Origin of the sequence: Amycolatopsis dendrobii (assembly GCF_014145675.1) — a bacterium.
In the GTDB taxonomy this organism is placed as follows: domain Bacteria; phylum Actinomycetota; class Actinomycetes; order Mycobacteriales; family Pseudonocardiaceae; genus Amycolatopsis; species Amycolatopsis dendrobii.
Genome location: NZ_JACGZW010000016.1, coordinates 1 through 57,052 on the forward strand (window position 1 = coordinate 1; position 57,052 = coordinate 57,052).

The 57,052-nt window shown below is 69.1% G+C and carries 53 protein-coding genes and 2 pseudogenes (1 of these 55 cut by a window edge); 40 read left to right on the plus strand and 15 right to left on the minus strand.

What is annotated here, in order from left to right:
• Positions 1–163 (plus strand): annotated as a pseudogene (locus H4281_RS37190) (lipoyl synthase); the annotation flags it as partial.
• A 16-nt stretch (positions 164–179) separates the two neighbouring features.
• Complete coding sequence (locus H4281_RS37195) at positions 180–1,553, plus strand: L-serine ammonia-lyase (RefSeq protein WP_182895557.1); 1,374 nt, start codon at positions 180–182, stop codon at positions 1,551–1,553.
• Between the two features lie 31 nt (positions 1,554–1,584).
• Here the strand turns inward: H4281_RS37195 and H4281_RS37200 are convergent, their stop codons facing one another.
• Together H4281_RS37200 and H4281_RS37205 are read right to left on the minus strand one after the other, a co-directional pair.
• Positions 1,585–1,758 carry a hypothetical protein gene (locus tag H4281_RS37200; RefSeq protein ID WP_182895558.1) on the minus strand — a complete coding sequence of 58 codons (174 nt, stop codon included), beginning with the start codon at positions 1,756–1,758 and terminating at the stop codon, positions 1,585–1,587.
• Positions 1,758–2,345 (minus strand): ArsR/SmtB family transcription factor, encoded by a 588-nt coding sequence (locus tag H4281_RS37205; protein WP_182895559.1) that lies wholly within the window; start codon positions 2,343–2,345, stop codon positions 1,758–1,760. Before H4281_RS37205 ends, H4281_RS37200 begins: the two co-directional genes overlap by 1 nt.
• A 72-nt stretch (positions 2,346–2,417) precedes the next feature.
• Between H4281_RS37205 and H4281_RS37210 the strand changes: the two genes are divergently transcribed.
• Both H4281_RS37210 and H4281_RS37215 read left to right on the plus strand, forming a co-directional pair.
• Positions 2,418–3,140 carry a FadR/GntR family transcriptional regulator gene (locus H4281_RS37210; RefSeq protein ID WP_037810150.1) on the plus strand — a complete coding sequence of 241 codons (723 nt, stop codon included), beginning with the start codon at positions 2,418–2,420 and terminating at the stop codon, positions 3,138–3,140.
• A gap of 52 nt (positions 3,141–3,192) precedes the next feature.
• Positions 3,193–5,016, plus strand: coding sequence for a transglycosylase domain-containing protein (locus tag H4281_RS37215; RefSeq protein ID WP_182895560.1), 1,824 nt, complete (start codon positions 3,193–3,195; stop codon positions 5,014–5,016).
• Between the two features lies 1 nt (position 5,017).
• On the opposite strand, the gene H4281_RS37220 is transcribed toward H4281_RS37215, so the two are convergent.
• Positions 5,018–5,827 (minus strand): ABC transporter ATP-binding protein, encoded by an 810-nt coding sequence (locus H4281_RS37220; RefSeq protein WP_182895561.1) that lies wholly within the window; start codon positions 5,825–5,827, stop codon positions 5,018–5,020.
• Positions 5,828–5,943: 116 nt separating this feature from the next.
• Here H4281_RS37220 and H4281_RS37225 point away from each other — a divergent pair, with 116 nt between their 5' ends.
• Entirely contained in the window at positions 5,944–7,275 is a 1,332-nt protein-coding gene (locus H4281_RS37225; RefSeq protein WP_182895562.1) for an aminotransferase-like domain-containing protein, read from the plus strand.
• Between the two features lie 43 nt (positions 7,276–7,318).
• Here H4281_RS37225 and H4281_RS37230 read toward each other — a convergent pair whose 3' ends face one another.
• Both H4281_RS37230 and H4281_RS37235 read right to left on the minus strand, forming a co-directional pair.
• Positions 7,319–9,289, minus strand: a complete 1,971-nt coding sequence (locus H4281_RS37230; RefSeq protein WP_182895563.1) for an SDR family oxidoreductase — start codon at positions 9,287–9,289, stop codon at positions 7,319–7,321.
• A gap of 64 nt (positions 9,290–9,353) precedes the next feature.
• A complete protein-coding gene (locus tag H4281_RS37235; protein ID WP_037810157.1) occupies positions 9,354–9,590 on the minus strand; it encodes a hypothetical protein in 237 nt (78 codons plus the stop codon).
• A gap of 181 nt (positions 9,591–9,771) precedes the next feature.
• On the opposite strand from H4281_RS37235, the gene H4281_RS37240 reads away from it, so the two are divergent.
• The gene (locus H4281_RS37240; RefSeq protein ID WP_182895564.1) at positions 9,772–11,016 is read left to right on the plus strand and encodes an NAD(P)/FAD-dependent oxidoreductase; all 1,245 of its coding nucleotides are present in this window, start codon (positions 9,772–9,774) and stop codon (positions 11,014–11,016) included.
• Here H4281_RS37240 and H4281_RS37245 read toward each other — a convergent pair.
• Positions 10,970–12,166, minus strand: a complete 1,197-nt coding sequence (locus H4281_RS37245; RefSeq protein ID WP_182895703.1) for a multidrug effflux MFS transporter — start codon at positions 12,164–12,166, stop codon at positions 10,970–10,972. The two genes, H4281_RS37240 and H4281_RS37245, sit on opposite strands and share 47 nt — an antisense overlap.
• A gap of 700 nt (positions 12,167–12,866) precedes the next feature.
• Between H4281_RS37245 and H4281_RS37250 the strand changes: the two genes are divergently transcribed.
• From H4281_RS37250 to H4281_RS37275, 6 genes are read left to right on the plus strand one after another with little or no spacing between them, the layout of a single operon-like run.
• On the plus strand, positions 12,867–13,721 hold the full coding sequence (locus H4281_RS37250; protein ID WP_182895565.1) for a fumarylacetoacetate hydrolase family protein: 855 nt from the start codon (positions 12,867–12,869) through the stop codon (positions 13,719–13,721).
• Position 13,722: 1 nt separating this feature from the next.
• On the plus strand, positions 13,723–15,024 hold the full coding sequence (locus tag H4281_RS37255) for an enolase C-terminal domain-like protein (RefSeq protein WP_182895566.1): 1,302 nt from the start codon (positions 13,723–13,725) through the stop codon (positions 15,022–15,024).
• Positions 15,021–15,779: an SDR family NAD(P)-dependent oxidoreductase gene (locus H4281_RS37260; protein ID WP_182895567.1), complete on the plus strand. Its 759-nt coding sequence runs from the start codon at positions 15,021–15,023 to the stop codon at positions 15,777–15,779. The genes H4281_RS37255 and H4281_RS37260 overlap by 4 nt, the downstream gene beginning before the upstream one ends.
• A gap of 39 nt (positions 15,780–15,818) precedes the next feature.
• Positions 15,819–16,859: a sugar ABC transporter substrate-binding protein gene (locus H4281_RS37265; RefSeq protein WP_370648159.1), complete on the plus strand. Its 1,041-nt coding sequence runs from the start codon at positions 15,819–15,821 to the stop codon at positions 16,857–16,859.
• Entirely contained in the window at positions 16,856–18,358 is a 1,503-nt protein-coding gene (locus H4281_RS37270; protein ID WP_182895568.1) for a sugar ABC transporter ATP-binding protein, read from the plus strand. Before H4281_RS37265 ends, H4281_RS37270 begins: the two co-directional genes overlap by 4 nt.
• Positions 18,351–19,367: an ABC transporter permease gene (locus H4281_RS37275; RefSeq protein WP_182895569.1), complete on the plus strand. Its 1,017-nt coding sequence runs from the start codon at positions 18,351–18,353 to the stop codon at positions 19,365–19,367. Before H4281_RS37270 ends, H4281_RS37275 begins: the two co-directional genes overlap by 8 nt.
• Positions 19,368–20,101: 734 nt before the next feature.
• Here the strand turns inward: H4281_RS37275 and H4281_RS37280 are convergent.
• On the minus strand, positions 20,102–20,818 hold the full coding sequence (locus H4281_RS37280) for a FadR/GntR family transcriptional regulator (protein ID WP_067589361.1): 717 nt from the start codon (positions 20,816–20,818) through the stop codon (positions 20,102–20,104).
• 74 nt (positions 20,819–20,892) lie between these two features.
• On the opposite strand from H4281_RS37280, the gene H4281_RS37285 reads away from it, so the two are divergent.
• Genes H4281_RS37285 through H4281_RS37295 form a run of 3 tightly spaced genes read left to right on the plus strand, consistent with a single transcriptional unit; the run spans position 20,893 to position 23,035 of the window.
• Positions 20,893–21,225 carry an L-rhamnose mutarotase gene (locus H4281_RS37285; RefSeq protein ID WP_182895570.1) on the plus strand — a complete coding sequence of 111 codons (333 nt, stop codon included), beginning with the start codon at positions 20,893–20,895 and terminating at the stop codon, positions 21,223–21,225.
• Complete coding sequence (locus tag H4281_RS37290) at positions 21,222–22,196, plus strand: aldo/keto reductase (protein WP_182895571.1); 975 nt, start codon at positions 21,222–21,224, stop codon at positions 22,194–22,196. The genes H4281_RS37285 and H4281_RS37290 overlap by 4 nt, the downstream gene beginning before the upstream one ends.
• A complete protein-coding gene (locus H4281_RS37295; RefSeq protein ID WP_182895572.1) occupies positions 22,193–23,035 on the plus strand; it encodes an amidohydrolase family protein in 843 nt (280 codons plus the stop codon). The genes H4281_RS37290 and H4281_RS37295 overlap by 4 nt, the downstream gene beginning before the upstream one ends.
• Positions 23,036–23,119: 84 nt before the next feature.
• Here H4281_RS37295 and shbA read toward each other — a convergent pair whose 3' ends face one another.
• Both shbA and H4281_RS37305 read right to left on the minus strand, forming a co-directional pair.
• Positions 23,120–23,776, minus strand: coding sequence for an RNA polymerase sigma factor ShbA (gene shbA, locus H4281_RS37300; RefSeq protein WP_182895573.1), 657 nt, complete (start codon positions 23,774–23,776; stop codon positions 23,120–23,122).
• Between the two features lie 325 nt (positions 23,777–24,101).
• Positions 24,102–24,530: pseudogene (locus H4281_RS37305) on the minus strand (GtrA family protein); the annotation flags it as partial.
• A 972-nt stretch (positions 24,531–25,502) separates the two neighbouring features.
• Between H4281_RS37305 and H4281_RS37310 the strand changes: the two are divergent.
• Both H4281_RS37310 and H4281_RS37315 read left to right on the plus strand, forming a co-directional pair.
• A complete protein-coding gene (locus H4281_RS37310; RefSeq protein ID WP_182895574.1) occupies positions 25,503–25,814 on the plus strand; it encodes a hypothetical protein in 312 nt (103 codons plus the stop codon).
• Between the two features lie 144 nt (positions 25,815–25,958).
• Positions 25,959–26,264, plus strand: a complete 306-nt coding sequence (locus tag H4281_RS37315) for a hypothetical protein (protein WP_009074268.1) — start codon at positions 25,959–25,961, stop codon at positions 26,262–26,264.
• Positions 26,265–26,493: 229 nt separating this feature from the next.
• Here the strand turns inward: H4281_RS37315 and H4281_RS37320 are convergent, their stop codons facing one another.
• Together H4281_RS37320 and H4281_RS37325 are read right to left on the minus strand one after the other, a co-directional pair.
• Complete coding sequence (locus H4281_RS37320) at positions 26,494–27,621, minus strand: glycerate kinase (protein WP_182895575.1); 1,128 nt, start codon at positions 27,619–27,621, stop codon at positions 26,494–26,496.
• Positions 27,618–28,565, minus strand: coding sequence for a 2-hydroxyacid dehydrogenase (locus H4281_RS37325; RefSeq protein ID WP_182895576.1), 948 nt, complete (start codon positions 28,563–28,565; stop codon positions 27,618–27,620). The genes H4281_RS37320 and H4281_RS37325 overlap by 4 nt, the downstream gene beginning before the upstream one ends.
• Positions 28,566–28,986: 421 nt before the next feature.
• On the opposite strand from H4281_RS37325, the gene H4281_RS37330 reads away from it, so the two are divergent.
• From H4281_RS37330 to H4281_RS37435, 22 genes are all read left to right on the plus strand, one after another.
• The gene (locus H4281_RS37330; RefSeq protein ID WP_037712884.1) at positions 28,987–29,796 is read left to right on the plus strand and encodes a CoA transferase subunit A; all 810 of its coding nucleotides are present in this window, start codon (positions 28,987–28,989) and stop codon (positions 29,794–29,796) included.
• The gene (locus tag H4281_RS37335) at positions 29,793–30,548 is read left to right on the plus strand and encodes a CoA-transferase subunit beta (protein WP_043833033.1); all 756 of its coding nucleotides are present in this window, start codon (positions 29,793–29,795) and stop codon (positions 30,546–30,548) included. The genes H4281_RS37330 and H4281_RS37335 overlap by 4 nt, the downstream gene beginning before the upstream one ends.
• Positions 30,545–31,726, plus strand: a complete 1,182-nt coding sequence (locus tag H4281_RS37340) for a thiolase family protein (RefSeq protein WP_182895577.1) — start codon at positions 30,545–30,547, stop codon at positions 31,724–31,726. Before H4281_RS37335 ends, H4281_RS37340 begins: the two co-directional genes overlap by 4 nt.
• Positions 31,727–31,742: 16 nt before the next feature.
• A complete protein-coding gene (gene pcaH, locus H4281_RS37345; RefSeq protein WP_182895578.1) occupies positions 31,743–32,477 on the plus strand; it encodes a protocatechuate 3,4-dioxygenase subunit beta in 735 nt (244 codons plus the stop codon).
• Complete coding sequence (pcaG, locus tag H4281_RS37350; RefSeq protein ID WP_182895579.1) at positions 32,474–33,025, plus strand: protocatechuate 3,4-dioxygenase subunit alpha; 552 nt, start codon at positions 32,474–32,476, stop codon at positions 33,023–33,025. Before pcaH ends, pcaG begins: the two co-directional genes overlap by 4 nt.
• A 29-nt stretch (positions 33,026–33,054) precedes the next feature.
• Positions 33,055–33,834, plus strand: a complete 780-nt coding sequence (gene pcaD / locus H4281_RS37355) for a 3-oxoadipate enol-lactonase (protein ID WP_182895580.1) — start codon at positions 33,055–33,057, stop codon at positions 33,832–33,834.
• On the plus strand, positions 33,831–34,232 hold the full coding sequence (gene pcaC / locus H4281_RS37360) for a 4-carboxymuconolactone decarboxylase (protein ID WP_009074285.1): 402 nt from the start codon (positions 33,831–33,833) through the stop codon (positions 34,230–34,232). Before pcaD ends, pcaC begins: the two co-directional genes overlap by 4 nt.
• 10 nt (positions 34,233–34,242) lie before the next feature.
• Positions 34,243–35,049: an IclR family transcriptional regulator domain-containing protein gene (locus H4281_RS37365; RefSeq protein WP_182895581.1), complete on the plus strand. Its 807-nt coding sequence runs from the start codon at positions 34,243–34,245 to the stop codon at positions 35,047–35,049.
• 9 nt (positions 35,050–35,058) lie between these two features.
• Complete coding sequence (locus tag H4281_RS37370; protein ID WP_182895582.1) at positions 35,059–35,649, plus strand: nucleotidyltransferase family protein; 591 nt, start codon at positions 35,059–35,061, stop codon at positions 35,647–35,649.
• Positions 35,650–35,808: 159 nt separating this feature from the next.
• Entirely contained in the window at positions 35,809–36,687 is an 879-nt protein-coding gene (locus H4281_RS37375) for an AAA family ATPase (RefSeq protein ID WP_051172312.1), read from the plus strand.
• Positions 36,688–37,544: 857 nt separating this feature from the next.
• Complete coding sequence (locus H4281_RS37380; protein ID WP_182895583.1) at positions 37,545–38,660, plus strand: vWA domain-containing protein; 1,116 nt, start codon at positions 37,545–37,547, stop codon at positions 38,658–38,660.
• On the plus strand, positions 38,653–39,765 hold the full coding sequence (locus tag H4281_RS37385) for an XdhC family protein (protein ID WP_037810189.1): 1,113 nt from the start codon (positions 38,653–38,655) through the stop codon (positions 39,763–39,765). Before H4281_RS37380 ends, H4281_RS37385 begins: the two co-directional genes overlap by 8 nt.
• A gap of 1,016 nt (positions 39,766–40,781) precedes the next feature.
• The gene (locus tag H4281_RS37390) at positions 40,782–41,306 is read left to right on the plus strand and encodes a (2Fe-2S)-binding protein (protein WP_182895584.1); all 525 of its coding nucleotides are present in this window, start codon (positions 40,782–40,784) and stop codon (positions 41,304–41,306) included.
• Positions 41,306–43,744, plus strand: a complete 2,439-nt coding sequence (locus H4281_RS37395; protein WP_182895585.1) for a xanthine dehydrogenase family protein molybdopterin-binding subunit — start codon at positions 41,306–41,308, stop codon at positions 43,742–43,744. Before H4281_RS37390 ends, H4281_RS37395 begins: the two co-directional genes overlap by 1 nt.
• Positions 43,741–44,595, plus strand: coding sequence for an FAD binding domain-containing protein (locus H4281_RS37400; protein WP_182895586.1), 855 nt, complete (start codon positions 43,741–43,743; stop codon positions 44,593–44,595). The genes H4281_RS37395 and H4281_RS37400 overlap by 4 nt, the downstream gene beginning before the upstream one ends.
• 134 nt (positions 44,596–44,729) lie before the next feature.
• A complete protein-coding gene (locus tag H4281_RS37405; protein ID WP_182895587.1) occupies positions 44,730–45,461 on the plus strand; it encodes an SRPBCC family protein in 732 nt (243 codons plus the stop codon).
• Between the two features lie 217 nt (positions 45,462–45,678).
• Positions 45,679–46,893, plus strand: coding sequence for a GGDEF domain-containing protein (locus H4281_RS37410; RefSeq protein ID WP_182895706.1), 1,215 nt, complete (start codon positions 45,679–45,681; stop codon positions 46,891–46,893).
• Between the two features lie 38 nt (positions 46,894–46,931).
• Entirely contained in the window at positions 46,932–47,987 is a 1,056-nt protein-coding gene (locus H4281_RS37415) for an NAD(P)-binding domain-containing protein (RefSeq protein WP_182895588.1), read from the plus strand.
• Between the two features lie 182 nt (positions 47,988–48,169).
• Entirely contained in the window at positions 48,170–49,813 is a 1,644-nt protein-coding gene (locus tag H4281_RS37420; protein WP_312872252.1) for a discoidin domain-containing protein, read from the plus strand.
• Between the two features lie 9 nt (positions 49,814–49,822).
• On the plus strand, positions 49,823–51,058 hold the full coding sequence (locus tag H4281_RS37425) for an MFS transporter (protein ID WP_182895589.1): 1,236 nt from the start codon (positions 49,823–49,825) through the stop codon (positions 51,056–51,058).
• Positions 51,055–51,999 (plus strand): TolB-like translocation protein, encoded by a 945-nt coding sequence (locus H4281_RS37430; RefSeq protein ID WP_182895590.1) that lies wholly within the window; start codon positions 51,055–51,057, stop codon positions 51,997–51,999. The genes H4281_RS37425 and H4281_RS37430 overlap by 4 nt, the downstream gene beginning before the upstream one ends.
• Positions 52,000–52,066: 67 nt before the next feature.
• Entirely contained in the window at positions 52,067–52,882 is an 816-nt protein-coding gene (locus H4281_RS37435; RefSeq protein WP_182895591.1) for an alpha/beta fold hydrolase, read from the plus strand.
• Here the strand turns inward: H4281_RS37435 and H4281_RS37440 are convergent, their stop codons facing one another.
• Genes H4281_RS37440 through H4281_RS37455 form a run of 4 tightly spaced genes read right to left on the minus strand, consistent with a single transcriptional unit; the run spans position 52,883 to position 56,596 of the window.
• A complete protein-coding gene (locus H4281_RS37440) occupies positions 52,883–53,659 on the minus strand; it encodes an ATP-binding cassette domain-containing protein (protein ID WP_182895592.1) in 777 nt (258 codons plus the stop codon). It abuts the gene before it with no gap.
• Positions 53,656–54,684, minus strand: coding sequence for an ABC transporter permease (locus tag H4281_RS37445; RefSeq protein ID WP_182895593.1), 1,029 nt, complete (start codon positions 54,682–54,684; stop codon positions 53,656–53,658). The genes H4281_RS37440 and H4281_RS37445 overlap by 4 nt, the downstream gene beginning before the upstream one ends.
• Complete coding sequence (locus tag H4281_RS37450; protein ID WP_182895594.1) at positions 54,681–55,682, minus strand: sugar ABC transporter substrate-binding protein; 1,002 nt, start codon at positions 55,680–55,682, stop codon at positions 54,681–54,683. Before H4281_RS37450 ends, H4281_RS37445 begins: the two co-directional genes overlap by 4 nt.
• Before the next feature lie 41 nt (positions 55,683–55,723).
• A complete protein-coding gene (locus H4281_RS37455) occupies positions 55,724–56,596 on the minus strand; it encodes a sugar phosphate isomerase/epimerase family protein (RefSeq protein WP_182895595.1) in 873 nt (290 codons plus the stop codon).
• Positions 56,597–56,695: 99 nt separating this feature from the next.
• On the opposite strand from H4281_RS37455, the gene H4281_RS37460 reads away from it, so the two are divergent.
• A protein-coding gene (locus H4281_RS37460) for a LacI family DNA-binding transcriptional regulator (RefSeq protein ID WP_182895596.1) crosses the window boundary here: on the plus strand, positions 56,696–57,052 show its 5' portion. The gene runs 654 nt beyond the window's last position; only the first 357 of its 1,011 coding nucleotides appear in the window; its start codon is at positions 56,696–56,698; its stop codon lies beyond the right edge, outside the window.

The window sequence follows — 57,052 nt, forward strand, 5'->3', positions numbered from 1 at the left end:
GGGTGTGATGGCCGGTCCGCTGGTCCGCTCGTCCTACCGCGCGGGCCGGTTGTACGCCCAGACCAAGGCCCACCGCGGCGAGGAACTGCCGGAAAACCTCGCCCACCTCACCGCCGAAGGACCGGCAGCCCAAGAAGCCAGCAGCGTGCTGGCGAGGAACTAAGAGAAGGGGCGGATCAATGGCGATCAGCGTCTTCGACCTGTTTTCGATCGGCATCGGGCCGTCGAGTTCGCACACGGTCGGCCCGATGCGGGCGGCCAAGACCTTTGTGGACGGTCTGGTCGAGGACGGCGTGCTGGAAACGGTCGCGCGAGTGCAGGCCGAGCTGTTCGGCTCCCTCGGCGCGACCGGTTTCGGGCACGGCAGCGACAAAGCGGTGCTGCTCGGGCTTTCCGGCGAGCGGCCGGAGGAAATCGACACCGACACGGTGCCCGCCAAGGTGGCGGCGATCCGGGAGTCCGGGCGGCTGGCTGTCGGCGGAACGCACTCGGTGGCGTTCGCCGAGGACACCGACCTGACGATGCACCGGCGCAAGTCGCTGCCCGCGCATCCCAACGGGATGGTGTTCCGGGCGTTCGCTTCCGACGGCGCGCTGGTGCGGGAACGGACGTACTACTCGGTCGGCGGCGGCTTCGTCCGGGACGAGTCGTACGAGACCGACACGGTGTTCGTGGAGGATTCCACGCCGGTGCCGTATCCGTTCCGTACCGGGGCGGATCTGCTGAAGCACTGCGCGGACACCGGGCTGCCGGTCAGCGAGATCATGCTGCGGAACGAGCTCTCCTGGCGCAGTCGCGAGGAGATTCGGGACGGGCTGTTGCAGATCTGGCAGGTCATGGCCGAGTGCGTGCGGAACGGGTACACGCACGAGGGTGTGCTGCCGGGCGGCCTGAAGGTGCCTCGGCGGGCGAAGTCGTTGCATGACAAGCTGCTCGCCGAAGACGGCGCGGACGATCCGTTGTACGCGATGGACTGGGTCAGTCTGTACGCGCTCGCGGTCAACGAGGAAAACGCCGCGGGCGGACGCGTCGTCACTGCCCCCACCAATGGCGCGGCAGGCATCATTCCAGCAGTTTTGCACTACTACCAACGGTTCGTGCGCGGGGCGTCGGACGACGGCATCGTCACCTTCCTGCTGACTGCCGGTGCGATCGGCTCGATCCTCAAGCAGACCGGATCGATCTCGGGCGCCGAGGTCGGTTGCCAAGGCGAGGTCGGCTCGGCCTCGGCGATGGCGGCCGCCGGGTTGACCGAGGTGCTGGGCGGCTCGCCGGCTCAGGTCGAGAACGCGGCCGAGATCGGCGTGGAGCACCACCTCGGCTTGACGTGCGACCCGGTGGGCGGGCTGGTGCAGATCCCGTGCATCGAGCGCAACGCCGTCGGCGCGTCCAAGGCGATCCACGCCGCGCGCATGGCGATGCGCGGCGACGGAAGCCACGTGGTGACGCTGGACAAGGCGATCAAGACGATGCGCGAAACCGGCGCGGACATGTCGGTGAAGTACAAGGAGACCGCGCGCGGCGGACTCGCGGTGAACGTCATCGAGTGCTGATTTTCGGTCCGTGAAGGACTCCTTGAGGGAATCAGATTCCTTCGAGGAGTCCTTCACGGCGTTTCGGGGTGGCGAGGCGAAGGCCCAGTTCCATGAGCCACCAGCCGAGTCGTTGCCGGGCGGGCGTCCGGGGCGGATTGCGGACGGCGGCGGCGAGCAATTCGTCCTGCCGGGCCGCGGCGAGTGCGTGCAGGAACGGTTCCATCAGGATTCCCCCTGGCCTTCGGACGCGGCGGTCGCGTGCGGGAACGCCGCCCATTGCGTGATCACCGTTTCGTCGCCGGGACGGGCCGGGCGGCGGTAGCGCTCGATCACCGCTTCGATTTCTTCGATCAGCTGCTGGGATTCGCCCGGGGTGAGCGGCATCCGGGTGCTGCTCAGCGTCGAGCTGTCCTGCCATTCGCCCGCCCAGCGCGGCAGCTCCGAGACGAATCGCGCTTGCTCGCGGTAGCGGATGTCCACGTGCTGGTGCAGGAAAGCCATGAGCGGCCCGGCCATTTCCGGGTCGTCGACGAAGTCGGCCGCGCGCATCCGGGTCGATTCCTGCGCCGCCTTCCACCAGCGTTCGCGTTTCGAGCCCCGGCTGGTGTCTTCGGCGACCAGTCCGGCGTCCGCGAGCTGGCGCAGGTGCCACGAGGTGGTGCCGGAGCTCTCGCCGACGCGCTTGCCGAGCCCGGTCGCGGTGGCCGGGCCGTCGACAGTCAGCAGGTCGAGCAGTTCCATGCGCAGCGGATGCGCCAGCGCGCGCAGGGTGCGGGCGTCGATCTGGCGCGCGCGGCGTTCGTCGGACATGTTCCGTACAGTAGACCGCAGAGAAAGCTTTGCAAAGAGTTCTCTGCAATCCGGCAGCATAGAATCGGACAGGTGGAGTCGACCTCGGTGGTGAGCGCGAACGCGGCCCTGTTCCGGCCGGTGCGTGCCGGGAACGCCTTCGAGGAGACCGTCGAGCGGTTGTTGCAGGCGATTCGGCTCGGGGTCGTCGGCGCGGGGGACCGGTTGCCCTCTGAACGCGAGCTGGCGGAACGGCTCGGCGTCAGCCGGGTGACGCTGCGGGAGGCGATTCGCGCGCTGGCCGACGCGGGGTACGTCGAGTCCCGGCGCGGACGGTACGGCGGCACGTTCGTGAACGAGAAACTGCCGGAGCCTGCGGAACGCGCGGTCGGCGAGGTGGACGCGGCCGGGCTGGAAGACGCGTTGTGCCTGCGGCATGTGCTGGAGACCGGTGCCGCGGAGGCGGCCGCGGCGCGCACGTTGAGCCCGGCGGACCGGCAACATCTGACCGGCACGCTCGCGGAAGCGTCGGCAGCCAGTCTCGCCGATTACCGGCGCAAGGATTCGCGGCTGCACCTGGCGATCGCCGAGGTCACCGCGTCGGCGTCGCTGACCAGCACGGTCGCCGACGCGCGGACGCGGGTCAACCAGCTGCTCGACCGGATTCCGCTGCTCGAACCCAATCTGGAGCATTCGAACGCGCAGCACGAGGCGATCGTCGACGCGATCCTGGCCGGCGATCCGGTGGCCGCGCGGCAGGCGATGGCTGAGCACATCGAGGGCACAGCGTCGTTGCTCCGCGCGTTCCTCTCGTGATCAATTCACCGGGTAGACAGAACCTTGTCACTGGTTCAGTCGTCCTTCATTCGTGGAGCCAGCCTCGGAGAGTGACCAATCCGCTGTTGCCCGTCGCAAGTGGCGCCGTATCCGCAAGGGCGCCTACTACCTGACCGGGTTCGCGATCGGCGTGCCGCTGATCGCGTTCTGGATCGCCTACCTGCTGCTGGACGTCCGCAGCCCGCAGGACGTCCTCGCCTCGCTCGGCAAGACCGTGACGCTGAAGTACGCCGACGGCAGCGAACTGCTGCGCGTCGTGCCGCCGGAGGGCGACCGGCGGTTCGTGCCGTTCGACCAGATCCCGCAGAAGCTGCGCGACGCCATCGTCGCCACCGAGGACCCGACCTTCTGGGCCAACTCCGGCTTCGACCCGACCGGGATCGGCCGCGCGTTCCTGACCGGCGTCGGCGGCGGGTCCGGGATCACCCAGCAGTACATCAAGAAGTCGACCGGCGACGAGGATTCGACGCTGTCGCGGAAAATGCAGGAACTCGTGCTCGCCACGAAGATCACCCAGGAGCAGAGCAAGGAGCAGATCTTCGAGAGCTACGTCAACATCATCTCCTTCGGCCGCAACACTTTCGGCCCGGCGGCGGCGATGAACGCGTTCTTCGGCCGTCCGCTCGACAACAGCATCACCTGGAGCGAAGCCGCGTTCCTGGCCGGGATGATCCAGTCGCCGTCGGTGCACGATCCGGCGGTGTCCGGCGACGACCACGCGGCGAAACGCTGGCGGTACGTGCGCGACAAGCTGGTCGAGCGCGGCTACCTGAAGAACGCCGACGGCATGGCTTACCCGGGCGCGGAGATCAAGCCGCCCGCCGAGACGCGGGTGAGCCTGAACTACGACCAGTACCACCTGAAACAGCGCGTGCTCGCCGAACTGGAGACGGCCGGGTTCTCGCTTTCCCGGTTGCAGCAAGGAAATCTGACCGTCCAGACCACGCTGGACCCAGGGTTGCAGAACGCCGCGCACGCCGCGCTGAGCGACCGGTTGAAAGGCGAACCAGCGGAGTTTCGCGGCGCGCTGGTAGCCGTCGATCCGACGAACGGCGCGGTGCGCGCCTACGACGGCGGCAACAACGGCGTCCGGGATTATGCGGCAACCGGCCACGCGCTCGGCTCCGCGTTCTACCCGTTCACCGCGGCGGCCGGCTTGAAGAACGGGATGTCGCTGGACGAGAAAGTGGCTGCTCCCCGGGACATTCAGTACCTCGGCGAGAAGTTCGACTATCCGCCGAAGTGCCCGCAGCCGTGCACTTTGCGCAGCGCCTTGACGTCCGGGGCGGACACGCCGTTCATCGTGGTCTCGAAGAAGATCGGCGTCGACGAGGTGAGCGCGGCGGCCCGGGCGGCGGGAATCCCGGACGAGGCGGACGGCACGCCGACCATGCGCGAACAGGACGGCGCCACGATCGGCTCGGGCATCGTCGTCGGCCGGTACCCGATGCGGCCGCTCGACGTCGCCGGTGCGTACGCGACCTACGCCGCCAACGGAAGGCACGCGCCGGTGCACTTGGTGGACAAGGTGCTCGACCGGTCCGGGAAAGTCGTGTGGCAGCACGAAAACCAGCCGGTCTCCGCCGTTCCGGAGCAGGTCGCGCAGGACGTGACTGCCGTGCTGCGGACGACGTTGCCGGACGGTCGCGCGGCGGCTTTGCGCACGGGCGAGTTCGAGCGCGGCAACTCGCGCGACAACCAGGACGCCTGGGCAGTCGGCTACACGCCACAGCTGGCGACGGCGGTGTGGCTCGGCACCGATGACAACCGCAAACTGCTCGACGCGGCGGGCAAGAAGGTGACGGGTTCGTCGGTCCCCGCAGACGTGTGGCGGTCGTTCATGACCCGCCGTTGATTCAGGCGGCCCGGCGGCTGACCTTCGGGATCACCATCGGGCTCCCGCTCTCCGGGCACTCCATCACCCGGCACGGCAGCTCGAAGATCCGCTCGACGTTCTCCGCCGTCACGACCTCCTCCGGCGTCCCGGTGGCCAGCACCTTCCCGTCGCGCATCGCGATCAGGTGCGTCGCGTACCGGGCCGCGTGGTTGAGGTCGTGCAGCACCGCGACCAGCGTGCGGCCCTGTTCGCTGTGCAGGGTCGCGCAGAGGTCGAGGATGTCGAGCTGGTGCGCGATGTCCAGGTACGTCGTGGGCTCGTCGAGCAGCAGCAGATCGGTCTGCTGGGCCAGCGCCATCGCCATCCAGACGCGCTGGCGCTGCCCGCCGGACAGTTCGTCCACCATCCGCTCGGCGAGGTCGTCGACGCCGGTCGCGCGCATCGAATCGGCGACCACTGCCGCGTCCTCGCGGGACCATTGGCGCAGCAGTTTCTGGTGCGGGTACCGGCCGCGCGCGACGAGGTCGGACACGGTGATCCCGTCCGGCGCGATCGAGCTCTGCGGCAGCAGGCCGAGCCGCCGCGCGACCTCCTTCGCGCCGTAGCTGGAGATCACCTCGCCGTCCAGGTAGACCGAGCCCGCGCGCGGCTTCAGCATCCTGGCGAGCGCGCGCAGCAGCGTGGTCTTGCCGCAGGCGTTGGGGCCGACGATGACTGTGAACGACTTGTCCGGGATGACCACGCCGAGCCGTTCGGCGACCGTGCGGCCGTCGTAGGCCAGCGTCAGGTCCTCGGCGTGCAGTCGGGTGTCTTCGCTCGTCAGTGCCACACAGGTAAGGCTAACCTAGTGACCCCCGTCCGGGGAGTTCCGCGGGTCGCATTAGCGAACAGTGACCGGCCGGTGCCATGATGCGTCCGGGAGAATCCCGGCAGAGCGAGGGTGGGATGGACGACTACCGCGTCGTCGCGGACGAACTCGCCGCCGACATCGAAGCCGGCCGGCTGCGGCCCGGCGACCGGCTGCCGCCGCAGCGCCGGTTCGCGCGCGACCGCGGCATCGCGGGCTCCACCGCGGCCCGCGTGTACGGCGAACTCGTCCGCCGCGGCCTGGCTATCGGCGAGGTCGGCCGGGGCACCTTCGTGCGCGCGGCCAAGCCTGGTCCCGAACCGGCGCTTTCCGAACCCGGCGACGCGCGCGTCGACCTCGAACTCAACTTCGCCGTGCTGCCAACCCAATCGGCCAAACTGGCGCAGGCGCTCGAACCCGTGCTGCGCGCGGACGTCTTCACCGACGCACTGCATCCGCTCGGCGCGGCCGGCACCAAAGCGGTTCGCGAGGCGGCAGTCGCGATGCTCGCTCGCGGGTCTTGGACGCCGGACCCGGAATCGGTGCTGGTCGCGGGAAACGGGCGGCAGGGCATCGCGGCCGCCCTCGCCGCGTTCGTGCCGACCGGCGAGCGGCTGGCAGTCGAATCCCTGACGTATCCGGTGGTCAAGGCCGCGGCGACCCGGCTCGGCATCGAGCTGGTGCCGATCGAAACCGACGCGTACGGCCTGGTCCCGGCCGCGCTCGCGGCGAGCGCTCCGGTGCGGGCGCTGTACGTCCAGCCGACCCTGCACAATCCGCTCGGCACCACGATGCCGCCGCAGCGCCGCGCCGAACTGGCCGAGACCGTCCGCGGGCTGGACCTGCCGGTGATCGAGGACGGCATCTACACCTTCCTCCACCCGGACACCGAACCGCTCGCCGCGCTGATGCCGGAGCGGACGGTTTTCGTGGACAGCCTGTCGAAACGCGTCGCGCCCGGGCTCACCGCCGGATTTCTCGTGGTGCCGCCGCCGTGGGTCGCGCGGCTGGCGAGCGCGATCCGGTCCGGCGGCTGGTCGGCGTCGCGGTTCTCCGTAGAGGCGGCGCGGCGGTGGATCACCGGTGGCGTGCTCGCCGAGGTCGAAGCAGCGAAACGCGCGGATGCCGCGGCGCGAGCGAGGATCGTCGCCGAGCGGCTGGCGGGTTTCCAGGTGTACGGCGACGCCTCGGCCTATCACCGGTGGTGGGTGCTGCCGGACCAGTGGCGGGCCGAGACCTTCGTGGCCGCCGCCGCTCGCCGGGGGATCGCGTTGTCGCCGGCGGCAGCGTTTTCGGTGGTGCCAGGACACGCGCCGAACGCGGTGCGGATCGCGGTGTCCGCGCCTGCCGAGAAGACGTTGGCGAGTGCGTTGGAGGTGCTGGCCGGGTTGGCGAGCGGGTCACCCGACGACATGCTGGTGGACTCGTGAGTGTTCATGCCGGTCAGAACCGGCACGAACACTCACGACGTCCTCAGGCCTTCCGCCGCCAGAACATCCTGGTGAGCGTCGCCGCGACGGCCGCCGGAGCGGGTTGCCGGGGCAGTTTCCTGGCTTCCGGCGCGGATTCCGGCATCACCCGGTACACGAGATGCGCCGCGAAGCGGGCGAGGTCCGGCGCTGCCAGCGAGGCCAGTTCCGCGGCTCGGCCCTCGGGCAGGCTCAGGATCTGCGGCCGTCGCTCGATCGCTTTCACCACCAGCGCCGCCGCGCGTTCCGGCGAGCTCGCGGGCAATCCGCGGTACGACCCGGTCGGCGCGATCATGTCCGTGCGCACCAGCGGCATCCGGACCGAGGAGAACGTGACGCCGTCGGACAGCGTCTCGCGCCCGGCGGTCAGGCTGAACTCCTCGAGCGCGGCTTTCGAAGCCAGGTAAGCGGAAAACCGCGGGGTGTCGGTCTGCAGGCCTTGCGTGGTGACGTTGACGATGTGGCCGAACCGGCGTTCGGTCATCGACGGCAGCAGGCCGAGGATCAACCGCACCGGGCCGAAGTAGTTGATGGCCATGGTGCGTTCGTAGTCGTGGAAGCGTTCCGTCGACAGCTGTACCGAGCGCCGGATGGAGCGTCCTGCGTTGTTCACTAAGACGTCCACTGCGCCGTGGTCGGCTAGGACTGCCTTCACGAGACCGTCGACCGCGTCGCCATCTGTGAGGTCGCACGGGTACGTCGCTGCTTCGCCGCCTGCTGCGGTGATCTCGCTACGCACGTCTTCGAGTTCTTCGACGCGGCGCGCGACGAGAAGCACCTTCGCGCCGCGACGCGCGACAGCGAGCGCGCTCGCGCGGCCAATGCCGGACGACGCACCGGTAATGAGGACAACGCGCCCTTCGAGTCCTGGGCGACGAGCGTGGTCCGGGTCAAGATGCGCGCGCCAGTAGCGGTAGAGCGGTTCGGCGTAGTCGCGAAGCTCGGGAAGGTGGACGCCGCTGCCGTACAGCTCCGAAGTGGTGCGCGCGGTGTCGAACTCCACCTCCATGTTCAGGTGGGGGAGCACTTCGAGCGGGATTCCCAACTCGGTCAACACTGCGGCCCGCGTCGCCCGTCCAGTCGGCAGGCGGTCGACAGCGGTCGCGAGGCGGGATGCTGTGCTGCGAAGCAGACCTGACGGCACCGTCGTGCGTACGCGCGGCGCTCCGGCAACGCGGGCGAAGGCGTTGTAGACCTCGTGCAGCTTCTGCGGTCGCGGTGAAGCGAGGTGATACGTACTGCCTGAAGGCGCTTCGCGGTGCATGAGGTTATCCATCGCGGCGACGACGTAGTCGACCGGGACGAGGTTGGTGGCTCCGAAGTCGGGCGCGACGAGCGGCACCTGCTTCGGCAGCGCAGCGAGCCGCGAGATGGCGGGCAGGAAGTAATAGGGACCGTCGATCTTGTCCATCTCGCCGGTGCGCGAATCGCCGACGACCGCGGACGGCCGGTAGACGCGGAACGGCACGCCGGACTGCGCACGGACCAGCTTCTCAGCCTCGAACTTCGTGGCGTGATACGGAGAACTGAAGGACTGGCCGAGGTCGAAATCGGCTTCGGTGAAGCGGCCGGCGTGATCGCCCGCGACGGCGATGGACGACACGTGGTGCAGCAGTCCCGCGCCGGCTGCCGCGGCGAAGGCGAGCAGGTTCCGGGTGCCCTCGACGTTCGCGGCCCGGTTCGCCGCGTCGTCGGCGGTGAAGTCGTAGATCGCGCCGAGGTGGACGACGTGATCGATCCCGCCGACCCCGTCGTAGCCGGCCGGGTCGAGGCCGAGCAGCGGTTCGGTGAGGTCGCCGACGGCGGGGACCAGGCGGTCGGCGTTCGGCCAGTCCCGCGCGAGCGCGGCCAGGCGGTCGCGCGAGGTGTTGCGGACGAGCACATGGACGGCGGTCGTGTCCCGCCGCGAGAGCAAGCGGGCGACCAGGCGCTTCCCGAGGAAGCCCGTCGCGCCCGTGACGAAGTAGGTGGTCATGGCCGGCACCTTTCGGGGTCTGCGGGTGCCGACTCTACCTACTCATGAGTAGGAACGGTAGTTGTCAGTCGGTTCCGGTGCGTCGCGCCGACGTCGCGGTCGCCACCACGGCGTCGCGCAGGGCCGCGCGCAGCCGCCCGACCTCCAGCGGCCCCAGTACGGCCGCCTCTCCCGGCGGCGCGACCAGGACGACTTTGTCGTCGCTGCTCACGAACACCGTCACGTCGCGCCGCCTGCCCGCCAGGTCCCGGCAGCCGACCGTCCACTCGTTCCGCACCGCACTGTCGTCCCGCGCTGTCACGGCCCTCGCCCTCCGATCACGTAGTGCCCGTGTCCTTCGTGCGCGGGTGGGACCCGGGCCGCCGCGGCGTCTTACGCCGGTTCACCCGAATTGCCTACTGGCCGGTTTTCCACGGGGTGTGACCGGCCGGATACCGGAGTAGCGTCGGCCACCGCACGCCGCCGGGCACTCAGGAGGACGCATGTCGGAACCTCGGAAGATCGTCGTCGTCGGAGCGGGCCTGGCCGGCGCCACTGCGGCAGCGGCAGTGCGAGAACGCGGTTACGAGGGCGACATCCTGCTGATCGGCGCGGACACGCATCGGCCGTACGAGCTGCCGCCGTTGTCGAAAGCGGTGCTGCTCGGCAACGCCGACGAACCCGACTGGGTGCGCGACGAGAGCTACTGGACCGAACACGACATCCAACTGCTCTCCGGCACCACCGCGACCCGAGTCGAACTAGGTGCCCGCTTGGTCCTAGACGACGCCGGCGGCGAACACCGCTACGACCGTCTCGTCTTAGCGACCGGCTCGCGCCCGCGAACACTGAAGGTGCCCGGCGGCGACCTGCCCGGTCTCTACATGCTTCGCACTCTCGACGACGCACTACGGCTGCGCGCGGCCTTCGAAACAGCGAAGCGCGTACTGATCGTCGGTGCCGGCTGGATTGGCACTGAGGCCGCCGCTGCCGCGCGTACGCACGGTGCCGAGGTGACTGTGGTCGCTCCGGAGAAGCTGCCGCTCGCCAACGTTCTGGGCGACGAGGTTGCCGGAGCGTTCTATCGCCTGCACGAAGAACACGGTGTGCAGTGGCGTCTCGGTGAGGGCGTAGCAGCGATCACTGGTGACACCTCAGCGACCGGCGTCCGCCTGTCGAGCGGCGAAGAGTTGTACGCCGAGGTTGTCCTTATCGCAGTTGGCGCGGCTCCCAGCGTCGAGTTGGCGCACGCCGCCGGTCTGGAGCTGGCAGACGACGGCGGTGTCGACGTCGACGCAGGCCTGCGTACAGCAGCACCTGACGTTTACGCGATCGGCGACATCGCTTCGCAGTTCCATCCACGCTACGGCCGCCGCGTACGCGTCGAGCACTGGGCGACAGCGCGTACGCAGGGCGAGCACGTGGCGGCCAACCTCTTTGGCGCGAACGAGCCGTACCTGAACAGCCCGTACTTCTTCTCCGACCAATACGACCCAGACCGCGGCGGCCCGGCGATCGGCTGCGAATACCGCGGCCTGCCCGTCCTGGACCGAGACCGCGTCGTCGTGCGCGGCGACCTCGCGGCCTACGACTTCACCGCGTTCTGGGTGACCCCGGACAACGAGGTCTCAGCCGCGATGAACGTCAACCAGTGGGACGACGGGGACGCGCTGCAAAAGCTGGTCGACGAACGCATCGCCGTCACCGACGACCAGCTGCGGAGCGGAAATCTCGCTGATCTGGGCTGACCGCCAGCGTCGCGAACGACAGCAAGGCGAGCACCCCGAACCCCGCCATCACGGCGGTCATCGGAACCGCCGTGCCCGCCCCACCGAGCCCGACCAGCGGCGTCGCGATCCCGCCGATCGCGAACTGCAGCACGCCCAGCAGCGCCGACGCGGACCCGGCCGTGCGCGCGTGCCCCGCGAGCGCGAGCGAACTGGCGTTCGGGCTGATGATTCCGATGCAAGAAACCATGAGGAGCAACGGAATCAGCAACGCAGGCAGCGGCAGTCGCATGGTTGTGGCCGCGAGCGTGGCCAACCCGGCCACTGTCGACACCGTCAACCCAGCCCGCAGCAACGTCCTTTCCGGAAACCGGCCGACGAGCCACCCGTTGAGCTGCCCGGCGAGCACGATGCCAACCCCGTTGAGCCCGAAGACGACGCTGTACTCCTGCGGACTCAGCCGGTAAACGTCCTGCAACGCGAACGACGACCCCGAGATGTAGGCGAACAACGCGGCGAAGTTCAGCCCCGCGGTGAGCGCATAGCCAAGGAACGTGCGGTCGGTGAGCAGGTGCCAATACGTCCGGAGCACCCCGCCCAGCCGCGCTGGATGACGCCGCTCGGCCGGCAAGGGTTCCGGCAGCGCGAACGCGACCGCGCCGAGCAGCAGCGCCCCGAACGCGGTGAGGACGACAAACACCCCCCGCCAAGACGTAAACGTGAGCAACTGCCCGCCGAGCACCGGAGCGAGAATCGGCGCAAGACCGTTGACCAGCAGCAAGAGCGAGAAGAACTTCGTCATCGCAGTACCGGTGTAGAGATCGCGGACAGCCGCGCGGGCGATCACGATCCCCGCCGCCGCGCCGAGCGCCTGAACACTTCGCGCGGCGATCAGCAGTTCGACGCCCGGACTCACCGCCGCCGCGATCGACCCGGCGATGTACAGCCCCAACCCGGCCAGCAACGGCCGTCGCCGCCCGAACGAGTCCGACAACGGTCCAGCGACGATCTGCCCGGCCGCGAGCCCGACGACGAACGCGGTGAGCGTGAGCTGGACGGTGGTGTCGGAGGCTTGGAAGTCGCCCGCCATCCGGGGGAGGGCGGGGAGGTACATGTCGATGGAGAGGGGCCCGAAGGCGGAGAGGCCGCCGAGAATGAGGAGACGTCGGATCTTGCCCTGACGGGGGTGCTCGGGGAGGGTGACGGAGTGTTCTGTGGCGGGGTATTCCGTGCTTGCCGCGGTGGAATTTTCGGCCGCGGCTCCCGCGTGCGAGGCAGGCTCGGCGGCGGAGGGAACGGCAGCGGAGTATGCAGCTCCGGAATGATCCGACGTCACGTGGTCTGCGGCGGAGTGATTCGCCGCGGAATGATCAAGGTCTGCCTGATCGTCCGCCGGATAGTCGACAGCGGCGCCTTCCGGCGCGAGCATCCACGAGCCGTCCGGCAAGGGCACTGCCCGCTCAGCGGAACACCACTCGTCGTCCGCGCTGATCTCCGGCGCGCCAGTCGCGCTCGTGTCTTCTCGGGGGCCGCGCCAGTCCTTGTCGCTGGGCTCGCGCACATCGTCCTCGCCAACGCGCCGCACGCTTCCCCCGTCGGAGCTGTCCCAGGAACCCTTTGGTTCCTTCGGGCTCCCGTCGCCGCCCGCCCGCTCCCGCGGCCCAGCCGCATCCCCATTCCCCATCCGCGCCGCACCGTCTCCCTCGTTGTGACGGGACCACCCCGCCAGAACGAGTGTCCGTTATCCACCCGGCAGCCCGGTGATCGGATCAATTTCCCCAGCAAATCCGGCTTCCCTCTAGATCTCCTGCCCTCCCGTGCGCTATACATCGGATGTATCGCGAGAACGGTGTCGAGAGAGGGGTTCGTCCGTGCGGTTTGTGCGTCTCGGGGCAGCGGGGGCTGAGCGTCCGTTCGTCCGTGCCGGTGACGGCACCCTCCACGACCTCTCCGGGGTCACGCCGGACATCGACGGCGCGTTCCTCGCCGGCGACGGGCCGGCCAAGGCCGCGCGGGCGCTCGAAGCCGGGGAGTTGCCGGTCGCCGACGGCGCCGGGCTGCGGGTCGGCGCGCCGATCGCCGCGCCGGGCAAGATTGTCTGCATCGGCATGAATTACCGCCGCCACGCCGAGGAAACCGGTGCGGCCGTGCCGACCGAGCCGGTTCTGTTCATGAAGGCGCCCGACGTGATGGTCGGACCGTTCGACGAGGTGCTCGTCCCGCGCGGTTCCACGGCCACCGACTGGGAGGTCGAACTCGGCGTCGTCATCGGGAAAACCGCCCGCTACCTGGAAAGCGCGGACCAAGCACTGGCGCACGTCGCCGGTTACGTCGTGTCCAACGACGTCTCCGAGCGCGATTTCCAGCTGAACCGCGGCGGCCAGTGGGACAAGGGCAAGAACTGCGAGACCTTCAACCCGCTCGGCCCGGAGCTGGTGACCGCCGACGAGATCCCCGACCCGCAGGCGCTCGGCCTGCGCACCTGGGTCAACGGCGAGAAGGTGCAGGATTCGTCCACAAAGGACATGGTGTTCGGCGTCGCGGAGATCATCCATTACCTGAGCCAGTTCATGGTGCTGCGTCCCGGCGACCTGATCAACACCGGCACCCCGGAGGGCGTCGCGCTCGGGCAGCCCGAGCCGAAGCCGTACCTGCGCGCGGGCGATGTCGTCGAGCTGGAAATCGACGGCCTCGGCAAGCAGCGCCAGACCTTCGGGCAGGCCTGACATGGCGAAAATCGTGGCCATGGAGGTCCGGGACGTCCGCTTCCCGACGTCGCGCGACCTCGACGGTTCGGACGCGATGAACCCGGATCCGGACTATTCGGCGGCGTACGTCGAACTGCACACCGACGCGGGACCGGACGGTTACGGCCTCGCGTTCACCATCGGCCGCGGCAACGACGTGCAGGCTGCCGCGATCCGCGCGCTGGCACCGCATGTGGTCGGCCGCGATGTTCCTGAAGACGCGGAAGCACTCGGCGCGCTCTCGCGGGCCTTGGTCGGTGATTCGCAATTCCGCTGGCTGGGACCGGAAAAAGGCGTGGCACACATGGCGATCGGCGCGATCGTCAACGCCGCGTGGGACCTCGCCGCGCGACGTGCCGGGCTTCCACTGTGGAAGTTCGCCTCGCGCATGACACCGGAAGAGCTGGTGTCCCTTGTGGACTTCCGGTACCTCTCCGACGCGCTCACCGAACAGGAAGCGCTCGACATCCTGCGCGCCGCCGAACCCGGGAAAGCGGAACGGATCGCCAAGCTCGAAGCCGAGGGCTACCGCGCGTACAGCACGTCGGCGGGCTGGCTCGGCTACTCAGACGCGAAACTGGTGCGGCTGGCCGAACAAGCCGTCGCCGACGGTTTCGAGATGATCAAACTGAAGGTCGGCGGGAATCTCGAGGACGATGTCCGGCGGATGAAGCTGGCCCGCGAGACCGTCGGCGCGGAGATCCGGATCGCGGTCGACGCCAACCAGCGCTGGGATGTCGCGACGGCGGTGTCCTGGATGACCGCGCTGGCGCCATTCGATCCATATTGGATTGAAGAGCCGACCTCGCCGGACGACGTTCTTGGCCACGCGGCGATCGCGAAGGCGCTTGCGCCGATCAAGGTCGCGACCGGCGAGCATGTCCAGAACCGTGTGGTATTCAAGCAATTGCTGCAGGCCAACGCGATCGACGTGCTGCAGTTGGATGCCGCACGCGTGGGCGGCGTAAACGAAAATCTCGCCATCTTGTTGCTGGCGGCAAAATTCGGCGTCCCGGTGTGTCCGCACGCCGGCGGTGTCGGGTTGTGCGAACTGGTGCGGCATCTGTCCATGTTCGATTTCGTGGCAGTGTCCGGTTCGGACAGCGACCGCTCCATCGAATGGGTCGACCACCTGCACGACCACTTCACCGACCCGGCCGTCGTGCGCGACGGCCGCTACCTGGCTCCGACCGCACCGGGCTTTTCCGCGCGCATGCACGACGCTACGCTGCGCCGGTTCAGCTTCCCGGACGGTCCTGAATGGACGGAGAACGCGCAGTGAGCGAATTCGACGGCCTGGTCGCCGCGGTCACCGGCGGCGCTTCGGGCATCGGCCTGGCCACGGCGAGCCTGCTGGCCCAGCGCGGCGCGCAGGTGGCTGTGCTCGACCTCAAGACCGACGAGGTGCCCGAGCCGCTGACCGGATTCCGCTGCGACGTGACGTCCGACGCCGAGGTTCGCGGCGCTGTCGACGCGGTGGCCGAACGCTTCGGCCGGCTCGACATCTTGATCAACAACGCGGGAATCGGCGCACAGGGCGACGTCACGGCGAATGACGACGACGAATGGCACCGCGCGTACGACGTGAACGTGGTCGGCATGGTGCGCACCGCCCGCGCTGCCTTGCCGCACTTGAAAAACTCTCCTGCGGCTGCGGTCGTGAACACCTGCTCGATCGCCGCCTGGGCCGGGCTGCCCGCGCGGGCGCTGTACTCGGCGACGAAGGGCGCGGTGCTGTCGCTGACGCTCGCGATGGCCACCGACCACCTGCCGGACCGGATCCGCGTCAACTGCGTGTGCCCCGGCACCGCGGACACCCCATGGGTCGGCAGGCTGCTCGACACCGCCGCGGACCCGTCGGCCGAGCGGGAGGCGCTCGCCGCCCGTCAGCCGATGGGGCGGCTGGTGACCGCGGACGAGGTCGCGAACGCCATCGCGTACCTGGCCAGCCCGCTTTCGGCATCGACTACCGGCACCGCGCTCGCGGTGGACGGCGGCATGTACGGCCTGCGCCCGCGCGGACCCGTGCAGAACTGATCTGCTCAGCCAACAAGGCCTGTCATCAAGGAGGATGCGGTGCGTACGAAGGTGATCCGGCTGGCCGCCGCGGTGGCCGCCTGCGGTTTGGTGCTCGGTGCGTGCGGGTCCACTAAGGACAAACCGGCGGCAGCGGCGGGCGGCGGCGGCACCGGCAAGGTCGGGGCGACGCTGCCCCTGCTGACCTCGCCGTTCTGGCAGGCCTACAACAAATACGTGCCGCAGATGGCGAAGGAACAGGGCCTCGACGCGCTGCCCACGGTGAACGCCGACAGCGACCCCGCCAAGCTCATCACGGACATCGGCACGCTGCTCAGCCAGGGCGTGAAGGGTCTCGTCGTCACGCCGCTCGATTCGGCCGCGGTCGTCGCCGGACTGAAGCAGGCCGAAAACAAGGGCGTCCCGGTGGTCGCGGTGGACGTCGCGCCGGAGAGCGGCAAGGTCGCGATGGTGGTGCGCGCGGACAACAAGGCGTACGGAACCAAGGCCTGCGACGAAATCGGCAAGCGCGTGAAGAGCGGCAAGGTCGTGCAGGTGATGGGCGACCTCGCGTCGGTCAACGGCCGAGACCGGTCGGCGGCGTTCCGCGAGTGCATGAAGCAGAAGTACCCGGACGTCAAGGTCCTCGAGGTCGCCGCCGAATGGAAGGCGGACAAGGCGTCGTCCGGTTTGGACAGCCTGCTCACCGCGAACCCGGACATCAAGGGCGTTTACATGCAGGCGGGCGGCGTCTACCTCGCGCCGACCGAGCAGGCGCTCAAGCGCAAGAACCTGTTCTTCCCGGTGGGCGACCCGAAGCACGTGGTGCTGGTGAGCAACGACGGCATCCCGCAGGAACTCACCGCCATCCGCAACGGCGAACTGGACGCGACCGTCTCGCAGCCTGCCGACGCCTACGCCAAGTACGGCATGTACTGGCTCAAGAAGGCGATGGCGGGCGAGACGTTCAAGCCCGGCCCGACCGACCACGACTCCACGATCGTCGAGATCAGCCCCGGCATCCTGGAAGACCAGTTGCCCGCGCCGGTCGTGACCAAGGACAACGTGGACGACAAAGCGTTGTGGGGTAACAACCTGTGAGCGCGCCGGTAGTGCAGGCGGACGGCGTCGGGAAGCGGTACGGGCCGACCGTGGCGCTGCACGACGTCAGCCTCACCGTGCGGCCCGGCGAGTCACACGCACTCGTCGGCCGCAACGGGGCGGGCAAGTCCACGCTGGTGTCCATCCTCACTGGACTGTCCGAAACGGACACCGGCAGCGTTTCCTTCGGTGGCGTACCGGCGCCTTCTTTGTCCAAACAGGACGACTGGAAGGCGCACGTGGCGTGCGTGTACCAGCACGCGATGGTGGTGCCGCAGCTGACCGTCGCGGAGAATCTGTTCCTGAACCGGCAAGCCAGGGGCGGATTCGCGATCGGCTGGAAGAAGCTGCGCCGTCAAGCTCGGGAGCTGCTGGACTCGTGGGACGTCCGGGTCGATGTGGACACTCCGGCGGGCGATCTGTCCGTTGAGGACCGTCAGTTCGTCGAGATCGCTCGTGCGTTGAGTTACGGCGCCCGGTTCATCGTGCTGGACGAACCGACTGCGCAGCTGGACAGCCAGGCCATCGAACGGCTTTTCGAGCGCATGCGGCAGATGCAGGAGAACGGCGTCACCTTCCTGTTCATCTCGCACCATCTGCACGAGGTTTACGAGGTGTGCCAAGCGGTTACCGTCCTGCGCGACGCCCGGCATGTGCTCACCGCACCCGTCTCCGAGGTCAGCCGGGCGGCACTGGTCGACGCGATGACGGGGGAGCAGGGCGGCCTTGCCGTCCGAGACGCAGCGACCCGCGATCCCCTCGCGGTGGATGCCGAAGAAGTGCTCGCCGTAGACGACTTGTCCGGCGACGGCTTCCACGGTGTCTCCTTGCGGGTCCACCGTGGCGAAGTCGTCGGTCTCGCCGGAAGCAACGCCAGCGGCAAACACCAGGTAGCCGAGACGGTCTACGGCCTGCGCAAGCCAACCTCGGGAACCGTTGCGGTAAACGGAAAACGCTTGCCCTCCGGCGACATTCCCGCCGCCCTGCGCGCAGGCATCGGCTGTGTCCCGCGGGACCGGCACCACGAAGGCCTGGTGCTGGAACACTCCATTATGGACAACGCGACCCTGTCGGTGCTCGATCGAATGGGCCGCGGCGGCCTGGCGTCCCCGAAGGTCCGCCGCGAACGCGGATCGCGCGCACTGACCGACTACGACATCGTGGCGGCCAGCCCGGACCAGCCGGTTTCGGATCTGTCCGGCGGAAACCAGCAGAAAGTCGTGCTCGCCAGGGCGCTGGAGAGCGATCCGCGCGTGGTGGTGCTGATCAACCCCACCGCAGGAGTGGATGTGAAGTCGAAGGAGGCCCTGCTCGCGGTCGTGGACCGGGTGCGGGCCGAGGGGAAGGCGGTGCTGCTCGTGAGCGACGAGCTGGACGACCTGCGCCTGGCCGACCGGGTGCTGGTTTTGCGCGCCGGCGAGGTGGCCGCCGTTCACCAGGCCGGCTGGTCCGACGGGGACCTGGTGGCGGATATCGAAGGAGTCGGGCTCCATGACTGACCTGATGAGCGACCCGCAGACGGCGCTGCCCGCGGTACGGGCGAAGCGCCGGAAATCGGCGTGGCTGCGCGAACTGGCGCTGCTGCCCGCGCTCGTGGTGGTGTTCGTGATCGGCGGGCTGATCAGCGACACGTTCTTCACCTTCGACAACATCATCAGCATCCTTTCCGCGGCGGCCGCGTTGTCGCTCGTCGTGCTGGGCGAATCGCTGGTGCTGCTGACCGGCAAGTTCGACCTGTCGCTGGAATCCACGATGGGCATCGCCCCCGCGATCGGCGCGATGCTGGTCATTCCCGCGGCGTCTTCCGGCTTCGGCACCGAATGGCCCTCGGCGCTCGGCCTGGTGGCGATCCCCGTGGTGGGCGCCCTGATCGGCTTCGTGAACGGCTTCCTGATCGTGAAGCTGAAGCTGAACGCGTTCATCGTGACGCTGGCGATGCTGACGGTCCTGCGCGGAACCCAGATCGGCACGACGAACGGCAAGACGCTGTTCGACCAGCTCGACGCGTTCACCGCGCTGGCGACCACGACCTTCGCCGGCTTGCCGATGTCGGTGTGGCTCGCGGCGGCCCTGTTCGTGCTCTTCGGGCTTGGCCTGCGCTACCACCGAGTGGGCCGCTCCCTGTACGCGATCGGCGGCAACCGAGAAGCGGCGCGGGCCGCCGGTATCCGAGTGGACCGGATCTCGTGGGCGGTGTTCGTGGTGGCCGGGGTCCTGGCTGCCATCGGCGGCCTCGCGTACACCGGCTACGTCGGCGCCCTCGGCGCTGACCAGGGCGACGGTTTGATCCTCCAGGTCTTCGCCGCGGCAGTAATCGGCGGCGTTTCACTGGACGGCGGCCGGGGCACGCTGGTCGGGGCGCTGACTGGGGTGCTGTTGCTGCAGTCGGTGGACAGCCTGCTGCGCATCGCCCAGGTACCGGCGGAATGGCTGAAGGCGATTTACGGCGGGATCATTCTGATCGCGTTGATCATCAGCCGGTATGCGGGCGGAAAGCCCCAGACCTGATCGGCGGAGGTTCGGTGATCATCCGACCTTCTGGGGGCGTTGGCTCGGTGGACGGGCGATGGGCTGGTGCGGTGGTCGGCCGGATGGGCGGCCCAGGCGGCTTGGTCGGCGTGGGTGGCTTGGTTGGCTGGGGTGGCTCGGTTGGCGGGTGTGGCTTGGTTGGCCGGGGTGGCTCGGTTCGCGGGAGCGGCTCGGTTAGCGGGTGCGGCTTGGTTGGCGGGTGCGGCTTGGTTGGCGGGTGCGGCTTGGTTGGCTGGGGTGGCTCGGTTGGCCGGAGTGGCTCGGCCGTTCGGGGCGGCTCAGTTCGTCGGGGTGACCGGGCCAGCCTGGGCGACCAGGGTGCCTCGAGCGGTCCGGTCGGCTCGACGGCCGATATGGCGGACGACTCGGCGGGGAGGTTCATGAAGGGCCCCTCTATTCCGCCCGTCGGCGAACGAATCCCCGCCGCTTCGACCGAGCGCGCGCGATGGGTCCCTTCGCCCTCCCCAATTCGGAGCGTGCCGGTCACCAAACCGCCCGATGCGCGAAAGTCCCCCTCGCTCCGGCCAGGCGTGCGCGATGGGTCCCGTCGCTGCGACGGTCATGGCGTGAAGGGTCCCCTCACTCCTGCCGTGCAGGCGCGAAAGTCCCCGTCGCGTCAGCCGAACAAAAGCGAAGGGTCCCTTCACTCCTGCCCGCAAGGAATGAAGGGACCCGTCACTGCAACTAACCGCCCCGCAGCCGTCGTCGTCCGGTCAGGAAGCCGCAGGCTCGGCCTCATCGCCGGGCGCGTCGTCTTCGACCAGGGTGCTTCGCAACCACTGCTCCACTCCGGCGACGTGCACTGTCGCCCACGAGCGGGCCAGTTCTGGTTCCCGCGCGGCGATCGCGTCGTAGATCGCGGCGTGTTGTTCGCGGGTCCGGGCTACCGCGCCTTCCTGGGTGAGGCCGCGCCAGATCCGGGCTCGCGCGGTCGGGCCGGAGAGGCTTTCGAGCAGCGAGCACAGCACCGGGTTGCCCGAACCGTCCGCGATCTTGCGGTGGAACTGCAAATCGTTGGCCACGAGCGCCTCGACGGTCGGCGATTCCTCCAGTTCGCCGAGCAGCGCGCCGAGTTCGGCGACGTCCTCGTCGCGCATGTGCAGCGCCGCCATCGCGGTGGCCGCTGGTTCCAGAATCCGCCGCACGGCAAGGAAATCGAGCACGGTGTCGTCGCGGTGAAAGTCGACCACGAAGGTCATCGCGTCCAGCAGCAGGTTCGGTTCCAGGCTGGTGACGTACGTGCCGTCGCCCTGACGCACGTCCAGCACCCGGATCAGGCACAGCGCCTTCACCGCTTCCCGCAGCGAACTGCGGGAAAGCCCCAGCCGCTGCGCGAGCTCGGCCTCCTTGGGGAGCCGGTCGCCGGGGGCCAGCTCGCCCGAAATGATCATGTCCTTGATCTTGTCGATCGCGACATCGGTGACGGGCATCGGGACCGCCCTCCCTGCAGAGACCTCGGATGTTTACCCCCTACAGCGTGCCACGACTCCCGTCAGGAGGAACGATGACCCACGGCCCGGCACCGCACACGGTCGCATTGCGCACCCGGCTCAAGCCCGGAATGGAGAAAACCTACGAGGAGGTGCACGCGGTGATCCCGCAGGACCTGGATACCGCTCTGCGCCGAGCCGGCGTGCGGTCGTGGCGGATCTGGCGCGACGGGCTCGACCTGTTCCACTTCGTCGAGGTCGACGATTTCGAGCGAATGCGCGCGAAACTCGCTGGCGACCCGGCCGACATCGCGTGGCAGAAGCGGATCAACGAACTGCTCGACCTCGACCACTCCGACGTCGCGCACGGCCTCGGGCTGGTGTGGCAACTCCCGGCGGAGGCGTGACCGTGGACCTTCCTCCGCTGGGACTCGGCGGCGCGCAACTGGGCAACCTCTACCACGCGGTGCCGGACGAAACCGCGGCGGCGAGCGTGCGGCGGGCGTGGGACGAGGGGATTCGCTATTTCGACACCGCGCCGCACTACGGGCTTGGGCTGTCCGAACGCAGGCTCGGAGCCGCGCTGGCCGCGTATCCGCGCGCAGAATATGTCCTGTCCACGAAAGTGGGCCGAGTCCTGGAACCGCGTGCGGTGGCTCCCGGTGAACGAGACGATCAGGGCTTCGACGTCCCGGGGACTTACCGGCGCCGTTGGGATTTCAGCCGCGACGGGGTGTTGCGTTCGCTGGAATCGAGCCTGAACCGGCTGGGCCTCGACCGCGTCGATCTCGTGTACGTGCACGATCCGGACGATCATTTCGAGGAAGCGATCGCGGGTGCGTTTCCGGCGTTGCTGGAGTTGCGGGAGCAGGGCGTCGTGGGCGCGATCGGAGCCGGGATGAACCAGGCCCCGATGCTCGCGGAATTCGTGCGCCGGTTCGATCTCGACCACGTCCTGATGGCCGGTCGCTACACCTTGCTGAACCAGCCGGCACTGGACGAGTTGTTGCCGCTGTGCGTCGAACGCGGCGTCGGCGTCGTGGCCGGAGGGGTGTTCAACGGTGGAATTCTCGCCACTGAACAACCCGGCGTTATTTACGATTACGCGGCTGCGCCGACGGATCTCGTTGAAAAGGCGCAGAAGATCGCGGAAATCTGTGCGCGGCATGGTGTCTCGCTGCCAGAGGCCGCGCTCGCGTTGCCGCGCACGCACCCGGCGGTGGTGTCGGTGGTCGTCGGAGCGCACGACGCCGAGCAAGTGTCGCTGAACGTTCGCCGGGCAGCGGCGACTATCCCAGCCGTACTGTGGGACGACCTCGCCGACGCCGGCCTGCTGCGGTCGGCCGCCCGCCCCGTCGTGTCCGGAGGAACCCCGTGATCGACTCACACCACCACCTGTGGGATCCCGCGCGCCGCGAGTACCCGTGGATGTCCGGCGACGCGCTGGCTCCGATCCGCCAGCCGTACACCGTCGACGACCTGCGCACAGTGACCACTGCGGCGGGCGTCCACGCCACCGTGCTGGTGCAGACCGTCTCGGACGAGGCGGAAACCGCGGAATTCCTCGCCACGGCCGCGTCCGAGCCAGTGGTGGCCGGCGTCGTCGGCTGGGTCGACCTCGCCGCCCCGGACGTGGCAGACCGGATCGCCCGGCTGCGCGAACTGGGCCCGCTGGTCGGCATCCGGCACCAGGTCGAGGACGAACCGGACCCGAACTGGCTGCTGCGCCCGGAAATCCTGCGCGGCCTGACCGCAGTCGGCACTGCGGGCCTGGTCTACGACCTGCTGGTGGCACCGGCGCAGCTCGCCTCCGCCCGCCAGGTCGCCGAGCGCTTGCCGGACCTGCGGCTGGTCCTCGACCACGCCGCGAAACCTGGCATCGCGGCAGGCGAATGGCAGCCGTGGGCGGACGGCGTTGCGTCGCTGGCCGCGCACGACAACGTGCACTGCAAGCTTTCCGGCCTGGTGACGGAAGCCGACTGGCATGAATGGCAGGTAGGCCATCTGCGTCGCTACGCAGACCACGTTTTCGAGTCGTTCGGCGCGAACCGGGTCATGTTCGGCTCCGACTGGCCAGTGTGCGAACTGGCGGCAGCCTACGAAGTCGTACTGGACGCGGCGGTGTCGCTGACCGGTGTGCTGAGCGACCCGGAACGACTGGACGTCTTCGAGCGCACGGCGGCACGGGTATATGAGCTGAAAGATGCGGCGGGCTAAAACCAGATTGCCGCGCGAAGCAGAGCCTGTCGACCGATTCGGCGCTCCGCGGCGGCGTTCCAGCCGTTCGAGTGACGAAACGGCTCAGAAGTCCTGGCCCTGCACCATCTCGCGGAGCTTGGACAGCGCGCGGTGCTGCGTGACGCGGACGTTGCCGGCCGAAATGCCGAGCGTTTCGGCCGTCTCGTTCGCACTGAGGCCGACGACGATGCGCAGCGCCAGGATCTCCTGCTGCAGCGGGGCGAGGCGGGTGAGCAGCTCCTGCAGACGGCTGCCGAGGTCGAGGCGCAGCGCGTGGGATTCCGGCTCGTTGCCGCCGGAGAGCGGGTGTTCCGGAAGCTCGGGCACCGGCTCGGACCGGTCGCGCGCTACGGCCCGGTAGGCGTCGGCGACTTTGTTGGCCGCGATCGCGTGCACGAGGTAGAGGAAGGAACCGCCGCGGTCCTGGTAGTCGGGAAGGGCCTTGAGGACGGCCATGCAGACGTCTTGTGCGACGTCGTCGGCGGCGAGGTAGGAGAGGTCGCGGCCGCCCATCCGGGCCCGGCAGTAGCGGGCGACGACCGGGCGGAGCACGTGCAGCAGGTCGGCGATCGCGGCTTGATCGCCCTGCCCTGCCGCACGTACGAGCGGATCGAGGTCTTCCTTGGTCAGGCGTCCGCCGGACCGGGGCAGCGTCGCAGGGCTCACGTAGCCCGCGACGCCGGACACCGCAGTACGGGACGTCTTCGACGGTGCTGTCATGGTCGTCTCCCCGGCAACCCTGCGACCGTCGCTGTCTTGGGGTCAACACTCTGTGATGTTGCGGTCGCAAGTACTCCGATAGAACGGGGGGAGCACTGCGATCGTTGCGACGCTCCGTAACCTTAAGCGGCCGGAGGCCGACCGTCCACATTTCAACTACGAATACCCCGTTAGCAGCAGTGGTCTTGACACAAACGAGACCAGCCGACGCACAGTACGAATCCGGTCTCGCAGCATGTGCGGATGTCCGATTCTGTGCGTCACGAAGAGTGATAGCCGGGTAGCGCAACAGAGAGTGGTCGCACTGCGGGTAGAACGGGTTCCACTACCGTTGGTGATCTTGCGCCGCGTGCGTTCGCCGCGCACGGGCGAACACCCACCACCGCAGAACGGCGAACCGGACGACTCCGCCGACGAAACTGGCCGCGAGAAGCGCGGCGGTTTGCTGCCCGGCGGAGGGATGCGGGACGACGGCGTCGAGGGCCGCGAGGACGACCGATCCGTAGCCGGCGTAGAAGGCGAAAGTGACGAGATCCTGAAGATGCCGCTTGCCCGCGCGGCTGCTCCGGTTGGCGAAAGTGACGCGCCGGTGGAACTCGGTGTTGCCGACCGTCGTGATCGCGAGCGCGGCGAGATTCGCCCATTGCGCGCCGATTTCCGGACGGAAGGCGAGGAAGAGGACGGCCTGGAGCCCGGTGGTGACGACACCGGCGGCCAGGTACCAGGCAGCATGGCCGCCCATTTCGCGGCGGCGGGTGCCGCGGTCTTCGGGGTTTGGCCGATTATCGGCGACGCTCGACGGCTCCGGGCGTGTGGTGAGGACGGCTGGCTTCGAGTGGGTCCGGTTGCGAGCGGGCCTGGCTGCAAGATCCGTCGCGGCTCGCGGTTGGCGGCCGGTTTCCGCAGGGTTGTGGTTGGCGGGGTTTGACGGCAGCAGGTCAGCGTCTTTCGCTGCTTCATGACGGTCGTTGTTCGGATTCGCCGTTGAACGGCGACTGGCACGTTCGCCGCTGGCTTCCGATCGCGACAGGCCGGTCTCGCCAGTTGCTGGCTGAAGACGGTCGCTCGTAGTTGCCGTCGAGCGACGACCGGCGACCTCTGGCGGCAGCTTGCCGTCTCTGGCCGCCGTTTCTTGGCGATTGGTGCTCGCGGCGTTCACCCAGTCGTGGCTGGCGGCTCCGGGGACTGGCGCGGGCGCAGTTGCCCTTTCGCGGCGATCGGAGCTTGAGCTGGCCGCTAGGGGTCGACGAGGTCCGTTGTCTTCGGGCTTCGGCGGCAGCTGGTCAGTCGTTCCCTGGCGCTCGGCGCTCGGATTCGCCGCTGAGAGGCGACGGGCGTTTTCCGCGCGGCGGTCGGCGGGGGAGTCCAGCAGATCGGGGCGAGTCTCGATCTCGTCGGCGAGTGCGTCGGCCACTCGGTGCTGGTCGGCGGCCTCGGCGGAGTCCGGACGGCGGTGGCTCGGAGCCGCGTCGAGCGTGCGGAACTCCGGCTGCGCGTCATCGCCGAGCGGGTCGCCGCTGGGTTTGCGCCGGGGGCGGAGTCCGATCCGGCCGCGCGGTTTCCACCTGGTGGTGGTCATAGTCCCGACGCTAGCTCCGCTTCGCCCGCTGACGCCCTGGCGGACCGAAGGAAACCCTGTGATTCCGACGACAGCCGTTCGGCCCGTTTCACTCGGAGTCGCCTCGGGTAGCTCACCACGAACAATCCGGACTTTCGGGAGGTGCCCGTGAGCGATCCCGGTGACGACACTCCCCGCGAGGGTCGAGCGCCCGGCGCGGACGGCTCTCGTGCCGAGCCGTTTCGTACGTCCGGCTTCCTGGGCGCGGCAACTTCTGGCGAGGTCCGGGAAAGCCAGCGTGCGGGGGACGAGCCGGAGGTTCGGCCGCCGGTCGACGCCGATGGGGACGACCCCGGCCTGGGGCCGCTCAGCTCGGCGGGGGACGGATGGCCCCCGGTGCCCGCACAGGGCGAACGGGTCGACCACGGAGGCGGCACGGTCGCCGACGCGATCCGGTCGGCCATGGCCCGAAGATCCTGATTTCAAACGTATTTGTGACAGGTTCCACCGTCGCGGCAAACGGCCTCGCGCTCACACTGCGCGACCGTCGTGCCGCCTTTAGCGTGAAAAACCACCCTGCAACCGACCGCGCGCATCCGACTGCGACGAAGGGAAGGCCGAAAGATGCTGACCGTTACCGAAGCCGCCGCCGAGGCGATCACCGCGTTGACCGCTGAACAAGGCAGTGACTCCGAGAAGAGCGGCCTGCGCTTCGCGCTGCAGAGCATGGAAGGCGACGGCGCCCAGTTGGCGCTGTCGGTAGCCCCGGCCCCGGAGGACGGCGACCGCATCGTCGGCGCCGACGGCGGAGCCAAGGTCTTCCTCGAGCCGCAGGCAGCGGCGTTGCTCGACGACAAGGTCCTCGACGTTCAGCAGGACGACACCGGCGACGTCGCCTTCGCCGTCCTGCCGCAGCAGCAGTCCGCCTGACGGGCTGCGCGAGCAAGCTCCCGGCCACGGGGTTCGCGCTGCGACGTCCGTCCGCTGATCCCGTGTGCCGCTCGCCGGTGCCTCCGGATGTCTCAAGACGTCCGGGACCGGTGAGTTGATTCACGGCCGATCCCTGGGTGGCGCTGCCGCCCGACGCGGGTTGTCCAGACGACGGGGTGGCTGCGTTATTGCGTGGAACGCTCCCGCGGTTGATCGCGGGAGCGTTCTGCTACCTGGTGCGCAGCCAGTCCCGTACCAGCACTCCGGCCCGTTCGCGCAGCAGTTCCGCAGCGTGCGAGCGGGCGTAGTCCAGCGACGGCGCGTGGTCTATCAGCGCGCTGCTGCCCACGACTCCCAAGCCGGCCAGCGCGTCCGCGTCCAGTTGGATCCGTCCGGCCAGCACCAGCAACGCGACGCCCGTCTGCCTGGCGCGAGCCGCGATGCCTGCCGGGGCTTTGCCGGACAGCGATTGTTCGTCCAGCGAGCCCTCTCCGGTGATCACTAGGTCCGCGCCGGTCAGCGCGCTGTCGACACCGGTCAACGCGGCGATCAAGTCGAAGCCGGACGCGACTGTCGCGCCGAACCCCGCGATCGCTCCCGCCGCGACACCTCCGCCAGCCCCGGCTCCGGGGAGGTCGGAGACGTCCGGTGCGCCAGCCCGCACAAGCGCCTTAGCCCAGTGCGACAGGCTTTCGTCCAGCGCGTGGACGTCGTCCGGTGCCGCACCCTTTTGCGGACCGAACACAGCCGCCGCACCCTTCGCGCCGAGCAACGGGTTCGTCACGTCCGTCGCGACTGCGACCGGCACTGCGCCCAGCCGCTCCCGCACCGGGCCCAAGTCGACGCGCGCGACCTGCGTCAGCGATCCGCCGCCGAGACCGACCGGTGCGCCGGACACATCGAGGACCTCAGCACCCAGCGCAGCCAGCATGCCGGCACCGCCGTCGGTGCTCGCGGTACCGCCGACGGTCAGCACGAGCCGCCGCGCTCCGCGGGCGAGGGCGTCGTTCAGCAGTTCGCCGACCCCCCACGTGTGCGCCGCCAACGCGACGTCCCGGCTCGGCGTTACGAACTCGATTCCGCACGCCCTCGCCGATTCGACGTAGGCCGTGCCGTCGAGCAGCACATACCGAGCCTCGACCGGTTCATCCAGCGGACCGCGCACCGACAACCGCACGACGGAGCCGCCCGCGTTCTCGAGCACCTCCAGCGTCCCTTCGCCACCGTCGGCGACTGGGCACTCGGAGATCTCGGCATCCGGCAACACATCGCGCACGCCGTGCGCGATCGCTTCCGTCACCTCGACCGCGGTCAGGCTTCCTTTGAACTTGTCCGGTGCGATCACGACCCGGGTCATCGGCCCACCTCCGTCAGCGGCCCGGCACCGGCGAGCACCGAGACGACGTTGCGCGCGGCCAGCACCGCCATCGCTGTACGCGTTTCCACCGTCGCCGATCCGAGGTGCGGCGTCAGCACCACGTCGTCGCGCTCCAGCAACCGAGGCTCGACGTCCGGTTCCTTCTCGAACACGTCCAGTGCCGCGCCCGCGATCTCGCCGGCTTCGAGCGCGTCGGCCAGAGCCGCCTCGTCGACGACCGGACCACGCGTGGTGTTCACCAGGTACGCACTCGGTTTCATGGCCCGCAACGCGTCCGCGTCGACGAGGTGCCGGGTCTCAGGAGTCAGCGGACAGTGCAGCGACACGAAATCGGAACGGCGCAGCAGTTCGTCGAACGACACGAACTCGCCGTCGAAGTCCGGTTTCGCCGACCGTCCGGAGTAGACGACCCGCATCCCGAACGCCGCCGCCCGCTTCGCCACCGCGCGACCGATCTGCCCGAGCCCGACGACGCCGAGCGTCTTGCCCTGCAGCCCGGACCCGAGCAGGAAGCCGAGGTGGAACGACCACGGCTGCCGTGCGCGCAGCAAACGTTCGCCTTCGCCGAGCCGCCGCGAGACGGCCAGCAGCAATCCGAACGCGAGATCCGCGGTGGCGTCGGTGAGCACGCCTGGCGTGTTGGCAACCACGACCCCGCGCTCGGCCAGTGCACTGACCTCCACGTTGTCGTAGCCCACCGCGACGTTCGCGACGACCTTCAGTCCGGGACCCGCCGCGTCCGCGACTGAGCCGTCGATCCGGTCGTGCAGCATCGACACCACCGCGGCCGATCCGGCGACGAACTTCCGCAGTTCCTCGGGAGTGAGCGGCCGGTCCTGCGGCGAGATTTCGACTTCGCCTGCCTCGCCGAGAACCTGCACGGCCTCGTCCGGGATCCAGCGGGTGACAGCGATCTTCGGCATGCCGAGCAGCCTAATGCCGACCGTGCCGCCCGAGCGAGGTTCGCGGCGCGCTCACCGCCGGACACCCGCCTGAGCTGCGACGGAGCGTCCAACCGCGACAGTACGCCACCGGCGTCGGCAGTGCCCGAATTCCGCATTGCGGTACCACGCAACGAAATCCCGGTCTGCCGCCGACTGTGTCGCCGCGAAACCCGTTCGCCGACTCCTAGCGCACTGTGTTGTCTTATCGCATCACCTCACTTCCTTCGAAGCCCAAAACCTTGCGTCGCCTTGTGCCGTCTCTCCGGACGTCCGCTTCACCCTTTGGCACTCCCACGGGCGGCCGGATCGTGCTATGTTCTCATCTAGAACTTCTGTGCGCTATGCGAACACGCTAGCACGGAACGGCGGAAGCAGGAAGATCCAGACGGAAGGGCTCGTGATGGCAAGGGTGCTGTCGCTCGGCGAGGCGGTCGCCGAGCTGGTGCACGACGGAGACACCGTCGCTCTCGAGGGATTCACGCACCTCATCCCCGTGGCGGCCGGGCACGAGATCATCCGTCAGGGCAGGCGGAACCTCACGCTCGTGCGGATGACGCCGGACATCGTCTACGACCAGCTCATCGGCGCGGGCTGTGCGAGCAAGCTGATTTTCTCGTGGGGCGGCAACCCCGGGGTCGGCTCGCTGCACCGGTTCCGCGATGCCGTGCAGCACTCGTGGCCGGCGCCGCTGGAGATCGAGGAGCACAGCCACGCGGGCATGGCGAACCGTTATGTCGCAGGCGCTTCCGGGCTCCCGTTCGCTGTGCTGCGCGGTTACACCGGCACCGATCTGCCCGCGCAGACGGACACGATCAAGCCGATCACCTGCCCGTTCACCGGCGAGCAGCTCACCGCGGTGCCCGCGCTGAACCCGGACGTCACGATCGTGCACGCGCAGCGTGCCGACCGGGCGGGCAACGTCCAGCTGTGGGGCATCGCGGGCGTGCAGAAGGAAGCGGTGCTCGCGGCGAAGCGGTCGCTGGTCACCGTCGAAGAGGTCGTCGACGAACTGGAGCCCAGGCCGGGTGCGCTGGTCCTTCCGTCCTGGGCGGTCACCGCGGTGGCCGAGGTGCCCCGCGGCGCGGCGCCCTCGTACGCCGCTGGGTACTACGAGCGGGACAACGCGGCCTACCAGGCATGGGACGAGATCGGACGGGACCGCGAGGAATTCGCCAAGTGGCTGAACGACCTGACCGGGGTGAAGGCATGAGCGAGTACACCGCCGACGAGATGATGAGCATCGCCGCGGCCCGCGCGCTCGGCGAGGGCATGTCGTGCTTCGTCGGGATCGGATTGCCCAGCACGGCGGCGAACCTCGCCCGGCGCACGCACGCCCCGAACCTCACGCTGATCTACGAATCGGGTTGTCTCGGCGCGAAACCCAGCAGGCTGCCGCTGTCGATCGGCGACGGCGAGCTGGCCGACACCGCCGACGCGGTGGTCAGCGTGCCCGAGGTGTTCAACTACTGGCTGCAGCCCGGCCGGATCGACGTCGGGTTCCTCGGCGCGGCGCAGCTCGACAAATTCGGCAACATCAACACCACGGTCATCGGTTCCGACTACCACGATCCGAAGGTGCGCCTTCCCGGCGCGGGCGGGGCGCCGGAGATCGCCGCGTCCTGCAAGGAGGTGTTCGTCGTGCTGCGCCAAAGCAAGCGGACGTTCGTGGACAAGGTCGACTTCGTGACGTCGTTCGGCCACGGCTCCGGGCGCGGCGACCGCGAACGGCTGGGCCTGCGCGGCGCCGGGCCGACGCTGGTGGTCACCGACCTCGGCCTGATGCGGCCCGACCCGGACACCGCGGAGCTCACGCTCACCGAACTGCACCCCGGGGTCGAGCTGGACCAGGTCGTGGAAGCGACGGGGTGGACACTGAAGACGGCCGCGGACCTCAAGACCACCCCCGCGCCCACCGAACGCGAACTGACCCTGCTCCGTGAACTGAAGAAGGCCGGCGAATGAGCGACGCTTACGTACTCGACGCGATCCGCACTCCCTTCGGGCGCTACGGCGGCGCTCTCTCCGGGGTGCGTCCTGACGACCTGGCCGCGGGCGTCCTGCGTGCGCTGGCCGAGCGCAACGGGCTCGATCCGTCCACTGTGGACGAGGTGCTGCTCGGCGACGCCAACGGCGCGGGCGAGGACAACCGCAACGTGGCGCGGATGGCCGCGCTTCTCGCCGGCTGGCCGACATCGGTGCCCGGTGCGACGGTGAACCGGCTGTGCGGATCCGGCGTCGAGGCGACCATGCAGGCGAGCCGGGCGATCCAGGTCGGCGACGCTTCGCTGGTGGTCGCGGGCGGCGTCGAATCGATGAGCCGCTCGCCGCTGGTGATGCCGAAGCCGGACAAGGCTTTCCCGGCAGGCAACCAGACGCTGTACAACACGGCACTCGGCTGGCGGATGGTCAACCCGGCGATGCCGTCGCAGTGGACCGTTTCCCTCGGCGAGTCCACCGAACTGCTCGCCGAGCGCTACGGCATCGGCCGCGAAGAGCAGGACGCGTTCGCCGCGCGCAGCCACGTGAACGCCGCGCGGGCGTGGGACGAGGGCTTCTACGACGACCACGTGGTTCCGGTCGAAGGCGTCGAGCTGACCCGGGACGAGGGCATCCGGCCGGACTCCTCGCCCGAGAAGCTCGCGAAGCTGAAAACCGTGTTCCGCAAGGAAAACGGCACCGTCACGGCGGGCAACGCGTCGCCGCTGAACGACGGTGCGTCGGCGTTGCTGCTCGGCGACGCGGCCGCGGCCGAGCGGCTCGGCAGGACGCCGCTGGCCCGCATCGCCGGCCGCGGCGCCGCGGGGGTCGACCCGGACGTGTTCGGCATCGGCCCGGTGCGCGCGGCGGAGATCGCGCTCGGACGGGCGGGCATCGGCTGGGACGACCTCGCCGCGGTGGAGCTCAACGAGGCGTTCGCGGCGCAATCGCTGGCCTGCCTGAAAGAATGGTCGAAGCTGGACCCGGAGATCGTCAACGTCAACGGCGGCGCCATCGCGATCGGGCACCCTCTCGGCGCGTCCGGCGGCCGGATCATCGGCACGCTGGCGCATCAGCTCCGCCGCACCGGCGGCCGCTGGGGGCTCGCGGCGATCTGCATCGGCGTCGGCCAGGGTCTCGCTGTCGTACTCGAGAATCGCTGAGAAAGGGGGAGGCATCGTGGCCACACCGACCGACCGGCGCCTGCCGCAGTACCGGCCTGATCCGGACGGCACCCACCCGCCGCTCGACTACGCGCCATACCGTTCCACCGCGCTGCGGCATCCGACGCAGCCGCTGGTCCTGCTGCCGCAGATGCTCACCGAGGTCACCGGTCCGCTGCTCGGCCCGGGGCGGCTCGGCGAGTTCGACAACGACCTCACCCGCCAGCACGCGGGCGAGCCGCAAGGGCAGCGGATCATCGTCACCGGCAGGCTTCTCGACGGCGACGGACGGCCGATCCGCAACTCGCTCGTGGAGATCTGGCAGGCCAACGCGGGGGGCCGCTACCGGCACACCGGCGACCGCTGGCCGTCCCCGCTCGACCCGAACTTCGACGGGCTCGGCCGCACGCTGACCGACGACGACGGCCGCTACGAGTTCACCACCATCAAGCCTGGTGCGTACCCGTGGAAGAACCACGACAACGCCTGGCGTCCGGCGCACATCCACTTCTCAGTGTTCGGTACGGCGTTCACCCAGCGGCTCGTCACGCAGATGTACTTCCCGGACGACCCGCTGTTCTCGCAGGATCCGATCTTCAACTCCATTCCGGACGAGAAGGCGCGGCAGCGGATGATCTCCCGGTTCGACCTCGACCGCACCGAAGAGGAATGGGCGCTGGCGTTCCAGTTCGACATCGTGGTGCGCGGGCGGGAACAGTCGGTGTTCGAGGACGAGGAGGAGGACGAGTGAGGCTGGAAGGCACGCCTTCGCAGACCGTCGGGCCGTACCTGTCCATCGGGCTGCCGTGGGACGACGGGCCGTTCGTGGTTCCGGAAGGCACCGAAGGCGCGGTGTGGATCCGCGGCGGGGTGTACGACGGCGCGGGCAACCCGGTTCCCGACGCGATGATCGAGACGTGGCAGGCCGATCCGGACGGCGGGTTCGACCACCCCGACGATCCGCGCGGCAAGCCCGCCGATCCGTTCCGCGGATTCGGCCGGTGTCCCACCGACGACCAAGGCCAGTACCGGATTCTGACGCTGCTGCCCGGGGTCGTGCCGGACGCGTCCGGGGCTCCGCAGGCGCGGCACATCGACGTGTCGGTGTTCGCTCGCGGGCTGCTGAACCGGGTTGTCACGCGCATTTACTTCGAGGACCAGGACAACGCGGGCGACGCCGTGCTGGCGAGCGTTCCCGTGGAACGGCGGGACACGTTGCTGGCCAAGAAGGACGGTGACGGCTACCGGTTCGACGTACGTTTGCAAGGCGAAGGCGAGACGGTGTTCTTCGCGGTCTGACCGGCCGTGTCCATTGTGGAGGTTCAAGCGTGAGCAGTGTCCGGGTGCACCGGGTCGTCGAAGGCCCGGCGGCGGGGCCGGTGGTGGTGTTCTCCAACTCGATCGGCAGCGACCACCGGATGTGGGAGCCGCAGGTCGCGCCGTTGACCGAACGCGGGTTCCGGGTGGTCCGGTACGACACGCGCGGCCACGGGTCGTCGCCGGTGCCGCCGGGGCCGTACGACCTGGCCGATCTGGGCGGCGACGTGCTGGGGCTGCTCGACGACCTCGGTGTGGAGCGCGCGCATTTCGTCGGCCTGTCGCTCGGCGGGATGACCGGGATGTGGCTCGGCGCGCACGCCGCCGAGCGGTTGTCGAGCCTCACGCTGTGCTGCACGTCAGCGCTGCTCGGGCCGCCCGAGATGTGGGCCGATCGCGCGCGTCTCGTACGAGCCGAGGGCACGGGGGCGGTCGCGGAAGCCAGCGTCGGGCGCTGGGTCACGCCGGGCTACGCGCAGGCGCATCCGGACCAGATCGCGTACCTGCGCGAGATGGTCGCGGGCCAGCCCGACGAGGGATACGCCGGATGCTGCGAGGTGATCGAGCGGATGGACCTCACCGGCGATCTGCCGAAGATCTCCGTCCCGACGCTGGTGATCGCGGGCGCCGACGACCCGTCGACGCCCGCCGAGCCGCACGGGCGGGTCATCGCGGACGGGATCCCCGGCGCCCGGCTCGAGGTCGTCGCCTCCGCCGCGCACCTGGGCAGCTACGAGCAGCCGGATGAATTCACCCGGCTGATCCTCGAACGGATCACGGAGGACCAGTGACCGGAGACCGCTACGAGGCGGGCATGCGGGTGCGCCGCGAGGTGCTCGGCGACGAACACGTCGACCGGGCGGTCGCGCGGACCACCGAGTTCAGCAAGCCGTTCCAGGAGTACATCACCGAAGCGGCTTGGGGTTCGGTATGGACGCGCGACGGCCTCGACCGGCGGACTCGCAGCTGCATCACGCTGGCCGCGCTCACCGCGCTGCACTGCCACGACGAACTGGCGATGCACGTCCGCGCCGCGGTGCGCAACGGGCTCACCGCGGACGAGATCCGCGAGGTCTTGCTGCACACCGGCGTGTACGCGGGAGTGCCTGCGGCGAACACGGCGATCGGGATCGCCCAGCGCGTCCTCGCGGAGCTGGGAGAACCCACCGCCCAGCCGCCGGCCGGATAGGGTTCGCGGCATGGAATCCGACGACCAGGCCGAACGCGGTGCGCACCACGTGCAGTCGCTGGAACGCGGACTGGCGGTGATCAAGGCGTTCAGCGCCGAGGCCCCGCATCCGACGCTCAGCGACGTCGCACGCGTCACCGGGCTGACCCGTGCGGCCGCGCGCCGGTTCCTGCTGACGCTCGTGGACCTCGGCTATGTCCGCACCGACGGCAAGTACTTCTCGCTCACCGCGCGAGTGCTGGAACTCGGCTACGCGTATCTGTCCAGCCTCAGCCTGGCCGAGATCGCGCAACCGCACCTGGAGCGGCTGTCGGCGGAGGTGCACGAGTCGAGTTCGGTGTCGGTGCTGGAGATCGCCGACATCGTGTACGTCGCGCGCGTCGCGGTGTCGCGGATCATGACAGTGAGCATCAACGTCGGCACACGGTTCCCCGCGCACGCCACGTCGATGGGGCACGTGCTGCTCGCCGACATGGACCGGACCGAACTCAACGCCTACTTCATCGTCGCCGACCTCGACCGGTTGACTCCGCACACGCTCACCCACCGCACGGCGCTCGAAGCCGAGCTGGCCAAGGTCCGGGAACAGGGCTGGGCGATGGTCGACCAGGAGCTCGAAGAAGGCCTGCGCTCGGTCGCCGCGCCGATCCGCAACCGGGCGGGGCGCGCGGTCGCCGCGGTGAACATCTCGACGCACGCGAGCCGGACGCCGGTCGAGACCGTCCGGACCCAGTTCGTTCCGCCGTTGCTCGAGACCGCGGCGGCCATCTCGGCAGAACTCGCCGCGGTCGCGCCCGGGCGAGCGATCCAGGGCTGAGGAGCGCGGATGCCGGAACCAGTTGCCGGATTGCTGCTCGCCGCCGGGGCGGGGCGGCGATTCGGCGGGCCCAAAGCGCTGGTCGAGTACGACGGGGAGCCGCTGGTCCAGCGGGCGGTCCGGAGCCTGGCCGAGGCCGGATGCGCCTCGGTGCGGGTGGTGGTCGGCGCGTCGGCTGAGCAGGTCCGGGAACTGTTGCCGCCGGACGTCGCTGCGGTGCCCGCGGCTCGATGGCAGGACGGGATGGGCGAGTCGCTGAAGGCCGGGCTCGAATCGTTGGCGGGGGAGCGGGCGGTGTCAGTGCTCGTGCACCTGGTGGACCTGCCGTGGGTGCCGGCCGCGGCGCTCGCGCGGATAGTCGGAGAGGCTTCCGAGGACGTCGTCGTCCGGGCTGCGTACCAGGGAGTTCCCGGACATCCGGTGCTGTTCGGACGGCGTTGGTGGGGCGAGATCGCGAGTTCGGCGCATGGGGACCACGGGGCGCGGGACTGGTTGCGCGGGCGGGTTGACGTGCGGCTTGTCGAGTGCGGTGACCTCGGGAGCGGCAGCGATGTCGATCGGCCTGGGGATCTGGCCGGGCCTGGTGCGGAGCGGCGCTGAAAGGTGCTGGGACGAGCGACCAGGCTGCCCTGGATCGCTGGCGGAGCTCGTCTGGCCACCGAAGTGTGCGTCGCTGGATCCGGATGAGATTCCTCCGCGCAACGGCTCCGTGCTGCGGTGAACGGCGAACTTGGCGGTCTCGGATCTACGATCGGGGGCGTGACAGAGTCCCTCGCCTCGCCCGACGCGCTCGCGGCCGCCCTCGACACCACCGGTTACCTCGCCGACGAGGGACTGGCCACCGCGGGATTTCTCGCGACGCAGATGCAGCGTCCGCTCTTCTGCGAAGGCGAGCCGGGCACCGGAAAGACCTCGCTGGCGCTTGCCCTGTCCGAGGCGCTGAAGTGGCCGCTGGTGCGGCTTCAGTGTCACGAGGGCATCGATGCCGCGCAGGCGCTCTACGAGTGGGACTTTCCCCGTCAGCTGTTGCACCTGCGCGCTCTCGAAGCGGCAGACGGCGGACGGCTCGACGCGGAAACTGCCGAGCGTTCGCTGTACACGGAGCGTTTCCTGCTTGCGCGACCGCTGCTGCAGGCGCTCACCACGACACCGTGCGTGCTGCTGGTGGACGAGATCGATCGTGCTGACGACGAGTTCGAGGCGTTCCTGCTGCAGTTGCTGGACGAGTACACCGTCACGATCCCGGAGTACGGCGAGGTGCGTGCGGAGCAGCCGCCGCTGGTCGTGCTGACGTCCAACCGGACTCGCGAGGTGCACGACGCGCTCAAGCGCCGGTGCCTCTACCACTGGCTCGAGCATCCGGACCTGGCTCGGGAGATCAGCATCCTGCGCCGCCGGCTGCCCGGGATCGGCGAGACGCTCGCCCGGCAGATCGCCGACGCGGTGCACCGGCTGCGGGCGATGGACCTTCTCAAGCCGCCGGGTGTCGCCGAATCTCTCGACTGGGCAAGGGCTTTGCTCGCGCTCCAGCGCGACGAACTGGACGCCGCGACGGCTGCGCGGACCCTCGGCGCGGTGCTCAAATACAGCGAGGATCTCGACCGGGTGCGGGCGAAGCTGGACACGTTGTTCTCTTGAGTATGTGTCTAATGTGGACGGTCGGGTAATTCCGTTGCGGCGGGGTGCGGGATCGGGCATGCTTGAAGCATCACTGGATGACTTCGCCGACTTCATTGATCTTGTGCCTGATCTTGTGACTGCGACTGTGCCGGAAGGAGGGCTCGTGACCGACTTCGCCCGGACTGCCCTCCTGGCCGTCCGCTGAGTTCCCGTTCTTTCCTGAAGGTTCCGCGCGCCCGCCTTGCGCTACCGAGGCTGGCCGCTGCGCGCAACCACGGTTCGCGCACGCTGTCCCGGAGGCGGGACGGCGTGCGCGGCCGCCCTTCGCCGACGCGATGGGCGGTGTGGTGGGCCTTGGGAGCTTCGCTAGGCGGCTGGCTGAGCTGAACGAAATGCCCGGAAGCGCGGCTCGGGTTTGGCTGGCTGGCGGACGTGCCGGGAAGCCTTGGCGCGGCATGGGCTTGGCCAACGGGTGCGGGACATCCGCGGGTTTTGGCGCGGGCGGAATCGGGCTGGCGACGGTTCAGCTGGATGGAGCGGTGTACGGGGCGTGCGGAGCGGTGAGTTGGAGCGAGCCGGAACATCTGCGAGGCCGACGCGGTTCACACTGGAATGGCGATGCGGAGGAACACTGGCGAGCTGGAGCAGCTCAAGCCGGCACCTTCGCGCGCTCAAGAACCCGCCCCAGCAAGTCCGCACGGCCGAAAACTCGCCCAAGAATCTCTGCGCGCCAAGCTCGCTACAGGCAACCCGCAGCCTGCGGTCGGACAGCCGTGGCCAAGGCCAGTTAAACCGATCGCAGTCGGAGTGTGTGACGGGCGGGCGGGATCGGCTGTCGCGGCGCGGTTTCCGGTGTTGGGGTCACAATGGGGGGCATGAACACCGAAGTCGCTGACCCGCTTGCTGGCTATGCGGGGTTCGCGGCGGCATTGCGCGAGGCGGGCGTCGCTTGTGACGCGCGGCGGGTGCAGGCTTACCTGTCGGCGGTGGAGAAGGTCGATGTCGCCCGGCCGACGCAGCTGTACTGGGTCGGGCGGTTGACGCTCTGCTCCGATCCCGACGACCTGCCTCGCTACGAGGAAGCCTTCGCGCGGTGGTTTGAAGGCGATGACAGTCCGAAGGCGACGTCGGGGACTCCGGTGCGGAAGCAGGCCCGGATCGCTCCGCTTGTCGCGGCGGCAGGCGACGGGGACAGCACCGAGGAATCGCACGACACGCTTCGGGTCGCGGCCAGTGATCATGAGGTTCTTCGGCATCGCGATCTCGCCGAGTTGACCAAAGCCGAGCGGGCGCACTTGCGGGAGTTGCTCGCGACGCTGCGTCCTGTGCTGCCTCGGCGGCGGGCGGCGCGGCGGACGCCTGCGCATCGTGGTGCGCTGGATCCGGCGCGGACTTTGCGGGCGATGCTCGCGTCCGGTGGCGAGCCTGTTCGGCTGGCGCATCATCGGCGGGGGACGCGGGCGCGGAAAGTCGTCTTGCTGATCGACGTTTCCGGTTCCATGAGCCCGTATGCCGACGCGTTGCTGCGGTTCGCGCACGTTGTCGCGCGGGCCGCGCCGATGTCGGTCGAGGTGTTTACGCTGGGTACTCGGATGACGCGAGTGTCCCGTCAACTCCGGCAGCGCGATCCGGAGCAGGCAATGCTCGCCGCCGGCACCGCGGTGCCCGATTTCGCTGGTGGGACGCGGCTTGGCGAGACGCTGCGCGTATTTCTCGACCGGTGGGGCCAACGCGGGTTCGCGCGACGCGCGGTAGTCACCGTGTTCTCCGACGGGTGGGAGCGCGGCGATGTCAGCTTGCTGGCCGAGCAACTCGGCAGGCTGCGCCGTCTCGCGCACACCGTATTCTGGGTGAATCCGCACGCAGGGCACGAGGGTTATGCTCCGGTCCAATCCGGCATCGTGGCCGCCCTGCCGCACATCGACCGGTTGCTGGCCGGGCACAGCTTGGCGACGTTGGAACGACTCCTCGGGGAGATTGCCGATGCGTGACGTACTGGACGACGTGTACCGCCGCTGGCAGGCGGGCGAAACGGTCGGGCTCGGCACTGTGGTGGCCACGTTTTCGTCGGCGCCGCGGGCACCGGGCGCGTCGATGATGGTCGCGCCGGACGGCACGGTCGTCGGGAGCGTGTCCGGCGGCTGTGTCGAAGGCGCGGTCTACGAGCTGGCCAACGAAGTCGTCGCCGAGCGGAAGCCGGTTTTGCAGCGCTATGGCGTCAGTGACGACGACGCGTTCGCGGTCGGGCTGACCTGCGGCGGGATCATCGACATCTACGTCGAGCCGGTGGACCGCGAATCGATGCCGGAGCTGGAGCGCGTCGTCGAGTCGGTGCGCAGCGGCGAGCCGGTCGCGGTCGTCACGATCGTGGAGCACGAGACGCCCGGGCTGGTCGGCGAGCACATGATTGTGTGGCCGGATCGGGTCGAGGGGTCCCTTGGCTCGTCCCGGATGGACGACGCGGTCGCCGACGACGCGCGCGGGCTTCTCGCCGCTGGACGCACCGGGACGCTCCACTACGGACCGGACGGGCAGCGTCGCGGCGAGGGCATGGCTGTTTTCGTGAATTCCTTCGAGCCGCCGCCGCGACTGCTGGTGTTCGGGGCCATCGATTTCGCCGCCGCAATGGCACGGATGGGTGCTTATCTCGGGTACCAGGTGACGGTCTGCGACGCGCGTCCGGTGTTCGCGACCAGCAGCCGGTTCCCGGAGGCGCACGACGTGGTCGTCGACTGGCCGCATCGCTATCTGAAGGCTGAGGCCGATGCGGGCCGGATCGACGCGCGGACGGCGATCGCGGTCCTCACGCACGATCCGAAGTTCGACGTGCCGCTGCTGGAGGTCGCGCTGCGGCTTGACGTCGGGTACGTCGGCGCGATGGGTTCCCGCAAGACGCACGACGACCGGTTCGCGCGGCTTCGCGAGGCGGGGATCACCGAGGGCGAACTGGAACGCCTGTCGTCGCCGATCGGCCTCGACCTCGGCGCGCGCACGCCGGAGGAGACAGCCGTGTCGATCGCGGCGGAGATCATCGCTCTGCGCTGGAGCGGCACTGGGCGGCGGCTGGCGGCGTTGAGCGGGCGGATTCACAGCTGACCGGATTGCTGAGCTGAGAGCCGTGGCAAGCGTTTGCGGGCCGGGCTTGGTGGCTGACGCGGGTGGGAAATCCGGGGAGTTTCATCGGTGCGGCCTGGGTCTGGACGGTTGGCGGAGCTGAGCAGCGCGCGGACTGGCTCCGGGGACCGGCGGCGTTGTGAGGGCTGGGCGGGCACGGAGCTGACCTGGAAATCCGGACGGCTCGGCTAGGTGCTGCTTGGCCGGGAATTTGGTGCCTGGCAGCGCTGGGCGTCCGGTTGCTGCCCGGGCAGGAGTCCGGTGCGTGACGGCGCTGCGCACAATGCCGACGCGGCAAGTGCGGGGCCGAGGCATCCAGACAACGCGGCGGGGCCTGCGAGGACTCGGCAGCTGCTGCGCTGGAACCGCGGCTGGCTCGCCGGGACCGCGGCTGGCACCCTGGGGCCACAGCCGGCCGGAAGCGCGGCCCCAGGCCGAACTGTCCAGTCCGAGACCGGGGCTGGCCGAACCGTCCAGTCCGAGACCCGGCTGGCCGAGACCCGGCTGGCCGAACTGTCCAGTCTGAGACCGGGGCTGGCCGAGACCGGGCTGCCCGAACCGTCCAGCCCGAACCGTCCAGCCCGAGACCGGACTGCCCGAGACCCCGTCGCCGAGATCCCGTCGGCCGAGACCCAGGTGGCCAAGCCCGGACAGCCATGCCCAGCCAGCCGCAACGACCCGCCCGGCCAGCGCAATCCGCGAGAAAAACCCCGTCCAGCAACGAAACCCGGTGAACCCCCGACCCGAAACCGCGGCCCCTCGGGAAGATCCGCCCACCGAAAAATCACCCGTCCGGCTTCACGCATCTGCGCCTCAAAGTCAACCGCTAACCCGCATCTGCGGAACCGCCATGGCGACGTGCGACATCAGGACTTGTCCGCGCGCGAAAGGCGTAGCACGCTCCCCTGTGAGGCCGATCACGATCGTGCCTTGGCCGTTCCCGAACCGGCCCGCCGCCTCCGCCGGGGCTGGCGGGCATTTGCACTTGGAGGCCTTTGATGCGCATCACCGTCACTGTCGACGGCACGAAATACACCGATGACGTCGAGCCGCGCACCCTGCTCGTCCACTACTTACGGGAACGCGTCGGGAAGGTGGGCACCGTCGTCGGGTGCGACACCAGCAACTGCGGCGCGTGCACCGTTCATCTCGACGGGCACAGCGTGAAATCCTGTTCCGTCCTCGCCGTGCAGGCCGACGGAAGCGAGGTCACGACTGTCGAGGGGCTGGCCCGCGACGGTCAGCTGCACCCGGTCCAGCAAGCTTTCCACGACAATCACGCGCTGCAGTGCGGGTTCTGCACGCCGGGCATGATCATGCAGTCCATCGACCTGCTGGCGGACAACCCGGACCCGGACGAGCAGGCCGTCCGCGAGGGGCTCGAGGGCAATCTTTGCCGCTGCACCGGTTACCAGAACATCGTGAAGGCGGTGCGCGACGCCGCGAAGCACATGAGTCCTGGCGCGGGGCCGGAAGCCGAGAAGATCGACCAAGCCAACCACGTCGGCGTGGGGGGTGAATGATGACTGCCACGATCGAGCCTGAGGTAGGAAAGTCCCGGCGCCGCAAGGAAGACGAGCGGCTGATCACCGGGCGTACCCGGTGGACGGACAACATCGCGTTGCCGGGGATGCTGCATCTCGCGGTGCTGCGGAGTCCGCTGGCGCACGCGAAGATCGTTTCGATCGACACGTCCGCGGCGAAGGAATCCGCGGGAGTCGTTGCCGTCTATACCGCTGCAGATCTTGATCCCGAGGGGGCGATCGGCATGCCTTGTGCGTGGCCGATCACGCCGGACATGGCTGCGCCGCGGCGTCCAGTGCTGGCATCGGATCGGGTGAATTTCGCTGGCGAGGGCGTGGCGGTGGTGGTCGCGCGGTCGGCGGCGGAGGCGCATGACGCGCTCGAGGCGATCGAGGTCGAGTACGAAGACCTGCCGCCGGTGCTTGACCTGGAAGCAGCGCTCGCCGAAGACGCGCCGCTGGTGCACGAGGAGCTGGGCAGCAACAAGAACGCCTTCTGGGTGTTCGATTCGGCCGAGGCCGGAACCGGTGGCAATGTCGAGGAGGCACTGTCCTCTTCGGAGGTGGTGCTGAAGCGGCGGTTCCGTCAGCAGCGGCTCGTGCCCGCGTTCATGGAGCCGCGCGCGTGCGTGGTCGATCCGACCGGCGCTCAGCTCACCATGTGGTCGGCCACCCAGGTGCCGCACATTCTGCGCGTGATGTCCGCGCTGACGCTGGGCATCCCGGAGCACAAGCTGCGCGTGATCGCGCCGGACGTCGGCGGCGGGTTCGGCGGCAAGATCGGCGTGCTGCCCGAGGAAATGATGACCGTGCTCGTCGCGAACAAGCTCGGCAAGCCGGTGAAGTGGAACGAATCCCGGTCCGAGACGATGCTCGCCGCGCACCACGGCCGCGACCAGATCCAGGACATCACGATCTCGGCGAAGGCCGACGGCACGGTCACCGGGCTCAAGGTCGAACTGCTCGCCAACCTCGGCGCGTACAACGGCCTGGTCGGGCCGGGCGTGCCGATCCTCGGCGCGTTCATGTTCAACGCGATCTACAAGATCCCGGCCTACCACTTCGCCTGCACCAACGTGTTCACCACGACCACGCTCACCGACGCCTACCGCGGAGCGGGCCGTCCGGAAGCGACGTTCGCGATCGAGCGGATCATGGACGAGCTGGCCGACGAGCTGGGCATGGACCCGGTGGAGCTGCGCGAGAAGAACTGGATCAAGCACGAGGAATTCCCGTTCACCACGGTCTGCGGGCTCACCTACGACTCCGGCAACTACGAGGCCGCGACCGAGAAGGCGAAGGAGCTCTTCGGCTACGACGCGCTGCGCCGCGAGCAGAAGGAACGCCGCGAGGCGAACGATCCGGTGCAGCTCGGCATCGGGATCTCGACGTTCACCGAGATGTGCGGGCTCGCGCCGTCGCGGGTGCTGGGTTCGCTCGACTACGGTGCCGGCGGCTGGGAGTACGCGTCGCTGCGGATGCTGCCGACCGGCAAGGTCGAGGTCACGACGGGTGCGTCGGCGCACGGCCAGGGGCACGAGACGGCGTGGAGCCAGATCGTGGCCGACCAGCTCGGGGTGTCCTTCGAGGACGTCGAGGTGCTGCACGGCGACACGCAGTCCTCGCACAAGGGCCTCGACACGTACGGTTCGCGCTCGCTGGTCGTCGGCGGCATCGCGATCGTCAAGGCGGCGGAGAAGGTGGTCGCGAAGGCGAAGCCGATCGCCGCGCATCTGCTGGAGTGTTCGGAGGACGATCTCGAGTTCTCCGGCGGCAAGTTCACCGTGAAGGGCACGGATTCGTCGACGACGATCCAGGACATCGCGCTCGCCGTGTTCGCCGCGCACAACCTGCCGGACGGCGTCGAACCGTCGCTCGATTCCGATGCCACCTTCGACCCGGAGAACTTCTCCTTCCCGCACGGCACTCACCTGTGCGCGGCCGAAGTGGACACTGAAACGGGCCAGGTGAAACTGCGTTCGTACGTCTGCGTGGACGATGTCGGCAAGGTGGTCAATCCGCTGATCGTGGAAGGCCAGGTGCACGGCGGGCTCGCGCAGGGCATCGCGCAGGCGTTGTTCGAGGAGGCCGTGCACGACGAGAGCGGCACGCTCACCACGGGCACGTTCGCCGACTACCTGCTGCCCTCGGCGGCCGACCTGCCGTCGTTCACCACGGACCGCACGGAGACGCCGTCGACCACGAACCCGTTGGGAGCCAAGGGCGTCGGCGAGGCGGGCACGATCGCCTCTACGCCCGCCGTGGTCAACGCGGTGGTCGACGCGGTGCGCCAGTTCGGGGTGAACGACATCGAAATGCCGCTCACGCCGATGCGCGTGTGGAACGCGGTGCGCAACGGCACCGCGAACGCCGGTGGCCCCGGCGGCGAGGCCGGCGGCGGCCTCGGTTCGATCGACGCTTCCGGAGGTGCCCAGTGATTCCGGCTCCGTTCGACTACGTCGCTCCGTCCACGGTGGACGAAGCCGTCCAGGCCCTCGCCGAGGCGGGCGAGGACGCCAAGGTGCTGGCGGGCGGGCAAAGCCTGCTGCCGGTGCTGCGGATGCGGCTCGCCGCGCCGACCACGCTGGTCGACCTCGGGAAAATCGCCGAAATGCGCGGCGTGCGCGAGGACGGCGACGCGCTCGTGGTCGGTGCGATGACGACGCACTACGACGTCCAGCGCGATCCGTTGATCGCCGAGCACGCCGCGCTGGTGAAGGAGGCGACCGACACTGTCGCGGATCCGCAGGTGCGCCACCGCGGCACGTTCGGCGGTGCGATCGCGCACGCGGACCCGGCTGGCGACCTGCTGGCTCCGGTGCTCGCGCTGGACGGCGAGCTGGTGCTGGCCGGGCTGAACGCGCGGCGCACAGTGTCCGCGGCGGAGTTCTTCCAGGACTACTTCACCACCGCACTGGCCCCGGACGAACTGCTCGTCGAGGTGCGGCTGCCCAAGCACACCGGCTGGCGGGCGCACTACGAGAAATTCAACCGGGTCGCCCAAGCCTGGTCGATGTGCGCGGTGGCGGCCACCGTGCGCACCGAGGGCGGCGTGATCGAGGAAGCCAGGGTGGCGCTCACGAACATGGGCGCGACCCCGGTCCGGGCGACCGGGGTGGAGCAGGCGTTGCTCGGCGCGCAGGCCACCGCGGAAACCATCAAGGCGGCCGCCGCGCACGCGGCCGAGGGCACCAACCCGGTCGCGGACGGCAATTCCGACGTCGAATACCGCCAGCACCTCGCGCGGGTGCTGACCGGGCGTGCCGTCGCGGCGGCGGTGGGCGCCTGAGCCGGCCGGCCGTGAAGGACTCCTTGGGGGAATCAGATTCCCCCAAGGAGTCCTTCACGACAACGCTCCCCGGGAGACGGCCGTAAGGTGGACGGCAACGGCTCGAAGCAGTGTGCAGGAGAGGAGGTCGGCCCGTGCGGCTCGACCACGAATTCACCGTCCCCGCCCCGATCGGGGAGGTCTGGCAGGCCGTCATCGACCCGGAGCGGGTCGCCCCGTGCATGCCGGGCGCCTCGCTCACCAAGGTGGAGGGGGACACCTTCGCGGGCACGGTGAAGGTCAAGCTGGGGCCGATTTCGCTGCTGTACAAGGGAACCGGCGAGTTCCTGGAGAAGGACGAGGCGGCGCGCAAGGTCGTCATCAAGGCGTCCGGCAAGGACTCCCGCGGCGGCGGCACCGCGGCCGCGACGGTCACCCTCACGCTCACCGAGCGCGACGGCGGCACGCACGGCGCGGTGGCCACCGACCTGGCGATCACCGGACGTCCGGCGCAGTTCGGCCGCGGCCTGATCTCCGAGGTGGGCGGCAAGATCCTCGACACCTTCGCGGGGAACCTCGCGGCGTCGCTGGAGACCCCGGCCGAAGCGGCTCCGGAAGAGAAAGCCGCTGAGGTGCCCGCGGCCAAGGGGAAGCACGCCGCCGCGGACGAACCGGTCGCCGCCGAAAAGCCCGCGGCCGAGCCGGTCGCCGAGGAGAAGCCGCATCTGCGGAGCGTTCCGGCGGGCGGTTCGACCGGCGAGACCGAGGCGATCGACCTGCTCGACTACGCCGGTCAGTCCGTCGCGAAGCGGCTGGCTCCGGTGGCCGCGGGCGCGGTCGTGCTGCTGATCGTGCTGGCCATCGTGCGGAAGCTGCGCCGCCGCTGACCCGGAGGTTGCCCGCCCGCTCTACCCAGAGCGTGCCCGGTGGGCAGTTCGCGGGGTGAGTTTTCGCTCGGTTCGGCTAGCTGCGGAGCGGACCCGCTACCCTGGGCAACTTCCGTAGGCCGAATTTCGCGTGGGGGCGCCCGTGACGCAGGCACCTGTCCCCATCGGGGTGCGCGGCGCGGTGACGGCCTGGCGAGGCTGGCCGCCGCGCTGGGCGATGTGGGCGGTCGCGCGGCGGCGATGGATCGGCTACGCGATGGCGTGCGAGGCCGTCGCCGCGGTGCTCACGGTGACGGGCCTCGCGACCGGGTTCGGCGGGCCGGTGCAGTTCAGTTCGTTCGGCGTGCTCGCCGGGCTCGGCATCGCGCAGGCCGAAATGTCGCGGCGGATCGAGCGGCTGCGGCGGTGGATGAGCGGCCAGACGCACATCAACGTCACGTCCGTCTGGTATCTCGCCGGCGCGTTCTTGCTTCCGCCCGCTTGGGTCGCGTTGCTGGCGTTGGTGCTGTACCTGCATCTGTGGCTGCGAGTGTGGCGACACGTGCGTACGCGGCCCGCGCATCGCTTCGCGGCGAGTACCGCGTGGGCGATGCTGTCGTGCTTCGCGGCGTCTGCGGTGTTGACCATCGGCGGTCTGGATCAAGCACGGCTCGACACCGCGTACGGCGTCCTTGCGCTTGTACTGGCAGCAGCTGTTTTTGAACTGGTGAACGTCGTGCTCGTGGCGACGGGCATCTACCTGTACACGAACAGTCGCTCGCCCGCGGACCTCATCGGCACCTGGGAGGACAACGCCTTCGAGCTGGCGACGCTGTGTCTCGGCGGGCTCGCTGCGCTGGCGTTCGTCCATCAGCCGGTGCTGGTGGTGTTCGTGCTGCCGCCGTTGCTGTTGCTGCACCGCTATCTGCTGCTGAAGCAGCAGTTGCAGGTGGCGGTCGTGACCGACGAGAAGACCGGGCTGCTCAACACCGCGGGCTGGCACGAACTGGCGACCAGCGAATTCACCCGGGCCCGGCGGCGCGGGGCAGGCAGCGGGTTCGCCGTGCTGATGATCGATCTAGACCACTTCAAGCGCATCAACGACACGTACGGTCACCTCACCGGCGACGAGGTGCTGGCCGCGGTCGCCGTGGCGATCGAGGCTTCGGTGCGGCAAAGCGACACCGTCGGCCGGTTCGGCGGCGAGGAATTCGTGGTCCTGCTGCCCGCGACCGGCGACACGGACGTGCTCGGGATCGCCGAACGGGTGCGGGTAGCGGTGGGGGAGCTGACCGTCGCGGTGGGAGGTCCGCTGCGGATCAGCGGACTCTCCGTGTCCGTCGGGGTCGCGTGTTATCCGCAGGCGGGCACCACGCTCGACGAGGTGCTGCGGTCGGCCGACGCCGCGCTGTACCGGGCGAAGGACGGCGGCCGGAACCGCGTGGCGGTCTGAGCCGGAAATACCGGGCGCGGTCAATTGTTGAACGTTGTATGAGCACTGCGGATCACGAGACCGACGTCGTGGTGATCGGGGCCGGGCAGGCCGGACTGTCGGCGGCGTATCACCTGCGCCGGGCCGGATTCGCCAACGAACGCGGGTTCGTCGTGCTCGACCACGGCAAACGCGCGGGCGGGGCGTGGCAGTACCGGTGGCCGTCGCTGGTGGTCGGGAAGGTGCACGGGATCCACGACCTGCCGGGGATGGCGTTCGGGACCCCGGATCCGGCGCGTCCGGCGAGCGAGGCCGTGTCGGAGTACTTCGGGCGCTTCGAGAAGACATATGACTTGCCGGTGCACCGTCCGGTCGACGTGACCGCGGTGCGGCGCGCGGGGGAGCGGCTGGTGGTCGAATCGCCTGCGGAGACGTGGGCGGCGCGCGCGGTGATCAGCGCGACCGGGACCTGGGACCGGCCGTTCTGGCCGCGCTACCCCGGCACCTTCGCCGGACGGCAGCTGCACACGGCGGATTACCGCGGCGCGGAGGAATTTCGCGGCCAGCGGGTCGTGGTCGTCGGCGGCGGGACGTCGGCGGTGCAGTTGCTGATGGAGATCGGTCCGGTCGCCCGTTCGACGGTGTGGGTGACGCGGCGTCCGCCGGTCTGGCGCGAGGAAGAGTTCAGCGAGGACTGGGGACGGATGGCGGTGGCGAAGGTCGACCAGCGGGTGCGGGCCGGGCTGCCGCCGGAGAGCGTGGTGAGCGTGACGGACCTGCCGGTGACGCCGCAGGTCCTGGCGGGCCGGGAAGCGGGCTATCTCGACCGGCGGCCGATGTTCTCGCGCTTGGTTCCCGACGGGGTCGTCTGGGAGGACGGCAGTTTCGAGCCCGCGGACACGATCCTGTGGGCGACCGGGTTCCGGGCCTCGATCGACCACCTGGCTCCGCTGCACCTGCGGACGTCCGGCGGCGGGATCCGGATGGACGGGACTCGCGTGGTCGCGGAGCCTCGGCTGCATCTGGTCGGGTACGGGCCTTCGGCCAGCACGGTGGGGGCGAACCGGGCCGGGCGCGCCGCGGTGCAGGAAGTGCGGCGGCTGCTGGAGGTTTGAGGTCCGGGAGGCCGTGTTCCGCTGATCGGGCGGTCTTGATCGTTTCACGTCCGTTCCGGGCTTGTCGGGAGAAACCGGGCCCGCTACTCTGCGGTTTAGTTAGGAAACTTTCTTAACGCAACGAGACGCCGCAGAACCGTAACGCCGCCGCCCTGTTCCCGTCCGGCCCGAAGGAGTGCGACGTGTCCTCGTCCCGTGTCCGAAGTCTCGCCCGGTTCGCCTTGCCGGCGGCCGCGGTGGTGCTGCTGCCCGCCGCGGTCTCGCCCGCGCGCGACGCCCACGCGGCTGCCGCCGATGTGCTGCTGTCGCAGGGAAAACCCGTCAGCACGTCCACGCTCGAGACGTCCACGTTGAGCGGCGAGAACGCCGTCGACGGGAATCTCAAGACCCGCTGGGCCAGTGCGGTCAGCGCCGACGCGCAGTGGCTGCGCGTCGATCTCGGGCAGGCCGCCACGATCCACCGGGTGAAGCTGAACTGGGAAGCGGCTTACGCCAAGAAGTACCGCATCGAGATCTCCGACGACGGCGAAAACTTCAAGCCGATCGCGACGGTCACCAACGGCGACGGCGGCTCCGACGACCTCACCGGGTTGTCCGGGCACGGCCGGTTCCTGCGTTTCGTCGGCACCGAGCGAGCCACGAAGTACGGCTACTCGCTGTGGGAGCTTCAGGCGTACGGCACGCCGGACTCGTCCGGTGACACGCAGGCGCCCACTGCTCCGTCGAACCTCGCCGCGGGCGAGATCGGTGCGAACAGTGTCGGGTTGACCTGGGCCGCGGCGACGGACAACGTCGGCGTCAGCGGGTACGAAGTGCTGCGGGACGGCAAGTCCGTCGCCACCAGCACGAGCACGTCCTACACCGACAACGGCCTTTCGCCGGACACCGACTACACCTACACCGTCCGGGCGAAGGATGCCGCCGGAAACGCTTCGCCGGCCAGCAGTGCGGTCAAGGTGCACACGAAGCCGGGGACCGCCGGCAACACGTTCGTCCTCGCCGCGGCCGGCGACATCGCCGAGCAGTGCACCGCCAGCAGCTCCAGCTGCATCCACCCGAAGACCGCGAAGCTCGTCCAGTCGATGAACCCCGCCGCGGTGATCACCATGGGGGACAACCAGTACGACGCCGAGGACACCGGTCTGACGCTGCAGAACTTCAAGGACTACTACGACAAGACCTGGGGCAAGTTCAAGAGCATCACGCACCCGATCCCCGGCAACCACGAGACCTACGACGACAACAAGCCGTTCGAGGCCTACGAGCAGTACTTCGGCAAGATCGCCACCCCGAACGGGAAGCGTTACTACAGCTGGGAAATGGGCAACTGGCACTTCATCGCCCTCGACTCCAACGGCTTCGTCGACGACAAGGACGGCGGCGAGCTCAAAGACACCGACCAGATGAACTGGATCAAGCAGGATCTGGCGAAAAACACCAAGGGCTGCGTCGCGGCGTACTACCACCACCCGCGGTGGAGCTCCGGCGACCACGGCGACCAGCGCGGTTCGAAGCAGCTGTGGGACCTGTTCGTGCAGAACAAGGTCGACCTGATCCTCAACGGCCACGACCACCACTACGAGCGGTTCAACCAGCAGGACGCGAGCGGCAAGGCGAACCCGGACGGTCCGGTCGAGATCATCGGCGGCATGGGCGGGGCGAACCCGTACCCGGTCCACTCCGCGCACCCGACCACGGCGAAGCTGTTGAAGGACACCTTCGGCGTGCTGAAGCTGACGATGACCGACAACACCTTCTCCGAGCAGCTGATCGGTCTCGACGGCAAGGTCCAGGACAGCAGCCCGACCTACACCTGCCACAACTAGGGGCCGGTCATGTACATCGCGACAAGCCGTAGTTCGGACGTCGCGGCGGGCACCGAGCGCAAGTCCGGCCTGCGCCGGGTGTCGGCGAACGTCGTCGCACTCGGCGCGGTCAGCCTGGTCACCGACATCTCCTCGGAGATGGTGACCGCGGTGCTCCCGCTGTATCTGGTGCTCGGCCTCGGGCTGAACCCGCTGCAGTTCGGCCTGCTCGACGGGCTTTACGCGGGAGCCACCGCCGTGGTCCGCGTGCTCGGCGGGCACCTGGCGGACCGGTGGCGGCGGCTCAAGGCGGTCGCCGGGTTCGGCTACGGCTTGTCCGCGGTGTGCAAGCTCGGCCTGGTCGCGGCCGGTTCGTCGGTCGCGGCGATCGGCGTGGTGCTCGCCGCCGACCGCACCGGCAAGGGGCTGCGCACGGCCCCGCGCGACGCGTTGATCTCGCTTTCCAGCGAGCCCGACACGCTCGGCCGGTCGTTCGGCGTGCACCGCGCGATGGACACTGTCGGCGCGTTCCTCGGCCCGCTCGTCGCGATGGCCGTGCTGGCGCTGAGCCTCGGCAGCTACACCTCGGTGTTCTTCACCAGTTTCTGCATCGCGGCGATCGCGGTGATGCTGCTCTTCCTGTTCGTTCGCGACCACAAGCAGGAAATCGCCGACCGGGCCGCGGTGTCCGTGCGGGCGGCGTTCGGATTGCTGCGCGAGCGGGGTTTCCGCCGCGTGGTGGTGTGGGCGGCGCTGCTCGGGTTCGTGACGCTCGGCGATTCCTTTGTGTACCTGGTGCTTCAGCGGCGCTGGGACGTCGCGGCGACGTTCTTTCCGCTGCTGCCGCTCGGCACCGCCGGGGTGTATCTGGTGCTGGCGGTCCCGCTGGGCAAGCTGGCCGACCGGATCGGGCGCTGGCCGGTGTTCCTCGGCGGCCACGTCGCGCTGGTCGCCGCGCTGATCGCGTTGTGCGGGCCGGTGTCCGGGTTCTGGCTCGCGGCTCTCGCTTTGGGCCTGCACGGCGTGTTCTACGCGGCTACCGACGGGGTCCTGATGGCTGCGGCCGGACCGTTGGTGCCCGCCGATCTCCGGGCGACCGGCTTGGCCGTGGTCCAAACCGGACAGGCTGCCGCTCGGATGCTTTCGTCTGTCCTCTTCGGACTCGCCTGGACGTTGTGGGATCTCCAGCCCGCGGTCCTCGTGGCGGCCGGAGCGCTCGCTGTCGTGGCGCTCGGCGCCGCTTTCGCAAGGCCGGTGCGCAAATGAAAAAGGTTCTTCTCGCTGTCGTCGGAACTGTGGTGCTCGCGGCTGCCGCGGTGGTTTACACCGTTGCCGCGCGGCCCAGCCCGGCTGAACCCGCGAAGGTCGAGCACCTTTCGCTCGCGTCCGGGCAGTTGTTCTTTCGCAGCACGAAGACGGGCAACATCGGCGTCGTTCCGCTCGCGAATCCTGGTGCCGCGCCGAAATTCAGCGATCTGAAGTGCGACCGGTTCGCCGTGTCCGCGTCGACGGGGATGTGCCTCGCGGTGCGGCCCGGCACGCTGCCCGCGGTCAGCGACTTCAGCATCCTCGACCGCAATTTCGCCACTACGCACAAGGACTACCTGCCGGGGACCCCGAGCCGGGCGCGCGTTTCGCCGGATGGCAAGCGGGTGTACTGGACGGTGTTCGTCACCGGTGATTCCTATGCCGCTACCGGGTTTTCCACGCGTGCCGGGATCTACCAGCTGGACAACGGCGAGCTGGAGAAGACGATCGAGGAACTGCCGGTCCTGGTGGACGGGAAGCGGTACTTCTCCGCCGACGTCAACTACTGGGGCATCACGTTCAGCAAGGACGGCAAGCGGTTCTACTCGACGCTGGGCACCAAGGGCAAGACCTACCTGATCGAAGGAGATTACGACACGTACCGCGGCAAAGCGCTGCGGGAAAACGTGGAATGCCCGTCGTTGTCGCCGGACGAAACGCGGATCGCGTTCAAGAAGAAGATCGGCGAGGGCGTCTGGCGGCTGTCCGTGCTCGACCTCAAGACGATGCGGGAGACCGCGCTCGCCGAGACCCGCAGCGTTGACGACCAGGCGCTCTGGCAGGACGATCACACGATCCTCTACGGCCTCGAGAACGCCGTGTGGTCGGTGCCCGCGGACGGATCCGGGGCTCCGCGCAAGCTCGTCTCCGACGCCGTGTCGCCCGCCGTCACCAGCTGATTCGACATCTCTTTACGTCGTATAGTACCCTCGCGTCCGGCGATACTTTACAACGTAAAGAGATGAGATGGCTGAAGCGACTCTGCACGACGGAACACGGATCGAAGCGCAGGTGCACGGGGACGGGCCGGTGCTGCTGCTCCCGGTCGACCCCCGGCCCGCGGAAGGACCGGAGGCCGAGGCGGCCCGGCAGTGGGGCGCCGATCCGGAGCTGGGCCGTTCGCTGATCGAGGGATTCGCCGGGTTCCGGGTAGCGGCCTTCGACTACCAGGGGCACCGGATGGCGCATCCGGCCGACCTGACGCCGGACGTGGTCGCGGCCGATTTCCTGGCCGTGGCGGACGCGGTCGGGGCGGAGCGGTTTTCGTACTACGGGTACTCGTGGCTGGCGCTTTCCGGGCTGCAGCTGGCGTTGCGGACGGATCGGCTGGACGCGCTGGTGATGGGCGGATATCCGCCGCTGGACGGGCCGTATGCGGCAATGCTCGCGGTGACCCGGGCGACGCACGAGATGGCGCTTGCCGGTCCGTCGGCCGAAACCAAAGCCGAGCCGGGGGATTGGGATTCGGTGGACGTCACGTTGTCCATCGGGCAGACGAAGCAGTTCGTGACGTTGTACGAGGCGTTGCAGGACTTCGACGACCGGGCAGTCGAGCTCTCGTGCGCGCGGTTGTGCTTCGCGGGTTCGGAGGACCGGATCGGGTACGGCGAACGGTGGGGCGGGGTGACCGTCGACATCGCCGGGCCGCTGCTGCGCGAGCGCGCCGAGTTGGAGGCGCGGGGGTGGACCGTCGAGGTGCTTGACGGGCTGGACCACATGAGCGCGATGCAGGCGGCCGCGGTGCTGCCGTTGGTACGGCCTTGGCTGGAGAAAGTCTTGTAGCTATTCGGCTTGCCGCAGCTCGTGTTCCAATGCATCCAGTTCCGCGCCGCCAGCCATCTGCCGGGTCAGCTCGGGCAGTTCGATCTCCGCCTTTTCGTAGGACCCGAGCGCCGTGCCGCGTTTGAGGAGCAGGAAGCGGTCCGCCACCGGGTACGCGTGGTGCGGGTTGTGCGTGATCAGGACGACGCCCAGGCCCCGGTCGCGGGCCTGGGCCACGTACTTCAGCACCACCCCGGCCTGCTTCACGCCCAACGCGGCCGTCGGCTCGTCCAGGATCAGCACCTTCGCGCCGAAGTGGATAGCGCGGGCGATCGCGACGCACTGCCGTTCGCCGCCGGACAGCGTGCCGACTGGCTGTTCGACGTCGCGCAGGTCGATGCCGAGATCGGCGAGGGCTTTCTTCGTGAGCTCACGGCCCTTGCGCCGGTCCAGGGCCCGGAACGGGCCGAACCCGACGGTCGGTTCGGAGCCGAGGAAGAAGTTGCGCCACACGCTCATCAACGGCACTACCGCGAGATCTTGGTACACCGTGGCTATTCCGCGGTCAAGCGCTTCCCGGGGCGAGGCGAACCGCACCGGCGCGCCTTCGACGAGGAACTCGCCTTCGTCGTGCTGGTGCACTCCGGCGAGGATCTTGATCAAAGTGGACTTGCCCGCGCCGTTGTCGCCCAGCACGCACGTGACCTCGCCCGCCTTGACGACCGTGGACACCTCACGCAACGCGACCACATTGCCGTAGCGCTTGCCGATCTCGCGAACTTCGAGGAGAGCGTTCATCGCCGGACCCTTTCCGCGCGCCGCCGCAGAGCGTTGTTGACCAGGACCGCCGCCAGCAGCATGATCCCGAGGAACAGCATGAACCAGTCGTTGTCCCAGCCGGCGAACACGATGCCCTGGCGCGCCATGCCGAAGATCAGCGCGCCGATCGCCGCGCCGACGGCCGAGCCGAACCCGCCGGTCAGCAGGCAGCCGCCGATCACCGCGGCGATGATGTACTGGAATTCCAGCCCGATGCCCTGATTCGCCTGGACGCTCGCGAAGCGCAGGATGTTGATCGAACCGACGAGCCATCCGGCCAGCGCGGTGCCCATGAACAGCAGGATTTTCGTGCGCACCACCGGAACGCCGACCGAGCGGGCGCTCGTGGCGGAACCGCCGACCGCGAAGATCCAGTTGCCGAAGCGCGTCCGGACCAGCAGCCACGCGGCCACCGCGATCGCGCCGAGCCACCAGACGATGGAGATCTGGAACGGGGTGCCGCCGATGTCCACAGTGGAGGCGAAGACGAAACCGGCGGACGCGTAGCCGTCGGTCGAGCGCATGCCGGAGACCTGCACCGTGCCGGTCACCAGCCTTGTGACGCCGAGGTTCAAGCCTTGCAGGGCAAGGAAAGTGCCGAGGGTGACGATGAAGCTCGGCAGCCCGGTTTTCATGACCAGCCAGCCGTTGAACGCGCCGACCGTCAGCGCGAAGACCAACGAGACGAGCAGCGCGAGCCACACGTTCCAGCCCGCTTGGGTGGCGAGGATCGCGGTGACCAGCGACGTGGACGCGGTCATCACGCCCGCGGACAGGTCGAACTCGCCGCCGACCATCAGCAGCGACACGGCCACCGCCATGATGCCCAGCGTCGCCGCGTCGTCCAGCCAGGTCGCGGCGCCGCTGGCACTGAAGAACTTGTCGGACGCGAAGGTGAAGAAGCCGAAGACCACGACCGCGCCGAGCAGCGCGCCGATCTCCGGGCGGAGCACCAATCGGTCGGTCAGCCGCGGCTTCTCCAGCCGTTCGTCGAGGGTCGTCATCGGGTGCCCCTTTGCACGTACTGGCCGACCTTGTCCACTGTGGATTTGTCGACCAGGTCGGGTCCGGTGAGCACCGGTTTGCCGCCGCCGACGACGTTCGCGTTGTCCCGGTAGAGCTTCAGGAACTGCACCGGGAGATAGCCCTGTTCGTACTGCTGCTGGTCGACCGCGAAGAGCACGTCGCCCGCCTTGATCGCGGCCACCACGTCGGAGTTGAGGTCGAACGTGGCGACCTGCGCCTTCGCGTTCACCGACTTGATCGCGCTCACCGCACGCGCGGCGACCTGCGAGTTCAGCGTGAGGACCGCGTCGATCGACGAATCGGTCTGGACCGCGCCGCGGATGCGGGACTCGGCGTCGGTCGGGTTGGAGATGTCCACCTGCAGCGTCTGCACGGTGCCGGCGAATCCGGTCTTCGCGCCGTCACAGCGTTGCGCCTGCCCGACGTTTCCGGCCTCGTGGATCACGCACAGCAGCTTGTGCTTGCCGAGTTCTTTGAACTTCTTCCCGGCTTCTTGCCCGGCGATCGACTCGTTCTGCCCGACGTGCGCAAGCGCGCCGTACGCCGCGCTCTTGTCCTCGCCGGAGTTGATGGTGATCACCGGGATCCCGGCGCGCACCGCGGCCTCGATGGACGGACGCAGCGCTTCGGGGTTGGCCATCGACACGACGAGCCCGCCGGTCTGCTGCGCGACAGCGTTGTCGATCAGCTTCGCCTGCGCGCCCGGATCTCCGTCGGACGTGTATTCGACCTGCACGCCGAGGTCCTTGCCCGCTTGTTCGGCGCCGTTCTTCACCACGTTCCAGAACGCGTCGCCCGCGGTGCCGTGGGTGATCACCGAGACCTTCAGCGGCCCGGACGGCGTCGGCGCGGCGGCGGGCGCGGTCGTCTTCGGTTCGGCGGCCGGACCGGTGCACGCCGCCAGCAGCAAGCCCGCGGCCAGCAGGCTCGCCACCGCGCGGCCGGAGCGTCGTGCGCGCTCCCAGCGATGGGACATCGTTGTCTCTCCTCGCTTGTTTTCCGAGCTTGTTTCCGGCGTCAGCCGGTGATGGTGCGCAGGTACGAAAGGCTGGTCGCGACGTCGCGGCCAGGACGGTCCGCCGGGCTGTCGTCGCTCAGTGCGGTGTCCTGCTCCAGGACGTACCAGCCGTCGTAGCCCGCCTCGGCGACGGAGCGGACCATGGCTTCGATGTCCACGTCGCCCTCGCCGAGCGGAACGTAGAGACCCCTGCCGACGGCTTCGGTGTACGGCAGTTCGCCTGCTCGGACGGCGTCGGCCAGCTCGCCGCGGACGTCCTTGAGGTGCAGGTGCCCGATCCGCCGCGGGTGCCGCCGGGCGAGCGCGACCGGGTCGGCGCCGCCGATCAGCAGGTGGCCGGTGTCGAGGCAGAGCTGGAGATCCGAGTCGGCGAGGAAGCGTTCGACCTCGGCCTCGGTTTCCACGTGCGTGCCGACGTGCGGGTGCAGGACCGCTCGCAGACCGTGTTTTGCCGCTATGTCGCGGATCTTGCCTGCCGTGCCGACCAAAGTGGACCATTCGGCGTCGATGAGGGCGGGCCGTTCGTCGTAACCCTCGAGTCCGGTTGCCGCGGCGAGGACGAGCATCGTGCCGCCGCAAGCCGCGAAGAGCGCGGCCGATTCTTCCGCTTCGGCTATGGCCGCGTCAGGATCTTCGTGCAGTGGTACGGCAAGAAAGCCGCCGACGAGGTCGAGGCGGTGGCTTTCCAGCAGCTTCTTCAACTCGGCCGGTTCGCGCGGCAGATAGCCGGGCGGACCCAATTCTGTTGCGGTGACGCCCAAATCGGCCATCTCGTCGAGTACTGCCGGGGCGTCGAGCACTCGGCCCCAGCCGGGAACCTCGCAGACTCCCCAGGAGATCGGGGCGGCTGCGACGCGGATCTTCGCGGTCATGGATCCCTCTTCGGTCGGGGGGCGTCCTCTTGATTAGAGCGCTCTAAGCTTGTAGCGTCCGACCCGTCGCGTCAAGCGCTTCTCCGGGGAGGTTTTCGCATGGGGAAGCCCACCATGGAGGATGTCGCCGCGCGAGCCGGGGTTTCCCGGGCACTGGTTTCGCTCGTGATGCGCAACGCGCCGAACGTCTCGGCGCGGCGACGCGCGGCGGTGCTGAAGGCGGCGGAGGAGCTGGGTTATTCGCCGCACGTGATGGCGCGGTCGCTGGCGAGCCGGACGTCCACGGTGCTCGGCGTGATGGTGAACGACCTGCGCAACGCATTCTTCGCCGATGTCGTCGAAGGGCTGGACGCGGCGGCCCAAGCGGCCGGGTTCGACCTGATCCTCAACACTGGCGGCAGGATGCCTTCTCGGGAAGGTGCGGCGTTGCGCAGTCTGCTGTCGTTCCGTCCGGCC

What these genes read in the sequence shown, in the direction of transcription:
- H4281_RS37370 (WP_182895582.1), top strand. Translation starts at nt 35,059, where the DNA reads ATGCCGGAACCAGTTGCCGGATTGCTGCTCGCCGCCGGGGCGGGGCGG.
- H4281_RS37340 (WP_182895577.1), top strand. Translation starts at nt 30,545, where the DNA reads ATGAGCGACGCTTACGTACTCGACGCGATCCGCACTCCCTTCGGGCGC.
- H4281_RS37315 (WP_009074268.1), top strand. Translation starts at nt 25,959, where the DNA reads ATGCTGACCGTTACCGAAGCCGCCGCCGAGGCGATCACCGCGTTGACC.
- H4281_RS37445 (WP_182895593.1), bottom strand. Translation starts at nt 54,684, where the DNA reads ATGACGACCCTCGACGAACGGCTGGAGAAGCCGCGGCTGACCGACCGA.
- H4281_RS37325 (WP_182895576.1), bottom strand. Translation starts at nt 28,565, where the DNA reads ATGCCGAAGATCGCTGTCACCCGCTGGATCCCGGACGAGGCCGTGCAG.
- H4281_RS37425 (WP_182895589.1), top strand. Translation starts at nt 49,823, where the DNA reads ATGTACATCGCGACAAGCCGTAGTTCGGACGTCGCGGCGGGCACCGAG.
- H4281_RS37410 (WP_182895706.1), top strand. Translation starts at nt 45,679, where the DNA reads ATGTGGGCGGTCGCGCGGCGGCGATGGATCGGCTACGCGATGGCGTGC.
- H4281_RS37330 (WP_037712884.1), top strand. Translation starts at nt 28,987, where the DNA reads ATGGCAAGGGTGCTGTCGCTCGGCGAGGCGGTCGCCGAGCTGGTGCAC.
- H4281_RS37380 (WP_182895583.1), top strand. Translation starts at nt 37,545, where the DNA reads ATGAACACCGAAGTCGCTGACCCGCTTGCTGGCTATGCGGGGTTCGCG.
- H4281_RS37240 (WP_182895564.1), top strand. Translation starts at nt 9,772, where the DNA reads ATGTCGGAACCTCGGAAGATCGTCGTCGTCGGAGCGGGCCTGGCCGGC.
- H4281_RS37285 (WP_182895570.1), top strand. Translation starts at nt 20,893, where the DNA reads ATGACCCACGGCCCGGCACCGCACACGGTCGCATTGCGCACCCGGCTC.
- H4281_RS37255 (WP_182895566.1), top strand. Translation starts at nt 13,723, where the DNA reads ATGGCGAAAATCGTGGCCATGGAGGTCCGGGACGTCCGCTTCCCGACG.
- H4281_RS37415 (WP_182895588.1), top strand. Translation starts at nt 46,932, where the DNA reads ATGAGCACTGCGGATCACGAGACCGACGTCGTGGTGATCGGGGCCGGG.
- H4281_RS37280 (WP_067589361.1), bottom strand. Translation starts at nt 20,818, where the DNA reads ATGCCCGTCACCGATGTCGCGATCGACAAGATCAAGGACATGATCATT.
- H4281_RS37335 (WP_043833033.1), top strand. Translation starts at nt 29,793, where the DNA reads ATGAGCGAGTACACCGCCGACGAGATGATGAGCATCGCCGCGGCCCGC.
- H4281_RS37320 (WP_182895575.1), bottom strand. Translation starts at nt 27,621, where the DNA reads ATGACCCGGGTCGTGATCGCACCGGACAAGTTCAAAGGAAGCCTGACC.
- H4281_RS37455 (WP_182895595.1), bottom strand. Translation starts at nt 56,596, where the DNA reads ATGACCGCGAAGATCCGCGTCGCAGCCGCCCCGATCTCCTGGGGAGTC.
- H4281_RS37200 (WP_182895558.1), bottom strand. Translation starts at nt 1,758, where the DNA reads ATGGAACCGTTCCTGCACGCACTCGCCGCGGCCCGGCAGGACGAATTG.
- H4281_RS37385 (WP_037810189.1), top strand. Translation starts at nt 38,653, where the DNA reads ATGCGTGACGTACTGGACGACGTGTACCGCCGCTGGCAGGCGGGCGAA.
- H4281_RS37395 (WP_182895585.1), top strand. Translation starts at nt 41,306, where the DNA reads ATGACTGCCACGATCGAGCCTGAGGTAGGAAAGTCCCGGCGCCGCAAG.
- H4281_RS37225 (WP_182895562.1), top strand. Translation starts at nt 5,944, where the DNA reads ATGGACGACTACCGCGTCGTCGCGGACGAACTCGCCGCCGACATCGAA.
- H4281_RS37440 (WP_182895592.1), bottom strand. Translation starts at nt 53,659, where the DNA reads ATGAACGCTCTCCTCGAAGTTCGCGAGATCGGCAAGCGCTACGGCAAT.
- H4281_RS37450 (WP_182895594.1), bottom strand. Translation starts at nt 55,682, where the DNA reads ATGTCCCATCGCTGGGAGCGCGCACGACGCTCCGGCCGCGCGGTGGCG.
- H4281_RS37390 (WP_182895584.1), top strand. Translation starts at nt 40,782, where the DNA reads ATGCGCATCACCGTCACTGTCGACGGCACGAAATACACCGATGACGTC.
- H4281_RS37430 (WP_182895590.1), top strand. Translation starts at nt 51,055, where the DNA reads ATGAAAAAGGTTCTTCTCGCTGTCGTCGGAACTGTGGTGCTCGCGGCT.
- H4281_RS37205 (WP_182895559.1), bottom strand. Translation starts at nt 2,345, where the DNA reads ATGTCCGACGAACGCCGCGCGCGCCAGATCGACGCCCGCACCCTGCGC.
- H4281_RS37435 (WP_182895591.1), top strand. Translation starts at nt 52,067, where the DNA reads ATGGCTGAAGCGACTCTGCACGACGGAACACGGATCGAAGCGCAGGTG.
- H4281_RS37230 (WP_182895563.1), bottom strand. Translation starts at nt 9,289, where the DNA reads ATGACCACCTACTTCGTCACGGGCGCGACGGGCTTCCTCGGGAAGCGC.
- shbA (WP_182895573.1), bottom strand. Translation starts at nt 23,776, where the DNA reads ATGACAGCACCGTCGAAGACGTCCCGTACTGCGGTGTCCGGCGTCGCG.
- H4281_RS37275 (WP_182895569.1), top strand. Translation starts at nt 18,351, where the DNA reads ATGACTGACCTGATGAGCGACCCGCAGACGGCGCTGCCCGCGGTACGG.
- H4281_RS37365 (WP_182895581.1), top strand. Translation starts at nt 34,243, where the DNA reads ATGGAATCCGACGACCAGGCCGAACGCGGTGCGCACCACGTGCAGTCG.
- H4281_RS37195 (WP_182895557.1), top strand. Translation starts at nt 180, where the DNA reads ATGGCGATCAGCGTCTTCGACCTGTTTTCGATCGGCATCGGGCCGTCG.